General features: G+C 65.1%; 48 protein-coding genes, 2 tRNA genes and 1 pseudogene (1 of these 51 cut by a window edge). 33 read left to right on the forward strand and 18 right to left on the reverse strand.

Features of this window, described 5'->3' with window-relative positions; genetic code table 11:
- Positions 1–78: 78 nt before the first annotated feature.
- Positions 79–624, reverse strand: coding sequence for a LuxR C-terminal-related transcriptional regulator (locus C7H84_RS17235; protein ID WP_121859897.1), 546 nt, complete (start codon positions 622–624; stop codon positions 79–81).
- Between the two features lie 224 nt (positions 625–848).
- On the opposite strand from C7H84_RS17235, the gene C7H84_RS17240 reads away from it, so the two are divergent.
- Positions 849–1553, forward strand: a complete 705-nt coding sequence (locus C7H84_RS17240; RefSeq protein ID WP_121859898.1) for a CoA transferase subunit A — start codon at positions 849–851, stop codon at positions 1551–1553.
- A 1-nt stretch (position 1554) separates the two neighbouring features.
- Entirely contained in the window at positions 1555–2196 is a 642-nt protein-coding gene (locus tag C7H84_RS17245) for a CoA transferase subunit B (protein ID WP_121859899.1), read from the forward strand.
- Positions 2197–2273: 77 nt separating this feature from the next.
- Here the strand turns inward: C7H84_RS17245 and C7H84_RS17250 are convergent, their stop codons facing one another.
- From C7H84_RS17250 to C7H84_RS17260, 3 genes are read right to left on the reverse strand one after another with little or no spacing between them, the layout of a single operon-like run.
- Positions 2274–2987: an SDR family oxidoreductase gene (locus tag C7H84_RS17250; RefSeq protein ID WP_121859900.1), complete on the reverse strand. Its 714-nt coding sequence runs from the start codon at positions 2985–2987 to the stop codon at positions 2274–2276.
- A 38-nt stretch (positions 2988–3025) separates the two neighbouring features.
- Positions 3026–4042, reverse strand: a complete 1017-nt coding sequence (locus C7H84_RS17255; protein ID WP_121859901.1) for a polysaccharide deacetylase family protein — start codon at positions 4040–4042, stop codon at positions 3026–3028.
- 11 nt (positions 4043–4053) lie between these two features.
- Positions 4054–4611, reverse strand: coding sequence for an ester cyclase (locus tag C7H84_RS17260; RefSeq protein WP_121859902.1), 558 nt, complete (start codon positions 4609–4611; stop codon positions 4054–4056).
- Between the two features lie 134 nt (positions 4612–4745).
- Here C7H84_RS17260 and C7H84_RS17265 point away from each other — a divergent pair, with 134 nt between their 5' ends.
- From C7H84_RS17265 to C7H84_RS17330, 13 genes are all read left to right on the forward strand, one after another.
- A complete protein-coding gene (locus C7H84_RS17265) occupies positions 4746–5654 on the forward strand; it encodes a LysR family transcriptional regulator (protein WP_121859903.1) in 909 nt (302 codons plus the stop codon).
- A gap of 124 nt (positions 5655–5778) precedes the next feature.
- On the forward strand, positions 5779–6675 hold the full coding sequence (locus tag C7H84_RS17270; protein ID WP_121859904.1) for an alpha/beta hydrolase: 897 nt from the start codon (positions 5779–5781) through the stop codon (positions 6673–6675).
- 79 nt (positions 6676–6754) lie between these two features.
- On the forward strand, positions 6755–7108 hold the full coding sequence (locus C7H84_RS17275) for a RidA family protein (RefSeq protein WP_121859905.1): 354 nt from the start codon (positions 6755–6757) through the stop codon (positions 7106–7108).
- A 39-nt stretch (positions 7109–7147) separates the two neighbouring features.
- Positions 7148–9382, forward strand: coding sequence for a bifunctional (p)ppGpp synthetase/guanosine-3',5'-bis(diphosphate) 3'-pyrophosphohydrolase (locus C7H84_RS17280; protein ID WP_121859906.1), 2235 nt, complete (start codon positions 7148–7150; stop codon positions 9380–9382).
- Positions 9383–9480: 98 nt separating this feature from the next.
- A tRNA-Val gene (locus C7H84_RS17285) sits at positions 9481–9557 on the forward strand.
- 272 nt (positions 9558–9829) lie between these two features.
- Complete coding sequence (gene thrS, locus C7H84_RS17295; protein ID WP_121859907.1) at positions 9830–11737, forward strand: threonine--tRNA ligase; 1908 nt, start codon at positions 9830–9832, stop codon at positions 11735–11737.
- A gap of 49 nt (positions 11738–11786) precedes the next feature.
- Complete coding sequence (gene infC, locus C7H84_RS17300; protein WP_121859908.1) at positions 11787–12311, forward strand: translation initiation factor IF-3; 525 nt, start codon at positions 11787–11789, stop codon at positions 12309–12311.
- A 189-nt stretch (positions 12312–12500) separates the two neighbouring features.
- A complete protein-coding gene (gene rpmI / locus C7H84_RS17305; RefSeq protein WP_004191477.1) occupies positions 12501–12698 on the forward strand; it encodes a 50S ribosomal protein L35 in 198 nt (65 codons plus the stop codon).
- A gap of 30 nt (positions 12699–12728) precedes the next feature.
- The gene (gene rplT, locus C7H84_RS17310; RefSeq protein WP_004192938.1) at positions 12729–13088 is read left to right on the forward strand and encodes a 50S ribosomal protein L20; all 360 of its coding nucleotides are present in this window, start codon (positions 12729–12731) and stop codon (positions 13086–13088) included.
- A gap of 148 nt (positions 13089–13236) precedes the next feature.
- The gene (pheS, locus tag C7H84_RS17315) at positions 13237–14250 is read left to right on the forward strand and encodes a phenylalanine--tRNA ligase subunit alpha (protein ID WP_050012469.1); all 1014 of its coding nucleotides are present in this window, start codon (positions 13237–13239) and stop codon (positions 14248–14250) included.
- 95 nt (positions 14251–14345) lie between these two features.
- A complete protein-coding gene (gene pheT / locus C7H84_RS17320; protein ID WP_121859909.1) occupies positions 14346–16775 on the forward strand; it encodes a phenylalanine--tRNA ligase subunit beta in 2430 nt (809 codons plus the stop codon).
- 72 nt (positions 16776–16847) lie between these two features.
- Positions 16848–17234 (forward strand): integration host factor subunit alpha, encoded by a 387-nt coding sequence (locus C7H84_RS17325; protein ID WP_040144036.1) that lies wholly within the window; start codon positions 16848–16850, stop codon positions 17232–17234.
- A gap of 67 nt (positions 17235–17301) precedes the next feature.
- Positions 17302–17715 (forward strand): MerR family transcriptional regulator, encoded by a 414-nt coding sequence (locus C7H84_RS17330; RefSeq protein ID WP_121859910.1) that lies wholly within the window; start codon positions 17302–17304, stop codon positions 17713–17715.
- A gap of 77 nt (positions 17716–17792) precedes the next feature.
- Here C7H84_RS17330 and C7H84_RS17335 read toward each other — a convergent pair whose 3' ends face one another.
- Positions 17793–20003 carry a hypothetical protein gene (locus C7H84_RS17335; protein ID WP_121859911.1) on the reverse strand — a complete coding sequence of 737 codons (2211 nt, stop codon included), beginning with the start codon at positions 20001–20003 and terminating at the stop codon, positions 17793–17795.
- Between the two features lie 357 nt (positions 20004–20360).
- Positions 20361–21197: a tyrosine-protein phosphatase gene (locus C7H84_RS17340; RefSeq protein WP_346428385.1), complete on the reverse strand. Its 837-nt coding sequence runs from the start codon at positions 21195–21197 to the stop codon at positions 20361–20363.
- Between the two features lie 371 nt (positions 21198–21568).
- On the opposite strand from C7H84_RS17340, the gene C7H84_RS17345 reads away from it, so the two are divergent.
- The 3 genes from C7H84_RS17345 (at position 21569) to bamC (ending at position 23861) form a co-directional block, all read left to right on the forward strand.
- A complete protein-coding gene (locus tag C7H84_RS17345; RefSeq protein WP_121859913.1) occupies positions 21569–22282 on the forward strand; it encodes a methyltransferase domain-containing protein in 714 nt (237 codons plus the stop codon).
- A gap of 152 nt (positions 22283–22434) precedes the next feature.
- Positions 22435–22511: transfer RNA gene (locus C7H84_RS17350), tRNA-Pro, on the forward strand.
- A 141-nt stretch (positions 22512–22652) separates the two neighbouring features.
- A complete protein-coding gene (gene bamC / locus C7H84_RS17355) occupies positions 22653–23861 on the forward strand; it encodes an outer membrane protein assembly factor BamC (protein ID WP_121859914.1) in 1209 nt (402 codons plus the stop codon).
- A 688-nt stretch (positions 23862–24549) separates the two neighbouring features.
- Here the strand turns inward: bamC and C7H84_RS17360 are convergent.
- From C7H84_RS17360 to C7H84_RS17370, 3 genes are all read right to left on the reverse strand, one after another.
- Positions 24550–24807: a hypothetical protein gene (locus C7H84_RS17360; protein WP_034184019.1), complete on the reverse strand. Its 258-nt coding sequence runs from the start codon at positions 24805–24807 to the stop codon at positions 24550–24552.
- Positions 24808–24943: 136 nt separating this feature from the next.
- Positions 24944–25225 carry a hypothetical protein gene (locus tag C7H84_RS17365; protein ID WP_121859915.1) on the reverse strand — a complete coding sequence of 94 codons (282 nt, stop codon included), beginning with the start codon at positions 25223–25225 and terminating at the stop codon, positions 24944–24946.
- Between the two features lie 222 nt (positions 25226–25447).
- A complete protein-coding gene (locus C7H84_RS17370) occupies positions 25448–26164 on the reverse strand; it encodes a YdcF family protein (RefSeq protein WP_121859916.1) in 717 nt (238 codons plus the stop codon).
- Positions 26165–26320: 156 nt separating this feature from the next.
- Between C7H84_RS17370 and C7H84_RS17375 the strand changes: the two genes are divergently transcribed.
- Positions 26321–26638, forward strand: coding sequence for a hypothetical protein (locus tag C7H84_RS17375; RefSeq protein ID WP_006754206.1), 318 nt, complete (start codon positions 26321–26323; stop codon positions 26636–26638).
- Positions 26639–26829: 191 nt separating this feature from the next.
- Here the strand turns inward: C7H84_RS17375 and C7H84_RS37175 are convergent, their stop codons facing one another.
- The gene (locus tag C7H84_RS37175) at positions 26830–27081 is read right to left on the reverse strand and encodes a hypothetical protein (RefSeq protein ID WP_121859917.1); all 252 of its coding nucleotides are present in this window, start codon (positions 27079–27081) and stop codon (positions 26830–26832) included.
- 210 nt (positions 27082–27291) lie between these two features.
- A pseudogene (locus C7H84_RS17385) lies at positions 27292–27678 on the reverse strand (transposase); the annotation flags it as partial.
- Between the two features lie 431 nt (positions 27679–28109).
- Between C7H84_RS17385 and C7H84_RS17390 the strand changes: the two are divergent.
- The 8 genes from C7H84_RS17390 to truB all read left to right on the forward strand — a co-directional run bounded on the left by C7H84_RS17390 (position 28110) and on the right by truB (position 39125).
- Positions 28110–29012, forward strand: a complete 903-nt coding sequence (locus C7H84_RS17390; protein ID WP_121859919.1) for a LysR family transcriptional regulator — start codon at positions 28110–28112, stop codon at positions 29010–29012.
- A gap of 483 nt (positions 29013–29495) precedes the next feature.
- Entirely contained in the window at positions 29496–30518 is a 1023-nt protein-coding gene (scpB, locus tag C7H84_RS17395) for an SMC-Scp complex subunit ScpB (protein ID WP_121859920.1), read from the forward strand.
- 60 nt (positions 30519–30578) lie between these two features.
- Positions 30579–32309, forward strand: coding sequence for a 23S rRNA pseudouridine(2605) synthase RluB (rluB, locus tag C7H84_RS17400; protein ID WP_121859921.1), 1731 nt, complete (start codon positions 30579–30581; stop codon positions 32307–32309).
- A 413-nt stretch (positions 32310–32722) separates the two neighbouring features.
- Complete coding sequence (gene rimP / locus C7H84_RS17405) at positions 32723–33181, forward strand: ribosome maturation factor RimP (protein WP_059575772.1); 459 nt, start codon at positions 32723–32725, stop codon at positions 33179–33181.
- Positions 33181–34656, forward strand: a complete 1476-nt coding sequence (nusA, locus tag C7H84_RS17410) for a transcription termination factor NusA (protein ID WP_121859922.1) — start codon at positions 33181–33183, stop codon at positions 34654–34656. Before rimP ends, nusA begins: the two co-directional genes overlap by 1 nt.
- Positions 34657–34747: 91 nt before the next feature.
- Complete coding sequence (gene infB / locus C7H84_RS17415; RefSeq protein ID WP_121859923.1) at positions 34748–37666, forward strand: translation initiation factor IF-2; 2919 nt, start codon at positions 34748–34750, stop codon at positions 37664–37666.
- Between the two features lie 114 nt (positions 37667–37780).
- Positions 37781–38179 carry a 30S ribosome-binding factor RbfA gene (gene rbfA / locus C7H84_RS17420; protein WP_006495346.1) on the forward strand — a complete coding sequence of 133 codons (399 nt, stop codon included), beginning with the start codon at positions 37781–37783 and terminating at the stop codon, positions 38177–38179.
- A 13-nt stretch (positions 38180–38192) separates the two neighbouring features.
- A complete protein-coding gene (gene truB / locus C7H84_RS17425) occupies positions 38193–39125 on the forward strand; it encodes a tRNA pseudouridine(55) synthase TruB (RefSeq protein ID WP_121859924.1) in 933 nt (310 codons plus the stop codon).
- A gap of 99 nt (positions 39126–39224) precedes the next feature.
- Here the strand turns inward: truB and C7H84_RS17430 are convergent, their stop codons facing one another.
- The 4 genes from C7H84_RS17430 to C7H84_RS17445 all read right to left on the reverse strand — a co-directional run bounded on the left by C7H84_RS17430 (position 39225) and on the right by C7H84_RS17445 (position 44157).
- The gene (locus tag C7H84_RS17430) at positions 39225–40784 is read right to left on the reverse strand and encodes a DHA2 family efflux MFS transporter permease subunit (protein ID WP_121859925.1); all 1560 of its coding nucleotides are present in this window, start codon (positions 40782–40784) and stop codon (positions 39225–39227) included.
- Positions 40785–40811: 27 nt separating this feature from the next.
- Positions 40812–42029, reverse strand: coding sequence for an HlyD family secretion protein (locus C7H84_RS17435; protein ID WP_121859926.1), 1218 nt, complete (start codon positions 42027–42029; stop codon positions 40812–40814).
- A 52-nt stretch (positions 42030–42081) separates the two neighbouring features.
- The gene (locus C7H84_RS17440) at positions 42082–43578 is read right to left on the reverse strand and encodes an efflux transporter outer membrane subunit (RefSeq protein WP_121859927.1); all 1497 of its coding nucleotides are present in this window, start codon (positions 43576–43578) and stop codon (positions 42082–42084) included.
- Between the two features lie 87 nt (positions 43579–43665).
- Entirely contained in the window at positions 43666–44157 is a 492-nt protein-coding gene (locus C7H84_RS17445; protein ID WP_121859928.1) for a MarR family transcriptional regulator, read from the reverse strand.
- Positions 44158–44490: 333 nt separating this feature from the next.
- Here C7H84_RS17445 and typA point away from each other — a divergent pair, with 333 nt between their 5' ends.
- The 6 genes from typA (at position 44491) to C7H84_RS17480 (ending at position 54176) form a co-directional block, all read left to right on the forward strand.
- The gene (gene typA, locus C7H84_RS17450; RefSeq protein WP_121859929.1) at positions 44491–46317 is read left to right on the forward strand and encodes a translational GTPase TypA; all 1827 of its coding nucleotides are present in this window, start codon (positions 44491–44493) and stop codon (positions 46315–46317) included.
- Positions 46318–46634: 317 nt separating this feature from the next.
- Positions 46635–49499, forward strand: a complete 2865-nt coding sequence (locus C7H84_RS17460; RefSeq protein ID WP_121859931.1) for a 2-oxoglutarate dehydrogenase E1 component — start codon at positions 46635–46637, stop codon at positions 49497–49499.
- 136 nt (positions 49500–49635) lie between these two features.
- Positions 49636–50913, forward strand: coding sequence for a 2-oxoglutarate dehydrogenase complex dihydrolipoyllysine-residue succinyltransferase (odhB, locus tag C7H84_RS17465; RefSeq protein ID WP_121859932.1), 1278 nt, complete (start codon positions 49636–49638; stop codon positions 50911–50913).
- An 81-nt stretch (positions 50914–50994) separates the two neighbouring features.
- Positions 50995–52425, forward strand: a complete 1431-nt coding sequence (gene lpdA, locus C7H84_RS17470) for a dihydrolipoyl dehydrogenase (RefSeq protein ID WP_121859933.1) — start codon at positions 50995–50997, stop codon at positions 52423–52425.
- Positions 52426–52523: 98 nt separating this feature from the next.
- Positions 52524–53621 (forward strand): cell division protein ZapE, encoded by a 1098-nt coding sequence (zapE, locus tag C7H84_RS17475; protein WP_121859934.1) that lies wholly within the window; start codon positions 52524–52526, stop codon positions 53619–53621.
- A 144-nt stretch (positions 53622–53765) separates the two neighbouring features.
- Positions 53766–54176, forward strand: coding sequence for a transposase (locus C7H84_RS17480; protein WP_162999297.1), 411 nt, complete (start codon positions 53766–53768; stop codon positions 54174–54176).
- Positions 54177–54278: 102 nt separating this feature from the next.
- Here the strand turns inward: C7H84_RS17480 and C7H84_RS17485 are convergent, their stop codons facing one another.
- The 3 genes from C7H84_RS17485 to C7H84_RS17495 form a co-directional block, all read right to left on the reverse strand.
- Positions 54279–54740: a DUF2147 domain-containing protein gene (locus tag C7H84_RS17485; RefSeq protein WP_121859936.1), complete on the reverse strand. Its 462-nt coding sequence runs from the start codon at positions 54738–54740 to the stop codon at positions 54279–54281.
- Between the two features lie 167 nt (positions 54741–54907).
- Positions 54908–56593 carry a POTRA domain-containing protein gene (locus tag C7H84_RS17490; RefSeq protein WP_121859937.1) on the reverse strand — a complete coding sequence of 562 codons (1686 nt, stop codon included), beginning with the start codon at positions 56591–56593 and terminating at the stop codon, positions 54908–54910.
- Between the two features lie 145 nt (positions 56594–56738).
- Positions 56739–57671, reverse strand: partial view of a collagen-like triple helix repeat-containing protein gene (locus C7H84_RS17495; RefSeq protein ID WP_121859938.1) — the 3' portion only. Its footprint extends 417 nt past the window's final position; 933 of the gene's 1350 nt are visible here — the last part of the coding sequence; its start codon lies off the right edge, out of view; its stop codon occupies positions 56739–56741.

The following is a 57671-nucleotide window of genomic DNA, read 5'->3' on the forward strand; positions in this document are numbered from 1 at the left end:
GGCGCCGGTGCGGCGCCAGTTCCGAATGCCCCCCGAATCGGCCGCATCATGCGGCCGATCGCCTTTTCAGCGCACGGGTTACTGCCCGAGCAGGCGCTGCAGCAGTTCCGGCGTATTGTTCGTGCCGTACTTGCGCATCAGCCGCGCACGGTAGATGTCGACCGTGCGCGAACTGATGTCGAGCACGCGTCCGATCTGCTTGCTGGTCTTGCCGGTCGCGAGCTGCGCGGCGATCTCGCGTTCGCGCGGTGTCAGCTCGACGGCGACCCGGCGCGTCGCGCTCAGGTCCTCGAAGGTCCACACGCCCGCGGCGAGCGGCGCGGTGCGGGCGAGCGCGCGGCCCGTCACGTGGCACCAGAACAGCTCGCCGTCGGCCCGTTTCATGATTCGGTCATCGGCGTAGGTGCCGTTCGCGATCATCACGCGCGAGATGCGCTCGCCGATCCGCTGGAATTCGTCCAGCGACGGATAGAGCACCTCGTACGACTTGCCGATCAGGTCGGCCCGCGCGCAGCGAAAGATCGACGCGAGCGCGTCGTTGCAGTCCTCGATCACGCGGTCGCGCGACATCACGAGGCCGAGCGGCGCGAGGTGAAAGGCAGTCTGGTAATCGAGAGCGGGCATGGCGCAGGCAGGCGGAGGCAAATGCTTATGTATTTTTGCGTATTGTGCCGGATTGGCGCCACATCGTACCCTTTCAGGCATCTCGCGGCGGTTTGTCGCGATATAAAAACAGCGCGCTTCGACGCAGGGTTCGCCGTGCATGCCTAGAATGGTGCGGCGGGCTTGCGGCCCCAGTGGGCGCGTGAACCGGTTTTGCTGGTTTCCATAGAGGAAGGGACATACAGATGAACAAAGTCTATCCCAGCGCGGCTGCCGCGCTGGAAGGGATCGTCCGCGACGGACAGACCTTCGCGGTCGGCGGCTTCGGCCTGTGCGGGATTCCCGAGGCGCTGATCGCGGCGTTGCGCGATTCCGGCGTCAAGGGCATCACCTGCATCAGCAACAACGCGGGCGTCGACGGCTTCGGTCTCGGCCTGCTGCTGGAAACGCGCCAGATCAAGAAGATGATCTCGTCGTACGTCGGCGAGAACAAGGAGTTCGAGCGCCAGTATCTGGCCGGCGAACTCGAGCTCGAATTCACGCCGCAGGGCACGCTCGCCGAGAAGCTGCGCGCGGGCGGCGCCGGCATTCCGGCCTTTTTCACGAACACCGGCTACGGCACGGTGATCGCGGAAGGCAAGGAAACGCGCCAGTTCGGCGATCGCCACTACGTGCTCGAGCCGTCGCTGACGGCCGACGTCGCCCTCGTGAAGGCGTGGAAGGCCGACAAGTCCGGCAACCTGATCTATCGCCGCACGGCGCGCAACTTCAACCCGATGTGCGCGATGGCGGGCAAGATCACCGTGGTCGAAGTCGAGGAGATCGTCGAGAACGGCACGCTCGATCCGGATCACGTCCACACGCCGGGCATCTTCGTGCAGCGCATCGTGCTGAACGCGACGCCGGAAAAACGCATCGAACAACGCGTCGTACGCGCGAAAGGAGACTGACATGGCCTGGAATCGTGACCAGATGGCCGCGCGCGCGGCGAAGGAACTGCAGGACGGCTTCTACGTGAACCTCGGTATCGGCCTGCCGACGCTCGTCGCGAACCACGTGCCGGAAGGCGTCGAGGTGTGGCTGCAGTCGGAGAACGGCCTGCTCGGCATCGGCCCGTCGCCGACCGAGGATGAAGTCGACGCCGACCTCATCAACGCCGGCAAGCAGACCGTCACGACGCTGCCCGGCTCGTCGATCTTCTCGTCGGCCGATTCGTTCGCGATGATCCGCGGCGGCCACATCAACCTCGCGATCCTGGGCGCGATGCAGGTCAGCAAGAAGGGCGACCTCGCGAACTGGATGATCCCCGGCAAGATGATCAAGGGGATGGGCGGCGCGATGGACCTCGTCGCGGGCGTGCGGCGCGTCGTCGTGCTGATGGAGCACGTCGCGAAGGGCGACCAGCACAAGATTCTCGACGAATGCAACCTGCCGCTGACGGGCGTCGGCGTGGTCGACCTGATCATTACCGACCTCGGCGTGATCGAAGTGACGCCGGACGGGCTGAAGGTGCTTGAACTCGCCGACGGCGTGAGCGCGGAAGAGATCCAGACCAAGACGGGCGCACCGCTCGATGTGAGCGCGGTCGCGTAAGCGTCGGCTTTTCCGCACGGCCTTGGACGCCCCGCGTTCCTGACGGAACGCGGGGCGTTTTGTCATCACCGCATGCGTCACGCGATCGCGCCGCCGCCGTCGATCAGCACGGTCGAACCGGTTGCATAAGGCGTGCTGGCCAGGTACACGATCGCATTCGCCACATCCTGCGGCTGACCGACGCGGCGCGCGGGAAGGCGCTGGGCGGCGCCGGCGTACATGGCGTCGCGCGCGTCGGGCGCGAGCTTGTCCCACAACGGCGTCGCGATCAGGCCTGGCGACACGGTATTCACCCGCACGGGCGCCAGTTCGAGCGCAAGGCCGCGGGCGAGTGCCTCGAGCGCCGCGTTGATCGCGCCTTGCAGCACCGACGACGCACTCGGCCGCACGCTAAGGTAGCCCGATACGAACGTCAGCGAACCGCCGGGTGCAATATCGATCGAGCGGGCGACGCGGTATGCGCCCCAGAACTTGCTGTCCATTGCCGCCTGCGCGTCGGCGAGCGGTAGCGCGCGGACCGCGCCCGTGGCGGTCTTCGCGGCCGAAATCACGACGTGGTCGAATCGGCCGGCGCGCGCGCAGAATGCATCGACGGCCGCCGTATCGGTGATGTCGAGCGCTTCGGTACGCACGTGAGCGCCCGACGCGATATCCGCGCCGGCCCTGGCCGGATCGCGCGATGCGATCGTCACGACGGCGCCATGTTGCGCGAACGCGTGCGCGGCGGCGGCGCCGATGCCGGAGCTGCCGCCGACGACGAGTACTTTCTTTCCGTGGAGCGGATCGTTCATGATGGTCTTTCCAAAGTGAGGAGACGAGCGCAATCCGGTCAGATCATTTCGGTCTCGCGCAGCGTCGACGGGCTGTGCAGCGCGAAGCGCGCAATGTCGTCCTTGCGCATGAAAACGACCCCGGGGTGTGATCGAGCGTAGTGCAGGAAGGTGTCCCATGCGCGGACCATCTGCGGCGTGCCGCTGATCCGGTCGTGCGCACTGATCGACATCAGTCTGCGCCGCTGCCCGGCTTCCGCGTACAGCTGGTCGAAATCGAGCTTGATCTGCTCGACGAACATCGTCGGCGAGTAGTTGCGGCCTTCGATCAACAGGATGTCGTTGTTGCGCAGCGTGTACGGGACCACCGCGAAATCGCGGCCGCCGACGGTCTCGATGAACGGTTCGTCGCGGCTGACGTCGTCGATGTGATACACGTAGCCGAGCTCCTGCAGCAGCGACAACGTATGCGGTCCGCGCCGCAGCCAGTTGCAGTTGTAGCCGATCGGGCGCTGGCCGGTCACCGCTTCGACCATGTCGCGCGCTTCGGTCAGGAAGCGGCGCTCGTCGTCGCGGCTCATCGCGAATTGCGCGCGCCACGTCGGGCCGTGCGCGGCGGCTTCGTGGCCGCGCGACACGATCTCGCGCGCCAGTTCGGGGTGTCGGCGCGCGGCTTCCCCGATCATGTGCGACGTCACTTTCACGCCGTGTCGGTCCCACAGATCGAGCAGGCGCGGAATGCCTTCCCGGTAGCCATACGCGAACCAGGTAGCCAATGCGAGATCGACCGGCACCGACGGCGGAAACGCGACGGCCGGAAACGGGCTGTCCGCGCCCGTCGGCGGTTGCCCGCCCGCCTCGAACTGCATCGAGATCGAAATCACGATGCGCGCGCCGTCCGGCCAGAACGGCGTGGCGCCCGGTGCGGCAGGCGCCGGCGTCGGCGTTGGCGCGGCAGTGGCCGGCACGGACGTGCCTGCGGCTAGCGCGACGCCAGCCGCGAGCCCGGCGCCGGCCTGGGCCAGGAACGTGCGGCGCGGCAGAGGCGTCGCGGGCGTGTCGTTACCGTGAGTCATGGTCCCCTCCGTCAGCCGACGAGCCCGAGCTGACGCATCAGCGTCAGGTTGTCCTCGATGTGCCAGTTTTCCGCGATTCGGCCGTGGTCGATCCGATAGATATCGGTCGCGATGAAGTCGATCGCCTGTCCGCGCCCGGCCGTTCCGTTGAAAGCGCCGGTGAAATGGCCGCGAAAATGCAGATGTACGACAGCCCGGTCGCCTGCCACGATCATCTGTTCGATGTCGCAATGCAGGTCCGGGATCGCGCCGCGCATCGTGCCGGAGGCCGCGAGCGGCCCCGACACGCCTTGTTCGCGGCCGGGCGGCAGCGTCCGGTCGGTGAAGTCGTCTGCGAGCGCCGAGCGGGCGAGCGCGGGGTCGCCGGTATTCCAGAAGCTGCCGTAGCGGCGCGCTGCCAGAACTTGCGCGCGGGCCTGCGCGGCCGGCAAGCCTGCCGCGACGGTCAGGGTGCGCGGCGCGACAAGATCGGCGGCATGGGAGGCGGCGGGCCAGAGCGCCACGACGCAAGCGGCTGCGGCGAATGCATGCGCGACTGCGCGGGTGGCCGAACGAAGGCGGATCGACATGGTTTCGGAGGTCCTGTGAAGGCGTCAGGCGACGACGCGGAACAGGTATGGTAGGTTTCCGTTCTGCATGTAAATACGGGCAAAAGGCGAATGGATTCTTCGAAAAAAGGAAAGGTTGGGGCGAGACGGGCGCCATGGCATTGATCGACGATTTCCCGGCGCTCGACACCTTCGCTCGGATCGTGTCGGCCGGCAGCCTGTCGGCGGCGGCGCGCGAGCTCGACCTGTCGTTGTCCGTCGTCAGCAAGCGGCTCGCGCATCTCGAGTCGCGGCTCGGCGTGCGCCTGCTGCACCGGACGACGCGGCAGCAAACGCTCACCGACGACGGCGCGCAGTTTCACGCGCAGGTGCTGCGCATCCTCGCCGAGGTCGAGCATGCGGAAACGCTGATGCGCGATCGCCGCGGCACGGTCAGCGGCGTGCTGCGCGTGACGGCGCCCGGCGAGCTCGGCCGCCTGCGAATCGCGCCGCTCGTGGCGGCATTTCAGCAGCGACATCCGCAATTGACCGTGCAGCTGATGCTGACCGATACGGTCGTCGATCTGCTCGCTTCCGACATCGACGTCGCCGTGCGGATCGGCAATCTTGCCGATTCGACGATGATCGCGCGCGAGCTGGCGCCGAATCATCGTGTGCTGTGCGCGTCGCCGGGTTATCTCGCGGCGCACGGGTGGCCGGCCCATCCGGCCGAGCTTCGTGCGCATCGATGCATCGTGATGGGCGACCAGCCGCGTGCCGAATGGCGGTTCGACGGCGCGCAAGGCGGCGTGGCGGTCGAGGTGACGGCCGTGCTGCTGACTAACGACGGGGGCGCCGCGCGCACGCTGGCGCTCGAGGGCGCGGGCATTGCGTTGAAGTCGATCTGGGACGTCGGCGCCGATCTCGACGCCGGCCGGCTCGTGCGCGTGCTGCCGGCTTACGCCGCGTCCGCCGCGCCGCTGCATGCCGTCTATCCCGGCGGCCGTCACGTGCCGTTGCGCGTGCGGACATTCGTCGATTTCCTGCGCGAGCAGTTGCGTCACGCGTGGCGCCGCCACGATTGAACCCGTGCCGGGTGGTTGCCCGGGCGCGTGGCGCCCCGTCATTCCGAAGCGGTTTACAATCGTTTTCATCGGGCGTCGCAAGCGTTGCCCCGCGCGTCGCCCCCCGTTCGACAGGATGCCAACGATGCCAACGACCCCAGCGAATCCCCCGGTTTCCCGCCAGCGGCGCGTGCAGTGTGCGAGCGCGGCCGGTCTTCACTACGTCGCCTATACCGAGTGGGGCGACCCCGCAAATTCGCGCGTGCTCGTCTGCGTGCACGGGCTGACCCGCTCCGGGCGCGATTTCGACCGGCTGGCCGCCGCGCTGTCCGATACGTATCGCGTCGTCTGTCCCGATGTCGCCGGGCGTGGCCGATCGGACCGGCTGGCCGATCCACGGCTCTACGCGATTCCGCAGTACGTGGCCGACATGGTGACGCTGATTGCACGGCTCGACGTCGAATCGGTCGACTGGTTCGGCACGTCGATGGGCGGCCTGATCGGCATGGCGCTCGCCGGGTTGCCCGGTTCGCCGCTGCGCCGGATGATCGTCAACGACGTCGGCCCGCGCATCGAGCCCGATTCGCTGACGCGCATCGGCGAGTATCTCGGCGTGCAGCCGCGCTTTGCGACCGAGCAGGAGGGCATCGACTATCTGACGTCGTTGTCGCTGCCGTTCGGTGCGCTGAGCGCCGACGAGTGGCGCGAGATCAACGGGCCGCTGCTGCATGAACTGCCCGAAGGCGGCTGGACGATGCGCTACGACCCGCGCATCGCCGAGCCGTTCAAGGCGACGACGCCCGAACTGGCCGCGCTCGGCGAGGCCGCGCTGTGGCGCGCGATCGAGACGACGGACGCGGCGCTGCTCGTCGTGCGCGGCGAGACGTCCGATCTGCTGTCGCGCGAGACGGCGGCCGAAATGGTCCGCCGCGGCCGGCATGTGACGCAGGTCGAGATTCCGGGTGCGGGCCACGCGCCGGCGTTCGTCAGCGCCGACCAGATTGCGCTCGCGCGGCGGTTTTTCGTCGAAGGCGACGCATAAACGCGTCATAATATGCGGTTCGGCGGCACGCGGGCCGTGCCGCCGCCCGATTCCTTACCCATCACGACCGGAACATTTCATGGCAGTCATTCGTCACCACGTCGGGGCCCGTCTCTCCGAAACCGCGATTCACAACGGTACCGTGTATCTGGCGGGCCAGATCGCCGAAGACACCACGCAGGACATCCGCGGCCAGACGCGCGAAGTGCTCGGCCACATCGACCGCCTGCTCGCCGAAGCGAACAGCGACAAGGCGCATCTGCTGTCGGTGCAGATCTACATCTCGGATCTCGCGAACTTCGAAGGCATGAATGCGGAGTGGGACGCATGGGTCGCAGCGGGCAACACGCCGCCGCGCGCCACCGTCGAGGCGAAGCTTGCGGATCCGGCGCTGCTCGTCGAGATCGTCGTCGTCGCCGCGCAGCGGAGCTGAGCGTTATCCGACGATGACCGTATTCCGGCAGGCCGTGCAATGACCGAATCCGTTTCCGCTTCTTCCGTCGCGGCGCCGTCGTTCGACGACGTGCTCGCGTTCGTGCGCGAGCGGGCCGGCGACGCGCGCCTGTCGTCAGGTGAGCTGCTCGCCGATCACTCGGCGGGCACGGCATCGATCATGCGCACGCTGAACGTCGATCCGCACGCGATGCAGGCGGCCGCGCTGTTCGTGCTGACGCCGCACCTGAACGATCCCGAACGGGAGCTGACCGAACGCTTCGGCGAAGAGGTCGCGCGCCTCGTGTCCGACGTGCGCAAGCTGCTGCGGCTCGGCACCGTCAGCCTGCGCGCCGCGCAGAACGCGAAGCCCGACACCGGGCGCGACGCGGCCGAAGAGCGGCGCACGCAGATCGAGGCGCTGCGCAAGATGCTGCTCGCGTTCGCGCAGGACATCCGCGTGGTGCTGATCCGGCTGGCGTCGCGGCTGCAGTCGTTGCGCTACTACGCGGCGGTAAAGATCGATCCGCCGCCCGACGTCGCGCGCGAGACGCTCGAGATCTACGCACCGCTCGCCAACCGTCTCGGCATCTGGCAACTGAAGTGGGAGCTCGAGGATCTCGCGTTCCGCTTCGAGGATCCGGTCACCTACAAGCGCATCGCGAAGCTGCTCGACGAGAAGCGCATCGAACGCGAGGCGTACGTCGCGCAGGCGATCGAGCGGCTCCAGCACGAGCTGGCGGAAGCGCACATCCCGGCCGACGTGAGCGGGCGGCCGAAGCATATCTACAGCATCTGGCGCAAGATGCGCGGCAAGGAGCTCGACTTTTCCGAGCTGTACGACGTGCGCGCATTCCGCGTGATCGTGCCGGACATCAAGGATTGCTACGCGGTGCTGGGCATCGTGCATCACTTGTGGCAGCCGGTGCCGAAGGAATTCGACGACTACATCTCGCGCCCGAAGCCGAACGGCTACAAGTCGCTGCATACGGTCGTGATCGGCGACGACGGCCGCGCGTTCGAAGTGCAGATCCGCACGCAGGAAATGCACCGTTTCGCCGAGTACGGCGTCGCCGCGCACTGGCGCTACAAGGAAGCGGGCGCGCGCGGCTATGGCGGCCAGTTCTCGGCGAGCGACAAGTACGACGAGAAGATCGCATGGCTGCGCCAGCTGCTCGCGTGGAAGGACGACGTCGAGGACGGTGGCGAGGTATCGGGCGACCAGGCGTGGGCGCAACTGCGCGAGACGTCGCTCGACGACGACCACATCTACGTGCTGACGCCGCAGGCACGCGTGATCGCGCTGCCGCAGGGCGCGACGCCGGTCGATTTCGCGTACCACCTGCACAGCGAGCTTGGCCATCGCTGTCGCGGCGCGCGCGTCGACGGCGTGATGGTGCCGTTGAACACGTCGCTCGCGAACGGCCAGACGGTCGAGATCGTCGCGGTGAAGGAGGGCGGCCCGTCGCGCGACTGGCTGAACCTGCAGCTCGGCTACCTGAAGAGTCCGCGTGCGCGGCAGAAGGTGCGTGCGTGGTTCAACTCGATCGAGGCGGAAGAGAACATCGCGCACGGTCGCGCGCTCGTCGAAAAGACGCTGCAGCGCGAGGGCAAGACGTCGGTCAACCTCGACAACCTCGCCGCGAAGCTGGGCTTCAAGTCGCCCGACGAGCTGTTCTCGGTCGTCGGCAAGGAAGAATTCAGCCTGCGCAACGTCGAGCAGGCGCTGTCCGATGCGCCGCCGCCCGAGCATGCGCCCGAGGCGCCTGCCGATTTCGAGAAGCGCAGCAGCGGCGCGAGCGTCGCGCACGGCGCGTCGACCGGCGTGCTGGTGGTCGGCGTCGATGCGCTGCTGACCCAGCTTGCGCGTTGCTGCCGGCCGGCGCCGCCCGACCCGATCAGCGGCTTCGTGACGCGCGGCAAGGGGATGTCGATCCACCGCAGCGACTGCCCGACGTTCCGGCGGATGGCCGAACGGGCACCGGAGCGCGTGCTGCAGACCACCTGGTCGGCCGACGTGCTGGGCGGGCGCGGCGTGTCCGTCTATCCGGTCGACCTGATGATCGAGGCGAGCGACCGGCAAGGCCTGTTGCGCGACATCTCCGAAGTGTTCGCACGCGAGAAGATGAACGTGGTGGGCGTGAAGACGCAGAGCCGCCGCAATGCGGCATTCATGCAGTTCACGGTCGAGGTGTCGAATTCGGCACAGGTGCAGCGGGCGTGCGCGCTGCTCGGCGAAGTGTCGGGCGTCGTGCGCGCAGGGCGGAAGGCGTGACGCTGTGTAACGGATGGGGTTGGAACAGCGTTCTTTTGCTGCGACTGCATAAAACACTTGCCAAGTGAGCAACCGCTCCATATAATCTTAGCTTCACTAGGCTCGTAGCTCAGCTGGTTAGAGCACCACCTTGACATGGTGGGGGTCGTTGGTTCGAGTCCAATCGAGCCTACCAACGAATTGAGAATGCCCGGCTTCCGGGTGTTCGATGCAGTAAATAACTCAACGCGAACAAGGCGAATACGGTTATGACACCGCGAACGTTGACCGAAACCCTTTCGGAGCGACGCTAGTCGAGGAACGTTTTCGTCCTTTCAGTTTGAGTGAAGTATCGAATGCGGCCCCTCGAAAGCGGGGCCGCATTTTTTTTGTCGCGAAATTTTCGCGCGTGACTTGATATCGCGTGCTTTTGGTTTGCCGCCCACTGTCGGCATCACGGAGATTGCTATGGTTTCGATACGCTTGCCTGACGGCTCAGTTCGACAATACGAGCATCCGGTGACAGTTGCCGAGGTTGCGGCCTCGATCGGTCCCGGCCTCGCGAAGGCTGCGCTTGGCGGCAAGCTCGACGGCGAGCTCGTCGACACGTCCACGGTCATCGATCGCGACGCAGCGCTTGCGATCGTCACCGACAAGGACGCCGACGGTCTCGACATCATTCGTCACTCGACCGCGCACTTGCTCGCGTATGCCGTGAAGGAACTGTATCCGGACGCGCAGGTGACGATCGGCCCGGTGATCGACAACGGCTTCTACTACGACTTCTCGTACAACCGCCCGTTTACGCCCGAAGATCTGGAAAAGATCGAAAAGCGCATGCAGGAGATCGCGAAGAAGGACGAGCCCGTTACGCGCCGTGTCGTGTCGCGCGACGAGGCGGCCGGCTATTTCCGCAGCATCGGCGAGAAGTACAAGGCCGAGATCATCGAATCGATTCCGCAAAGCGACGAAATCAAGCTGTACTCGCACGGCGGCTTCACCGACCTGTGCCGCGGCCCGCACGTGCCGTCGACCGGCAAGCTGAAGGTCTTCAAGCTGATGAAGGTCGCGGGCGCGTACTGGCGCGGCGACTCGAAGAACGAGCAGCTGCAGCGCATCTACGGCACGGCCTGGACCAAGAAGGAAGACCAGGACCAGTACCTGCACATGCTCGAGGAAGCGGAAAAGCGCGACCACCGCAAGCTCGGCAAGCAGCTCGACCTGTTCCACATGCAGGAAGAGTCGCCGGGCATGGTGTTCTGGCATCCGAAGGGCTGGGCGCTGTGGCAGCAGGTCGAGCAGTACATGCGCCGCCGCGTGAACGAAGCCGGCTACCTCGAGATCAAGACGCCGATGATCATGGACCGCTCGCTGTGGGAAGCGTCGGGCCACTGGCAGAACTACCGCGAGAACATGTTCACGACGGAGTCGGAGAAGCGCGACTACGCGATCAAGCCGATGAACTGTCCGGGTCACGTCCAGGTGTTCAAGCACGGCCTGCGCTCGTACCGCGACCTGCCGCTGCGTTACGCGGAATTCGGCTCGTGCCACCGCAACGAGGCGTCGGGGGCGCTGCACGGCCTGATGCGCGTGCGCGGCTTCGTGCAGGACGATGCGCACATCTTCTGTACGGAAGACCAGTTCATCTCGGAATCGATCGCGTTCAACACGCTGGCGATGAGCGTGTACAAGGACTTCGGTTTCGATCACATCGACATCAAGCTGTCGCTGCGCCCCGAGCAGCGTGCGGGCACGGATGAAACGTGGGATCGCGCCGAGCAGGGGCTGCGCGACGCGCTGACTGCGTGCGGCCTGTCGTGGGAAGAGTTGCCGGGCGAGGGTGCGTTCTATGGCCCGAAGATCGAATACCACATCAAGGATGCGCTCGGCCGTTCGTGGCAGTGCGGCACGCTGCAGCTCGACATGGTGCTGCCGGAGCGCCTCGGCGCCGAGTACGTCGCGGAAGACAACAGCCGCCGCCGGCCGGTGATGCTGCACCGTGCGATCGTCGGTTCGATGGAGCGATTCCTCGGCATTCTGATCGAGCACCATGCGGGCGCGATGCCCGCCTGGCTCGCGCCGTACCAGGCAATTGTGCTCAATATCGCCGAAAGTCAGGCCGAATATGCACAATCTCTGACCCAAACGTTGCAAAAACAAGGGGTTAGAGTGGCGGCCGATTTGCGCAACGAGAAGATTAGCTATAAAATACGCGAGCACACGCTGGAAAAGGTGCCTTATCTCCTCGTCGTGGGCGATAAGGAGCGTGATGCGCAAACGGTAGCCGTGCGTGCCCGTGGCGGCGTCGATCTTGGCGTTATGCCGGTCGAAGCCTTCGTTGAGCGTCTGCAGGAAGACCTGCGCTCGTTCAAGTAACCGCCCTGGCAGCGCGGCTCGTTTTTTTAATTTTTAGAGGAAACGTAACATCGCTACTGATAAGTCGTCGCATCGCATCAACGGTGAAATCACTGCGCCGGAAGTGCGTCTGGTCGGGCTCGAGAACGAACCGCTCGGTATCGTAAAACTCGCTGATGCTTTCCGTAGATCGGAAGAGCTGGACGTTGACCTCGTGGAAATCGCGCCGCAGGCCGTTCCGCCGGTCTGCCGTCTGATGGACTACGGCAAGTTCAAGTATCAGGAGTCCAAGAAGCAGCACGAAGCGAAGCTGAAGCAGAAGGTCATCCAGGTGAAGGAAGTCAAATTCCGCCCGGGTACCGATGACGGGGATTACAACGTCAAGCTCCGCAACCTCGTGCGCTTCCTCGAAGAGGGCGACAAGACGAAGATCACGTTGCGTTTCCGCGGCCGCGAAATGGCTCACCAGGAAATCGGTATGCGGATGCTTGAGCGTCTGCGCACGGATCTCGAGGAAGTCGGTCAGGTCGAGCAGATGCCGAAGATGGAAGGGCGCCAGATGATCATGGTGCTCTCGCCGAAGAAAAAGAAGTAACGAGCCGGCGCGCCACGCGCGCGGGTTCGACAGTGGTTCGGTGCGTGGCCCGGTCAGGGCGGCGCGCCAACAACGACGGCGGCTGCGCAAGCGGGCGCCGTACACAAGTGGACTGGGTTTCGAAGGGCGGGTCAAGGGCGCAAGCCAACCGCACACCCATCGCCATCTAATAAACTGGAGTTGTTCGTCATGCCTAAGATGAAGACCAAGAAGAGTGCTGCAAAGCGCTTCGTGGTGCGTCCGGGCGGTACCGTCAAGCGCGGTCAAGCCTTCAAGCGTCACATCCTGACCAAGAAAACCACGAAGAACAAGCGTCACCTGCGCGGCGCAACGGCAGTTCATGATTCCGATCTGAACTCCGTCCGCGCGATGCTGCCGTTCGCGTAACCCCTCAACTGATACTCTAAGGAGAGAAACATGCCTCGAGTCAAACGTGGGGTAACCGCACGGGCCCGCCACAAGAAGATCATCAACCTGGCCAAGGGTTATCGCGGCCGTCGCAATAACGTCTACCGCATCGCCAAGCAGGCGGTGATGCGCGCTGGTCAGTACGCGTACCGCGATCGCCGCAACAAGAAGCGTGTGTTCCGCGCACTGTGGATCACGCGTATCAACGCGGCAGTTCGCCAGCATGACATGACCTACAGCGTGTTCATCAACGGCCTGAAGAAGGCGTCGATCGAACTCGACCGTAAGGTCCTGGCCGACATGGCGGTGTTCGACAAGGCTGCTTTTGCTGCGATCGTCAAGCAGGTGAAAGCCGCCGTTGCAGCCTAATTGCGAAATTAGCACTGCGTGGTTAGTTGCAGCGAGGTTCCGGTAGTCTCGGCCGCTGCAGCGAAAACGGGGCTCTTCCGAGCCCCTTTTTTGTTTGGTGGGCGGATTCGCTCGCCAAGACCGAATGACGTTGGAAATGATGGGATCTATGGATCTGGACCAGATTGTCGCCGACGCGCAGCAGTCCTTCGAACAGGCTGCCGACATCACCACGCTCGAAAACGAGAAAGCACGATTTCTCGGCAAGTCGGGTGCGCTGACCGAGTTGCTCAAGGGCCTCGGCAAGCTCGATCCCGAAGCACGCAAGACCGAAGGCGCACGCATCAACGTCGCGAAGCAGCAGGTTGAAGCCGCGCTGACCGCCCGTCGCCAGGCACTGGCCGACGCGCTGCTGAATCAGCGCCTCACTGCCGAAGCGATCGACGTGACATTGCCGGGTCGCGGCGCCGGTGCCGGCAGCCTGCACCCCGTGATGCGCACGTGGGAGCGTGTCGAACAGATTTTCGGCTCGATCGGTTTCGACGTGGCCGACGGCCCCGAAATCGAGACCGACTGGTACAACTTCACGTCGCTGAACAGCCCGGAGAACCATCCGGCGCGTTCGATGCAGGACACCTTCTACGTCGAAGGCAAGGATGCCGACGGCCGCCAGCTGCTGCTGCGCACGCACACGAGCCCGATGCAGGTGCGTTATGCGCGCATGAACCGTCCGCCGATCAAGGTGATCGCGCCGGGCCGCACGTATCGCGTCGACAGCGATGCGACCCACTCGCCGATGTTCAATCAGGTCGAGGGGCTGTGGATCGACGAAAACATCAGCTTCGCCGACCTCAAGGGCGTCTACACCGACTTCCTGAAGAAATTCTTCGAGCGCGACGACATCCTCGTGCGCTTCCGTCCGTCGTATTTCCCGTTCACGGAACCGTCGGCCGAGATCGACATGATGTTCGAGCACGGCAAGAACGCCGGCAAATGGCTCGAGATCTCGGGCTCGGGGCAGGTGCATCCGACCGTGATCCGCAACATGGGGCTCGATCCCGAGCGCTACATCGGCTTCGCGTTCGGCAGCGGCCTCGAGCGCCTGACGATGCTGCGCTACGGCGTGCAGGATCTCCGGCTGTTCTTCGAGAACGACCTGCGTTTCCTGCGCCAGTTCGCATAACGCACGCGCCGCGCCGACATGTGCCCGCGCACGCCCCGTCGCACGATGAGACGGGGCCCGGGCGTCGATCTAACCTGTTTCGAACGTAGACATCCATGCAATTCCCTGAATCCTGGTTGAGAACCTTTGTCGACCCGCAGCTGACGACCGACGAACTGTCGCACGCGCTGACGATGGCGGGGCTCGAAGTCGAATCGCTGAGCAACGCTGCGCCGCCGACGTCGAAGATCGTCGTGGGCCGCGTGCTCGAAGTCGTCAAGCATCCGGATGCCGACAAGCTGAACGTCTGCCAGGTCGACGCCGGCACCGGCGCGACGCTGAACATCGTGTGCGGCGCACCGAACGTGGCGCCCGGCATCAAGGTGCCGGTCGCGCTGGTCGGCGCGGAATTGCCGCCGGCAGAAGAGGGTGGCAAGCCGTTCGCGATCAAGCTGTCGAAGCTGCGCGGCGTGGAGAGCCAGGGAATGCTGTGCTCGGCGCGCGAGCTGAAGCTGTCGGAAGACCACGGCGGTCTGCTGATCCTGCCGGAAGACACGCCGGTCGGCCAGGACATCCGCGATGCGCTCAATCTCGACGACACGATCTTCGAAATCAAGCTGACGCCGAACAAGGCCGACTGCCTGTCGGTGTTCGGCATCGCGCGCGAGACGGCCGCGATCACCGGTGCGCCGCTGACGCCGGTCGATATCCGTCCGGTGCGCGTCGAGCTCGACGAAACGCTGCCGGTGCGCATTGCCGCGCCCGATCTGTGCGGCCGCTTCTCGGGCCGCGTGATCCGCGGCGTGAACGCGCACGCGAAGACGCCGCAATGGATGGTCGAGCGCCTCGAGCGTTCGGGCCAGCGCAGCGTGTCGGCGCTCGTCGACATCTCGAACTACGTGATGTTCGAGCTCGGTCGTCCGTCGCACGTGTTCGACCTGGACAAGATCCACGGCGGCATCGAAGTGCGCTGGGGCAAGCGCGGCGAGTCGCTGAAGCTGCTGAACGGCAACACGGTCGAACTCGACGAAACGGTCGGCGTGATTGCGGACGATCGGCAGGTCGAAAGCCTCGCGGGCATCATGGGCGGCGACAGCACGGCCGTCACGCTCGACACGACCAACATCTATCTGGAAGCCGCGTTCTGGTGGCCGGACAGCATCCGCGGTCGCGCGCGCAAGTACAACTTCTCGACCGACGCGGCGCATCGCTTCGAGCGCGGCGTCGATTACGCGACGACCGTCGAGCACGTCGAGCGCATCACGCAGCTGATTCTCGAGATCTGCGGCGGCAAGGCCGGCCCGGTCGACGACCAGGCAGTGAACCTGCCGCAGCGCGCGCCGGTGAAGATGCGCGTGTCGCGCGCGAACCGCATCATCGGCGTGAAGATCGACGCCGACGAAATCGCGAACATCTTCACGCGCCTCGCGCTGCCGTTCGAGCGTGAGGACGACGCATTCCTCGTCACGCCGCCGTCGCACCGCTTCGACATCGAGATCGAGGAAGACCTGATCGAGGAAGTCGCGCGCATTTACGGCTTCGAGAAGATTCCGGCGCGTCCGCCGGTCGCGACGAGCGAGATGCGCGCGACCAACGAGACGCAGCGTTCGATCCATGACATCCGTCATGCGCTCGCGGCGCGCGACTACGCGGAAACGGTCAACTTCAGCTTCGTCGATGCGGAGTGGGAGCACGATTTCGCCGGCAACGACAACCCGATCCGTCTGCTGAACCCGATCGCGAGCCAGCTGTCGGTGATGCGCACGACGCTGTTCGGCAGCCTGATCTCGGTGCTGCGCCACAACCTGAACCGTCGCGCCGATCGCGTGCGCGTGTTCGAGGCAGGCCGCGTGTTCGTCGCGGATGCGTCGGCGAAGGCCGGCGAGCTGACCGTCGAAGGCTACACGCAGCCGAAGCGGGTCGGCGCGCTCGCATACGGCCCGGCGGTCGACGAACAGTGGGGCGTGGCGACGCGCGCGGTCGATTTCTTCGACGTGAAGGGCGATCTCGAGGCGCTGCTCGCGCCGGCCGCCGCACGCTTCGTGAAGGCCGAGCATCCGGCCCTTCATCCGGGCCGCAGCGCACGCATCGAAGTCGATGGCCGTGCGGTCGGCTGGATCGGCGAGCTGCATCCGCGCCTGATGCAGAAGTACGAGCTGCCGCACGCGCCGGTGATGTTCGAAATCGACACGGATGCGCTGATCGCGCGTGCGCTGCCGGCCCCGACCGACGTGTCGAAATTCCCGCCGGTCCGGCGCGATATCGCCGTGGTCGTCGATCAGGCGGTCGAGGTTCAGGCACTTTTCGACGAAATGAAGAAGGCGCTGGCCGAGGACGCCTGCCGATTCGTTCAGAAGGTTGTACTCTTCGACGAATTTCGTGCAAAATCAAATACTTCCGGTGGTCTTGCGGCGCACGAGAAGAGCCTTGCCTTCCGTGTCACGCTGCAGGACGCGGCTGGCACGCTACAGGACGAGGTCGTCGATCAGGCGATCCAGACGCTGGTCGAGCGGATGGCTCGTGCCGGTGCACGCCTGCGCGGCTAAGGAGAGGGGCCGCCCGTGCGCGGGTGGCTTTTCCCCCTCGCAAGTTTTGGTTTAACGCGCTGTATGGCAGATATGAACGACATGACCTCGAGTGAATTCGAAGCCCTCCTGACGGCGCAACGCAGCGCCATGAACCGCGACGCTTCGGCGCCGGCGTCTGCCGAGACGCCGACGCTGACGAAAGCGGAGCTGGCGGAGCTGCTGTTCGACAGCGTCGGGCTGAACAAGCGTGAAGCGAAGGACATGGTCGAGGCGTTCTTCGAAGTGATCCGCGACGCGCTCGAAAACGGTGAAAGCGTCAAGCTGTCGGGGTTCGGCAACTTCCAGCTGCGCGACAAGCCGCAGCGTCCGGGCCGCAATCCGAAGACGGGCGAGGCGATCCCGATCGCGGCCCGCCGGGTGGTAACCTTCCACGCGAGCCAGAAGCTGAAGGCGCTGGTCGAAAACGGCGCGGAGTAACGATAACGCCCGCGCACTGACGTCTCCGCGCGGCCGCCGCGCACCCTTTACCGACGGTTAACCGACGATGACCACTACGGTTGAGAAAGTCGTCTTGCCTCCGATTCCCGCGAAGCGCTACTTCACGATCGGCGAAGTCAGCGAACTGTGCGGGGTCAAGCCGCACGTGCTGCGTTACTGGGAACAGGAATTCACGCAGTTGCGGCCGGTGAAGCGGCGCGGCAATCGTCGGTACTATCAGCACCACGAAGTGCTGCTGATCCGGCGGATTCGCGAGTTGCTGTACGAACAGGGGTTCACGATCAACGGCGCGCGCAACCGGCTCGATTCGCCGGGCGGCGAACGGGCGGCTGCCGCATCGGACGAGCCGGACGCACCGGCTTCCGAGGCGCGTGCATCGGGCAAGCCGGGTGCAGCGGTCGACGTGATCGCGTTGCGGCAGGCGCTCCTCGATGTGATCGACGGACTGAAGCACGACTGAGCGCGACGCTCGTATCAAGAAGAAAGCCCGCTGGCGATGCGCCACCGGGCTTTTTTCATGCATGCTGGCCCACCGCGTCAACGCGCTGCGAGCGGATTCGGCTTGCCCATGTCGACGACCAGCGTGCCGTCGGGCAGCATCCGCACCGACCCCTGCGCGACCTGGCTGCGGTAGTCGTACAGGTCGAAGCGCATCGGGCCGGCCTCGGCCGAGTTCCGGATCAGCGCGCGCACGTTCAGCTCGAGTACGTTGAACATCTTCATGTCGCCGCCTTCCATCCACATGTAGCTCGGCGCGTCGATCTGCGGCCGCTTCGGCAGCGGTGCATCGGCTGCCCGCCGGAACGTGAGCCGCAGCCCGTCGCGTTCGACCGTCGCCTGGCCGAGCTTGCCGTTCAGCACCGGCGGCGGAAAGACGGTGTACTGATCGAGCACGAGCGTGTCGCCGCGCAGTTCCGCGCCGCGGCGCTGCAGCGGCGTCAGCGACGCGAGCTCGATGCCGAGCGAGCGCAGCAGCGTCGCCTGCGGGATGCCGAGCACCGATACCTGCGACGGCTTGAACGCGAGGTGGCGATCGTCGAGCACCGACAGCGAGCCCTTCATGTCGGTCGGCAGCCACACGCCCGGCACGTGATTCCAGAGCTTGATGCCGCCCTGCACGCGCAGATCCTGGCCGTCCGCGCTCAACTGCAGGTCGTTCAGCGAGCGCGGCGAGTAGTCGAGCAGGTAGTTGTTGAAGAGCGCCGACATCGCTTTCCACGATTCGACGACCGTCCCGCCGAGGATCCGGATGTCGTACTGGTTCGGATCGTCGAGATCGACGGGTTCGCCGGGCCGCTTCGCGATCAGCTGGACATCGAGATCCTCGACATGAAAGCCGATGTCGCCGGATAGGTTGAAATCGACGTTGTGCAGATGGATCGTCGGGTGGCGGTTCGACACGTGCCGTTCGTTGAACGGCGTGGTCGACGTGCGCCGCATCGCGACTTTCTGCATGCCGGGCTGCACCGAGCTGGCCGCGAGCGCAAATGCCTCCCAGTGCTGGCGCGAGTCGCGCAGCGCAGTTTGCTGCGCGGCGAGGAAGCTGTCGTTCAGGCGAGCGGCCGCGTTGCCGAGCGCGGCGCCGCTCGCCGGGCCCGCATACGACGGCATCCGGATCGCCATCGCACCGCTTTCGTCGAAATTGAAATAGCCGGCCGATACCTGGTCGCGATAGTGATACAGGTCGAACACGAAATTCTGGTCGCGCTTGGTCGGATCGACGGGCCCGATCAGGATGTCGGCGTTCATCGGCATCGAGCGCATGAACTTCACGTCGCCGCCGCGGATGTACATCGCCTGTTGCGGCGCGTTCGCGGGCAGTGCGAAGCCGGCGTGCGAGCCGTCGTCGAGCGTCAGGTCGAGGCCGGCCGGCGTCACGCGCAGCGCCGTGATCCTGATTTTCAATCGCGGCGGCGGCATCAGCTTGTCGACCGACATCACGAGATCGTCGCCGGCGAGCCGCGCGATCGGCGTTTCGACCTTCAGCAGGTCGGCCATTTTCACGTTGGCCGCGCGCATCACCGGCTGCGCGTTGATTCCCGACACGCGCACACCGGTCGGGTGGAACACGAGCTGGCTGCCGTCGCGGATCGCGAGCGTGCCGGTCAGCGAAAACGGCACCCAGCCGTCGCGCTGCATCTCGCCTTGCAAATGGATCACGCCGTCGCCGGCCGACACGGCGAGCTTGCGCAGCGGCGCGTTGCGGTAACCGAAGATGTAGGTGTTGAAGAGCGCGGTCAGCTTCGCGTTGTCGAGCGTGACCGCGCCTTCGTGCACGTCGATCTCGAAGCTCGTCGGATCGTCGAACACGATCGGTGCGCCGGCCTGCGTCGGCACGAGCGTCGCGGACAACTGGTGGATGAAGAAGCCGAGGTTGTTGACGATGCGGAAATCGACATCGCGCAGGAACGTCATCGCGCCGTTCTGGCCGGAGTCGCGCAACGTGAACGGGCGCGGTTGCGTGAGGCTGAGCGACGCAAGTGAGGGCACCGTGCGCGCGATCTGCTGTTCATGGGCGAGGCGTTCGGCCTTGGTGCGTTCGATCTTCGTCGCTGTGACCGATGCGTTGCCGTCGCGCTGCGCCGCCGATTCCGCGCAACCCGTGCAGAGCAGCGCGAGCGCGAGCGTGCCGCAGCCGAGCGCGCGGGCGGTGCCGGAGGTCACCGAGGCGGCCGCACGTCGCGGGCCGTTCATCCAGTCGAAAATTGCCAAAGGCGTGCGTTGGCCGCGCCGGACCGCATTCCGCATCGTCTGTCTCCATGTCTTGTCGTGATCGACGCGGGCGCGCGGCCAATGCACGCCGCGGACGTCGATGCGGTGCAGTGTGGCATAGCGCGCTAGAGCGGCGTTACCAAACAGCGGGCGTCCGCCAAGGGCCCCCCGACCCCCGACACGACAAAGGATTCGCGGCGGCGGGGCGGCAAGATCAAACGGTCGTTTGGTTTGGCGGCGACGCGGGCGGCACGTAGTGCGGCGGTGCGGCAGACAGGGCGTCGGCGTGGCCGGCCGCGGGTTTTCGCGCCGGATGAAGGCGGCGTCCGGTCCAGAGCGCAGTCGGCAGGGCGGCGATGGATGTGCTGGGGCCATTGCCGCCTGCAGGGCCGATCAGACCAGCATGCGTTGGCGGATCGTATCCTGCGTCGCCTGGTCGAGTTGCAGGCCGTTATCGATGTAGGACTTCATCGAGCCGTACGACGTCGCGACCTGATCGAATGCCGCCTGCAGATAGGCTGTCTGCGCGCTTTGCAGCGCGGCCATCATGTCGGCCGCATCCTGGCCGCCGCTCTTTTGCGCTTGCGCGACGTAAGCGGCGATTTCCGCTGCGCTGTAGACGTTGGTCAGCAGATAGTCGGCGAGAATCATCTGCTGCGGGACACCGAGGATCGTGTGCAGAATCGCCGTTGCCCAGCCGGTGCGGTCCTTGCCGGCCGTGCAGTGGAACACCAGGTTGCCGCCGGATGATGCAAAGCCGGCGAACAACGCGTGATAGCTCGCATGCGCCGTCTCCGACGTCACGAACGCCCGATACATGCTCTGCATGAAGGCCGTGGCAGTCGCGCCGCTGGTCGGCAGCGGGCCGAGATTGGCAACGCCGAGCACGTTGAGGTTCTGCCAGGTGGCTCCCGTCAACGGCACGTCCGGGTGCGCATGGATTTCGGAAGTCGTGCGCAAGTCGCACACGCGCGTGATGCCGAGCGTATCGATCGTCGAGAGGTCGGCCGCGGACAACTCGAGCGCGGACGACCGGTAGATCAGGCCTTTTCTCATCGCTGCACCGCTGGCGGTGGCATAGCCCGTTCCGTCCGGCCCCGCGGTATCGCGAAAGTTCGCTGCCGAAGCGAGCCGCGGCGTCGTGACTGGGGCGACCGCGATCGAGTCGCCGCCGCACGCGGACAGAAGCGACGCGCTTCCCAGTGCGATGCCCAGCGTGCCGGCACTCAGCCGGAGAAAGTGTCGACGGGAAAATTCGTTTTTATGATTCATTCACTGGCCTTTGTCGAAGACGGTGACAGGAAGTCGCGACCGGGGGGGACCGAAACCGCTGCCCGCCCGCCGCCCGGCGTGGCAACGTGCAGACGTGCCGTATCGATCGGCATGCCGCCGGACATGGGCCGAGCGCATCGATCTCGCGCCGGGTAAGCGCACGGTAGCGATCCTCGATGAAACGGCCATCGTCCTTTTCGATTAGGAAGTGATGCGGATTGCCGGCGCGATTCGCGCAACTTGCCGCACGTGCGATGGCCGCGGCGCGGTAAGATCGGCGTCATGGGCTTGATGGCTCAACGCATGGTGGCCGACACGGGGGAGGCGTCATGGATCTGAAGGAACTCGACGTATTGGGCGCCGATGTCGGCGATCACTGGTACTACGCGTCGAAGGCGAGCGCGATCCGCCGGTTGCTGGGCGCGTCGGGTGCGCACCGGATACTCGACGTCGGCGCGGGCTCGGGGTTCTTTTCAAAGCATTTGCTCGAGCGCACGCAGGCGACGGAGGCCTGGTGTGTCGATACGAGCTACGCCGCCGATACCGACGGCGAGGCGGCCGGCAAGCCCGTCCACTACCGCCGCGCCGTCGATCGGCTCGATACCGATCTCGTGTTGCTGATGGACGTCCTAGAGCACGTCGACGACGATGTCGGGCTGCTCGCGCAATACGTGGCGGGCGCGCCGAAGGGAAGCCGGTTTCTGATCACGGTTCCCGCGTTTCAGTTTCTCTGGAGCGCGCATGACGATTTTCTCGAGCACAAGCGCAGGTATACGCTCGACGGCCTCGAAGACGTCGCGCGTCGCGCGGGCCTCGAGGTCGAGCGCGGCGCATATTACTTCGGGCTCACGTTTCCGCTCGCGGCGGCATTGCGACTGAGCGAACGCGCACGTCGGCAGCCGCGCGAACCGGCGTCGCAATTGCGTCGCCACCACCCGGCCGTCAACGGGTTGCTCAAGCTGATCTGCCGGGCCGAGTTGCCGATGTTCCGGTTCAACCGGGTGGCGGGGCTCACGGTCATCTGTGTTGCGCGCAGTCGGTGAGCGCGGCGTAGATCGGGCGGCGGCGCACGGGTGGCATCGGGCCGCGGTTCGTTCGAATCCGTCGAGGTAGCCAAAAAATTTCGCGGGAACATGCACAAAATGCATGCGACCCGTTCTAAACCGGACAACTGTCTGTTATAATTTTTTTCTTTCGGGGCGTAGCGCAGCCTGGTAGCGTACCTGCATGGGGTGCAGGTGGTCGGAGGTTCAAATCCTCTCGCCCCGACCAGATAAAGAACCCGCGTCAGCTCATGCTGACGCGGGTTTTTTCTTGCCCGTCGCTTTTTTGCACATCGCGGCGCGGCCCCGGTAAAATGCAAGGTTGATCCACGGAAAGCGCCGTGATTTAGCGGAAGAGGATTCCCCGAACATGACTGATCTTCGTCTTACCATGCGGTTCGCTGCAGTGCTCGCCACCGGCGCGCTCGTCGCCGGTTGCGGTACGTCGTCGCCCACGAAAGTGGACTACAAGAGCGATTCGAAATCGAAGGAAGCGTCGCTCGCAGTGCCGCCCAACATGCTCGACGAGACGGCCGATCAGCGTTCGCTGCCGCCGCAGGGCGGCGCGACTTCCCTGTCCGCGCTTCAGCAGGTCCAGCATGCGGCGCCCGCGACGGACACCGTCGCGCCAGCCGTGGCCGGCATGCGTCTCCAGCGCGACGGCACCGAGAGCTGGCTCGTGATCGACGGCAAGAAGCCCGCCGACATCTGGCCGCAAGTGCGCCGTTTCTGGCAGGAGCAGGGTTTCCTGCTCGTGGTCGACCAGCGCGACAAGGGCGTGATGGAAACCGACTGGAACGAAACCCATCCGCAGATCAACGATGGCCTGATCCGCAGCGTGATCTCGAAGGCGATGGGCAATTCGTACGTGACGGCCGAGCGCAACAAGTACCGCACGCGCCTCGACTCGGCGCCGAATGGCGGCACCTACGTATTCATCAGCCAGAAGGGCATGCGCGAGGCGATCACCGGCGCGAGCAACGATTCGAGCAAGTGGGAAGCAAAGCCGAACGACCCCGCGCTCGAGACGGAATACCTGAAGCGGCTGATGGCGGTGCTCGCGCAGAACGAGCAGCGTGCGAAGAACGGCGAGCCGCCGGTCGCGAACATCAACGACAACACGGTGCCGAAGGACAAGAAGGCCGATACCGACGCATCGAAGGCCGCCGCCGCGGCGATCGCTGCACAGAACGTCGCGCGCACGTCGTCGCAGGCGAACGACGTCGATTCGGCGTCGGTACCGTCCGAACTCACGCTGGGCGAGCCGTACGACCGCTCGTGGCTGCATGTCGGTCTCGCGCTTGATCGAGCGAACTTCACGGTGGACGATCGCGATCGCACGAAGGGCCTGTATTTCGTGCGCTATGTCGATCCGAAGGATCTGAGCTCGGCCGAGCAGGGTTTCTGGAGCCAGCTGTTCCATGGCAAGAAGGAAAAGCAGGCGAAGCAGTATCGCGTGAACGTGAAGGCACTGACGTCCGACCAGACGCGCGTGGCGGTCGTCGACGATTCGGGTGCGATCGATACATCGTCGCCGGCCCGGCAGATCATGGGGCTGCTCGTGAATCAGCTGCGCTGATCGCGACTCGCTTCCGTCCTCGAAAAGCCCGCCTCCCGGCGGGCTTTTTTCATGGTCGCCCGTACCGGCCCCGCCCCCGGCCCGAGCGTGCGCGAGATCGTTCGGTCTCTCCCCGTGACGTTACGTAACATCCGAGCGTTACGGCGGCGGAACAGGTGTTACATCGTCATGGCCGTAGAAAATATCCTTATGGATCAAGGACATGTTTTCGAAACTGTGCCTGGCACGCAAACTGCTTTATAAGTTGGAATCGTTGAGACAGGGAGGATGGCGTCGGATAACCGGGCGAGCGTCGCGAGCGCCTGACCAACGGATTCGACGTATTCAGACGCCGGCGCTGCGAGCGCCGTCGCAACCGATCACGATCCGCGCCTTGCGCGGATCTCGATGGCCCCGTCGCCTATCCTCGTAGGGCGACGGTTTCGCCCGCGCTCCTTCTGGAGCGCGGGCAATTTTTTTGTGCGGCCATAAAGGGAGAGCGTGCCGATCCGGCCGATGCGGGATTCATGCAATTTTTTACTGACGGCGGAGTCGGGAGCGGCGGAAATCGCAGCGGCAAGCGGGGCGAAACGGAGGGGGGGGCGGAAGAACGGATGCGCCGCATCGCACCGGATGCGCATGCAGCGAAGCTCGTGCGAGCGGGGTAGGGAACAGTGCGGCCGGACGCGTTGCCGGCCGCTGCAACGCGTCAGTGCGACGTGCCGGGTACGTCGAGAATCAGGATGATCGTCCAGTCGGCATCGCCGTCATGGTGATACTGGCGTTCGGCGACGATGAACGGCTGCTGCTTGCCTTGGGGGCCGAGGAACAGCACGTCGCCCTCCATCGGCAGGCACTCGATCGGCGGCAACGCGAGAAACGCGTCGGCCGAGCCGCGCGGCATCAGTTGCTTGATCTGGCGAGTGGCTGCTTCGGTCCACTCGATGTCGAGTTGAATGTTGCTCATGCTGTCCTCCGCACCGGGGTGCGCACGGGTGGAAAATTTCGGTGCGCGACTTTAGCACAGCGCGCAGGCACCGCAACCAAAAAAGCCGAACCCGGTTGCCCGGATTCGGCTTTTCACTTGTGCGGTGCCGCCGAACTTACTGGCTGGCAGCGTCTGCCGGAGCGGCCTTGGCCGCCTTTTTGCCGGCCTTCTTCGCTGCCTTGTGGTGAGCAGCCTTCTTGCCGTGGTGTTGTTCTTCCTGCGCCGCCGGCTGTGCAGCCTCGGCTGCTTGCTGCTGTTGCAGCGCCTGAGCGCGCTGCTCGATCTCGGCGATCTTCGCCGGGTCGGTGATGGTCTGGATTTGCGTGCTCTCTTGCGCATACGCTGCGCCAGTCAGCGCCGACATCGCGACCAGAATAGCCAGGGACGTCTTCTTCATTGCTTTACCTCCGCTAAGTGGTGATGAACCCGAATGTTGCCGTTTCGTCTGGCGACTGCAATCGAGTGCGTGTCGAGTGTAACAAAAGTGACGGATCAATGTGCACCGGAACGCGGCGCAGCGCAAGGCCCCGTTGAAGTCGCGCAACACTTCGCGCGGGCCGTCATGCGCGTGCCATCCCGCGCGGTACCGTCGTTTTCGCTTCCGGTGCCTGCGTTGTCATCAAAACCACCCGAGCCTGCGGTACACGTGGAACTGCGCGATGCCGACCAGTTCGTGCAACGCCTGATTCGCGTTTTCCAGATTGCGCCAGCGGGGCAGCCAGCCCGTTTGTGCGCGGCGGCGATTCGAATAAACGGGCTGCGGATCGATGCCGAAGCGATGAAAATCGAGCAATGCGCGGCGCATCTGGTAAGACGACGCGACGAGAATGCGCGAGTCGTCATGTTGTGAGCGTAGTATAGATGCGGTGTATTTCGCATTTTCGTAGGTCGTACGGCTGTTCGGCTCGAGCACGAGGTCGTCGGGAGCGACGCCCTCGGCGACCAGCCGGCGCCCGTAGACGGCCGCTTCGGTTTCACCGTGATGCTGCGGGTCGCCACCCGACATCACCACGGTGCAGCGCGCGGCTTGCTGCCGGCACGTGCGATAGAGCGACGCGGTCGTGCGGATGCGCGCTTCGCCGTCGGGCGGCGGGTGCAGGCCGGCGTCGCCGCGTCGTGTGCCGATGCCGATGATGATCAGCGTGGTCCGCCCATGCATGTCCGGGTGCTCGACCGGTGTCACGCCCGCCTCGGTCCACGCGATCAGCGGCGCGACGAGCCAGCCTGTCGCGAGCAGCCAGAACAGCGCGATGCCGGCGATCGCGATGAGTCGCCGCCGTTTGCGGAAGAGCACGAAACAGATGAAGAGAAGTACAAATGAATCGAACAGAATCAATTTGATTGGGGTATGGTGTCTTTTTATGGACGGCTGACGATCCGGCCCTGACGCGACGCCGAAGTCGGCCTCCAGAATCGGTGGCGGTATCGGCGGGCGGAGCTCCCGCCCGACGCGCCGCTTCGCATTGTCGCTGCACTTTAAGAAAGAATCGAGATGGCCACGTATTCCAACGAAGCGGTGCTCGACGCATTGAGACGAGTGCAGTACCGCCAGGTACCGTGGGCGCGCCGCCCGGGCGTGTTCGAGTATCTCCGGTCACTGGGGCTGATGGACACGGTCAGGCAGAAGACCGTTGCTCCCGCACCGGGCTTCCACGCGCCGGTCGACATCGCAGTGCTGACCGATAACGGTCGAGCCGAATGTGCGCGCCTCGAGCGCGACGAAAAATTACTCTCCTGGACGGATCGCCGTATGGACGACTACGCATTGAGCGAAGCGAGCGCCGTCGCGATTCTCGAAAGCCGCCTGTAGCGGCTACACGCCCGCCCGTCGCGGGCCGTGCGCCGGCGACGCCAAAAAAAAGCCCGTATCGCGAGGATACGGGCGTACCGGATACTTTTGCTGTTGCCACGCTGTGCTCATGGCAACGAATGTGACTCGTCGCATGTCGAGCAGTTCCCGAATCCGGGAATTTTCTTTGACGAAATCCTGCGAATTGCGGACTACGGATGACGTGGCATATCGGACGGCTGCGAGCCGATTCGTGCGCGCGCGTTGCTGGCGATGTCGCCGCGCAAATCGCCGCGCGGCACGGTCTGCCGATCGGGCGACGTAGCGGGTGCTTGCTGGCGAAGGGTGTTCCGGCGTTCCTGCTGGCGGTGAGGCGGCTTCACGCGATCGTCGGCGTGAACGGGGGCGGTCAGCGCCAGTGAAATGACAATGCCGCATGCGACAAGCAGTGACATTGGTTTCATGGCGGGGGCTCCCTTCAAGCCGTCGGTCGGCTTGTTGATATCTCGCTAAGGTAAGCGCGGGAGCGCAGGCTTGCTGTAAATAATAGTAAATAGATGTATCGCTGCACGACAGCGCCAAGCAACGACGGCACGAATGCCGGACGAAATGCGTGGCGCCGAAAGGCGCCGGGCGGCCGAAGCCGCCCGATCGAGCATGCGTTACGCCATCTTCACAGGGGCGCGCCAGGATTCCGGATTGGTCCAGAAGGCGCCGCGCAGCCGGTCGCGGCTCGGCGGTGCAGGCGGTTTCGTCGCGCTTGCGCCGATGCGCCCGCGCAACGAGATCTGGCGACCGCTCGTGCCGAGTCGCTTGACGATTTCGGCGAGCGTACCGTCCGCTTGCCATTCGTCGAAGCGGCGGCGGCAGGTCGGCGGAGACGGATAGCGGCCCGGCAGCTTCGACCAACCTTCGCCCGTCGACAATACCCACAGCACGGCGTTGACTACCGCACGAGCCTCCACGCGGGGACGGCCGCGCCGTTCACTTCGTGCGGGTTCCGAGCAAAACAGACCTTCGACCAGCGCCCACTCGTTATCTCTCAAATCGTCGAACAGCATCATGTCCTCACCTCAGCGAAGCTAACTCCGGTGCGCTGCCCTGCGCCGCGCACTCTTCAAGCACTCGAGCGTCGAGTGCCGGGTTGGGGCGTCCGGTTGGCCGGCAGCGGCGTTTCTGCCTTCCGTCCGACGAAAACCTGCGCCCTGTGGCCCAAGTAATGCACGATGTGTGCCACGTCGGAGGCGATTCCCTCGAGAGCCGCTTGGCAGCGGGCTAACGGCTAAGTCAGCTAGGGGCGTATAAGACGCCAAAATAACCCGCCAGCAAATCAGGACAATCACCAATCTTGTGCAGTCCGCCCGTGCCGCGTGCGTTTGGGCGAATATTGCACCGCAGCGAAACATGTGTGACGGGTGCCGGATTCGTCGACCGCGGCCGGATCCGCACATTACAATCGCGCATCGATATCGAGGATTGATGAGGTGAAGGGATGAACGTTACGTTGCGTCAGCTTCGCGTATTCATCGAGGTTGCGCGGCAAAGGAGCTTCAGTCGTGCGGGTGACGAGATCGGGCTCACGCAGTCCGCGGTCAGCCGGTGCGTGCGCGAACTGGAGGCCGAGCTTGGACTGAAGCTTATCGACCGGACGACGCGCGACGTGCAGCTGACCGACGTCGGCGCGAACCTGATTGCGAGCGTGTCGCGCCTGATCGATGATCTCGACGACACGCTGCGCGAGATTCGCGAGATCGGCGAGCAGCGCCGTGGGCGCGTGATCGTCGCAGCGAGCCCGACGATCGCGTGCCGGTTGATGCCGCGCGTCGTCGCGTCGTGCGAGCGCCAGTTCCCGTTCGTCACGCTCGGCCTGCGCGACGACGTGCAGAGCGACGTGCTGCGCAAGGTGAAGTCGAGCGAGGTCGATTTCGGCGTCGTCATCGGGCCGCTCGCCGCTGCCGATCTGGTCTGCGAATCGTTGATGACCGACTCGTTCTGTCTGGTCGCGCGCGCCGATCATCCGCTCGCGGCGCGAGCCGAGGTGCCGTGGACGGCGCTCGATGGCGAGCGGCTCGTCCTGCTCGACCATGCGTCCGGCAGCCGGCCGCTGATCGACGCCGCGCTGGCCGCCCATCGCGTGAACGCGACGGTCATGCAGGAGCTCGGCCATTCGGCGACGGTGTTCGGGCTCGTCGAGGCCGGCGTCGGGGTCAGCGTGCAGCCGTGGCTGTCGCTGCCGCTGCCGGCGGGATCCACGCTCGTCGCGCGACCGTTGACGCCGCGCACCGAACGCACCGTCGAGCTGGTGCGCCGGCGCGACCGGTCGCTGTCGCCCGCGGCGCAGGCGATCTGGGAGCTCGCGCGCCAGATGCCGGCGAGGGCGGAAGACCTCGATTGAGGTACGGATTCGGCGTGCGCGCCGGCACACCGCGCGAAGCGTGTCCCTCGATGGCGGTTCTCGATGACGCATTTCGGCGAGGTCGGCCCGGCGACGGGCGAGCCGGCGGTGCGCTGGTGCCCCGCATGCGATCCCGTGCGGCTGGACGCGGGCGTCGAGTGTTTGCGCGCGTCCCTCGTGCGTGGCGCGGGCCGTCGCTGAAGCGGGGTGGAGCGGCTTCGGCGCTCGGACGGCGTGTGGTGCCGCTCATCCGCCGCTCATCTTTACGCACCGGGCAATTTTGCGTAATATGGCGCTCAGTCACGCGGTTCCGTCGTTGAACCGTGCTGTTCCGTCCGGTCTGGGCCTGGCTTGAAGTTGGTTCGCCGCCCCCGGTTCGTGCTCCCATCAATATGACCGATCAGAATCGGGCGAGCGCGTCTTCCGTTCCTTTCGTCTGTTTGTTGATCCGGTTCGTTTGACCACAGGGTCTGGCCTAGCTGCATGAATACCCAAGAGGCGAAGATCGTCCTCGAGACTGCTTTGATCTGTGCGCAGGAACCGCTGAAGCTCGGCGATTTGCGCAAGCTCTTTGCCGACGGCGTGTCGGCTGACACGGTCCGCACGTTGCTCGAAGATCTGAAACAGGATTGGTCCGGCCGCGGCGTCGAACTGGTGGCGCTGGCAACCGGATGGCGCTTTCAGAGCAAGCCGGCGATGCGCCATTATCTGGATCGACTGCATCCCGAGAAGCCGCCGAAATATTCGCGTGCGGTGCTCGAAACGCTCGCGATCATTGCGTATCGGCAACCGGTCACGCGCGGCGACATCGAAGAGATTCGCGGCGTCACGGTCAATACGCAGGTGGTGAAGCAGCTCGAGGATCGCGGCTGGATCGAGGTGATCGGGCATCGTGACGTGCCGGGGCGCCCGGCGCTGTACGCGACGACCAAGCAGTTCCTCGACGATCTCGGCCTGAAGGCGCTCGACGACCTGCCCGCGCTCGAGGAGCCCGCCGCGAACATCGAGGCTGCGCTGCTCGCGCAGCAGGCGATGGACTTCGATGGCGAGGTGCCGGTGGCGCAAGACGTGCCCGAAGCCGTCGAGGTGGCGGCCGACGAGCCGCAAGCGTACTCCGACGAAGTGCCGGGCGACGCCGCGACGGATGTCGCATCGACGCAGGAAATGCCGAACCGCGATACGCTGGAAGCTGATCGCGTTCAAACCGAACAGGACGGCGCCGAAGCAGCGCCAGCCGGCGGGCAGTCCGAGCCGCTGCACGCGGATTGGAACGAGGAAGATCGCAAGCCGGCTGCCGACTCGGTTGCCGGAGACGGAGCGGAAGCGGCCGGCGACATGCCGGGCGAGGCTGGCCAGGCCGACGCCTCACGCTCCCGTCCCGCGGATGGCGAGTTGCTGGACGATACGTCCGACAGCCTTGCCGACGCCGTACGCAGTGCGAGCGCGCCGATCGGCGCCGACGCGCTGCCGGACGACGAAGCAGAACCCGAACAGCGCCGCGCCTGATCGCGGCCGACTTCTTGCCGCGCCCCCGCCGGGCGCGAGACCTGACATTTTGAGGTTGTTTTGACAGATATCCACGATATTGAATCGTCCGCGCCTGCCGCGCAGGCCGCGCGTGCCGACGATGCGCCGGAGCAGGACGCTCCGGCCGCGGGTGGTGACGAGCGTCCCCGCCGCGGCCTGCGGCGCGGCCCGCGTAGCCTGATTGCGCGTCGTCGCGCGGCGGCCAAGTCGAAGGGCGCCGACGGCGAGTCGCAGGGCGGCGAAGGCGCGGACGCGCAGCCGGCCGAGGCCGCTGAAGCGCAGCCCGCGCGCGCGCCGCGCAAGGAAGGTGCGGCCAAGGGCGGCCGCAAGCCGGCCGGCAAGCGTGAGGGTGCGGCCAAGGCGTCCCAGGGCGGCCAGGCGCGGCGCGGTGGTTCGCCGAAGGCTGAAGGTGGCGCGAAGGCTGAAGGCGGCGCGGCGAAGGCCGACGGCGACGCAGCGTCGCAGGACGATCTGTTCGCCTATGTGACCTCGCCCGCATTCGACGCGGACAACTCGGCAGGCGGCAGCGGCGTGCGTGCGCCGATGCTGCGCCGCGGCCGCAGCCAGCCGGCGAACAAGCGCGTGCTGTCGCCGGACGACGATGCGCCGAAGCTGCACAAGGTGCTCGCGGAAGCCGGCATGGGTTCGCGCCGTGAAATGGAAGAGCTGATCGTCGCCGGCCGCGTGTCGGTGAACGGCGAACCCGCACACATCGGCCAGCGCATCATGCCGACCGACCAGGTCCGCATCAACGGCAAGCCGGTCAAGCGCAAGCTGCCGAACAAGCCGCCGCGCGTGCTGCTGTACCACAAGCCGACGGGCGAGATCGTCAGCCACGCCGACCCGGAAGGTCGTCCGTCGGTGTTTGACCGCCTGCCGCCGATGAAGACGGCGAAATGGCTCGCGGTGGGCCGCCTCGACTTCAACACCGAAGGTCTGCTGATGCTGACGACGTCGGGCGATCTCGCGAACCGTTTCATGCATCCGCGCTACAGCGTCGAGCGTGAATACGCGGTGCGCGTCGTCGGCGAACTGTCCGAAGGGATGCGCCAGAAGCTGCTGCACGGTGTCGAGCTCGATGACGGTCCGGCGAACTTCCTGCGCATCCGCGACGGCGGCGGCGAAGGCACGAACCACTGGTATCACGTCGCGCTGGCCGAAGGCCGCAACCGCGAAGTGCGCCGGATGTTCGAAGCGGCCGGCCTGATGGTGAGCCGCCTGATTCGTACCCGGCACGGCCCGATCCCGCTGCCGCGCGGCCTGAAGCGCGGCCGCTGGGAAGAGCTCGACGAAGCGCAGGTGCGCAAGCTGATGGCTACCGTCGGCCTGAAGGCGCCGTCCGAGGAGAAGGGCAAGCGCGGTGGTGGCGCGTCGGCCGAGCGCCGTCAGCCGGATCCGATGCAGACCTCGATGGGCTTCATCGGCCGCGAGCCGGTGTTGACGACCCATGGTCAGCTCGACCAGCCGCGTCGCGGCGGCGCTGGCGGCCGGCGCGGTGCGCCGGGCCTGCCGGGGCTGAGCGGCTATGGCAGCCTGCCGGTTTCGCCGTCGGGCCATGGCAACCGCTCGGGTGGCGGTCGCGATGTCGACGGCAATCGCGCGTCGTACGGCGCGGGCCCCAAGCGTGACGGCGCGGGCGGCAAGCGCGGCGGCCCGAAGGGCGGCAACCGCAACCCGAACGGCAATCGCGCGGAAGGCGCGGGCGGCAACGGCGGCGGCGGTGCACGTGGCGGCCAGCGTCCGCAGCGCAATCGCTCGCGCGGTCGCTGACCGTTTCGGGTGTCCGGCGGCGTACTGCCGCCGGCGCGCCGGCGCAATCGCCATCGGTCAGGCCGACTCGGCGCGTTGCGCGGTGTGTTTTTGACTGTATATCTATCGCGCTGCCGGATTGTGTCGTGTGAGCGGACAGTCCGGTTTCGCATTTTTGGTCGGTAAAGGCGGGCTGGACGCTGCATTTACCGGCTGGCTTGGCGTTTGCGCCAAAAATCGCTATAATCGCGGAGTCGCTGGGCGTACGGATTCAATGTGCGGCTCAGGTGCGACCACCAGTAAGAAGATGGGCGTTCCGCCCATTTTTTTTTGCTGAAACGGTTAGGCATCTCGGGTAGCGCTTCCTGCGCCGGCTAAGGCGCGCGCCCGCGGGTGAATCGCGAGCGGCGGGCGCGAACACCTGAGAGGACACTGTGCAACTGACGGAACTGATAGAAACCACGGTCACCGGGCTCGGCTACGAGCTGGTGGATCTCGAGCGCACCGGGCGCGGCATGCTTTGCATCTATATCGATCAGCCTGCCGGCATCTCGCTCGAAGATTGCGAAAAGGTCACGCGTCAGCTCCAGCACGTCTTGACGGTCGAAAACATCGATTACGAACGGCTCGAAGTCTCGTCCCCGGGGCTCGACCGCCCGTTGAAGAAGCTGGCCGACTTCGAGCGCTTCGCCGGCAGCGAAGCTTCCGTGACCTTGAAAAAGCCGCTGGACGGGCGCAAGACGTACCGGGGCATTCTGCACGCGCCGAATGGCGAAACGATCGGTTTGGAATTTGAGGGGAAGAAGGGCGAGGCAGCCATGCTGGATTTCACGCTGGCCGATATCGATAAAGCCCGCCTGATTCCGCAAGTTGACTTTAGGAGCCGCAAATAATGAGTCGCGAAGTGTTGATGCTGGTGGATGCGCTGGCGCGCGAGAAAAACGTCGACAAGGATGTGGTGCTGGGCGCCCTCGAGGCCGCGCTCGCTTCCGCTTCCAAGAAGCTGTTCGACGAAGGCGCCGAAATCCGCGTCCATATCGATCGCGAAAGCGGCGAGCACGAAACCTTCCGTCGCTGGCTCGTCGTGCCCGACGAGGCAGGCTTGCAGGAGCCGGATCGCGAGATCCTGCTGTTCGAAGCACGTGACCAGAACCCCGACGTCGAAGTCGGCGAATTCATCGAGGAGCCGGTGCCGTCGATCGAGTTCGGCCGTATCGGTGCGCAGGCCGCCAAGCAGGTGATCCTGCAGAAGGTGCGCGACGCCGAGCGCGAGCAGATCCTGAACGACTACCTCGAGCGCGGCGAAAAGATCATGACGGGCACGGTGAAGCGCCTCGACAAGGGCAACTTCATCGTCGAATCGGGCCGTGTCGAAGCGCTGCTGCGCCGCGACCAGCTGATCCCGAAGGAAAACCTGCGCGTGGGCGACCGCGTGCGTGCGTACATCGCGAAGGTCGACCGCACCGCGCGCGGCCCGCAGATCGAACTCTCGCGCACGGCGCCCGAGTTCCTGATGAAGCTGTTCGAGATGGAAGTGCCGGAAATCGAGCAGGGCCTGCTCGAGATCAAGGCAGCCGCTCGCGACCCGGGCGTGCGCGCGAAGATCGGCGTGATCGCCTACGACAAGCGGATCGATCCGATCGGTACCTGTGTCGGCATCCGCGGCTCGCGTGTGCAGGCCGTGCGCAACGAGCTCGGTGGCGAAAACATCGACATCGTGCTATGGTCGGAAGATCCCGCCCAGTTCGTGATCGGCGCGCTCGCGCCGGCAGCCGTCCAGTCGATCGTCGTCGATGAAGAAAAGCACTCGATGGACGTCGTCGTCGACGAGAACGAACTGGCTGTCGCGATCGGCCGCAGCGGTCAGAACGTTCGCCTCGCCGGCGAACTGACCGGCTGGCAGATCAACATCATGACGCCGGACGAATCCGCCCTGAAGCAGGGTGAAGAGCGCGATCGACTGCGCGCGCTGTTCATGGCGCGTCTCGACGTCGACGAAGAAGTCGCCGACATCCTGATCGACGAAGGTTTCACGAGCCTCGAAGAGATCGCCTACGTGCCGCTCAACGAAATGCTCGAAATCGAGGCGTTCGACGAGGACACGGTGCACGAGCTGCGCAATCGCGCACGCGACGCACTGCTGACGATGGCGATCGCGAACGAAGAAAAGGTTGAAAATGCAGCGCTGGATTTGAAGAGCCTCGACGGCATCACGCCGGAGTTGCTCGCAAAGCTGGCCGAACACGCCGTTCAGACGCGCGACGAACTCGCCGAGCTGGCCGTGGATGAACTGGTCGACATGACCGGGATGGAAGAGGATGCCGCTAAGGCGTTGATCATGAAAGCACGTGAACACTGGTTCCAGTGAGAAATGACCATGGCGCACTGATTTGATGGCGGCCGTATGGCCTGACCCGATGCTAACCGCAAGGAATCGGTCCTTGCACTAAGAGGAATGAATGGCGAGTAACAACGTAGCCCAATTTGCCGCGGAACTGAAAATGCCTGCTGGTGTGCTGCTCGAACAGCTGCAGGCAGCGGGCGTCCAGAAAGCGAGTGAAGACGATGCGCTGTCCGAGACGGACAAGGCGCGTCTGCTCGATCATTTGCGCAAGTCGCACGGCGCAACCGACGGCGACAAGCGCAAGATCACGCTGACCCGCAAGCATACGTCGGAGATCAAGCAGTCTGACGCGACGGGCAAGGCTCGCACCATTCAGGTCGAGGTTCGCAAGAAGCGTACGTTCGTCAAGCGCGACGACGTGGCCGAGGGTGCGGAACAGGGTCAGGCGCAGGTCGCCGAAGCGGACGACGATGCGGAACTGAAGCGTCGCGAGGAAGAAGCGCGCCGCGAGGCCGAGCTGCTCGAGAAGCAGGCGCAGGAACTGCGCGAGCGCCAGGAACGCCTCGAGCGCGAGGAAGCCGAGCGCCGTGCGCGCGAGGAAGCGGCTGAAGCCCAGCGCCGTCGCGCCGAGGAAGAAGCGGCGACCAAGCGTGCCGCGGCTGAAGCCGCAGCGGCACAGCAGGCAGCTGCCCAGCAGGCCGCCGAGGCCCAGCAGGAAGCAGCCGGTGCGCAGTCCGCGCAGGATGAAGCACGCGCGGCCGCCGAACGTGCGGCCCAGCGCGAAGCGGCGAAGAAGGCCGAGGACGCTGCCCGCGAGGCCGCGGACAAGGCGCGCGCCGAGCAGGAAGAGATCAGCAAGCGTCGCGCGGCGGCAGAAGCCGAAGCACGCGCGATCCGCGAAATGATGAACACGCCGCGCAAGGCCGTGGTCAAGGCAGTCGAGCCGCCGAAGCCGGTGGAACCGCCGAAGCCGGTCGAAGCGAAGGGCACGCTGCACAAGCCGGCCAAGCCGGCAGGTGCTGCACCGGCACGTCCGGCCGTGAAGAAGCCGGCTGGCGCAGCAACCACGACGACGCAGGCACCGGCAGGCGCGGGCGACCGCAACAAGAAGCCGGGCGGCGGCAAGGGCGGCTGGCAGGACGACGCAGCGAAGCGTCGCGGCATCAAGACGCGTGGCGATTCGAGCGGCGGCGTCGACCGCGGCTGGCGCGGCGGCCCGAAGGGTCGCGGCCGTCACCAGGACAGCGCATCGTCGTTCCAGGCACCGACCGAACCGATCGTGCGTGAAGTGCACGTGCCGGAAACCGTCTCGGTTGCCGATCTCGCGCACAAGATGTCGATCAAGGCCTCCGAAGTCATCAAGGTGATGATGAAGATGGGCCAGATGGTCACGATCAACCAGGTGCTGGACCAGGAAACGGCGATGATCGTCGTCGAGGAACTGGGCCACCGCGCGGTTGCCGCGAAGCTCGACGATCCGGAAGCACTGCTGGTCGAAGGCGAGACCACTACCGATGCGGAGCAGCTGCCGCGTCCGCCGGTCGTCACGGTGATGGGTCACGTCGACCACGGCAAGACCTCGCTGCTCGACCACATCCGCCGCGCGAAGGTTGCAGCGGGCGAAGCGGGCGGCATTACGCAGCACATCGGCGCATATCACGTCGAAACGCCGCGTGGCGTCATCACGTTCCTCGATACGCCGGGTCACGAAGCGTTCACGGCAATGCGTGCACGCGGCGCGAAGGCGACCGACATCGTGGTGCTGGTGGTGGCAGCCGACGACGGCGTGATGCCGCAGACGAAGGAAGCCATTGCTCACGCGAGGGCCGGTGGCGTGCCGATCGTCGTGGCGATCAACAAGATCGACAAGCCGGACGCGAACACGGATCGCGTGAAGCAGGAACTGGTGGCTGAAGGCGTCGTGCCGGAAGAATACGGTGGCGATTCGCCGTTCGTGCCGGTGTCGGCGAAGACGGGCGTCGGTATCGACGACCTCCTCGAGAACGTGCTGCTCCAGGCCGAAGTGCTGGAACTGAAGGCACCGGTCGAGGCGCCGGCGAAGGGCATCGTGATCGAAGCGAAGCTGGACAAGGGCAAGGGCCCGGTCGCAACGATCCTGGTGCAGTCCGGTACGCTGAACCGCGGCGACATCGTCCTCGCAGGCACGGCTTACGGCCGCGTGCGGGCAATGCTCGACGAGAACGGCAAGCCGACGAAGGAAGCCGGCCCGTCGATCCCGGTCGAAATCCAGGGTCTGTCGGAAGTGCCGGGTGCAGGCGAGGAAGTGATCGTGCTGCCGGACGAGCGCAAGGCGCGCGAAATCGCGCTGTTCCGCCAGGGCAAGTTCCGCGACGTCAAGCTGGCGAAGCAGCAGGCCGCGAAGCTGGAAAGCATGCTCGAGCAGATGGGCGAAGGCGAAGTGCAGAACCTGCCGCTCATCATCAAGGCGGACGTGCAGGGCTCGCAGGAAGCGCTCGTGCAGTCGCTGCTCAAGCTGTCGACCGACGAAGTGCGCGTGCAGATCGTGCACAGCGCGGTGGGCGGCATCAGCGAAAACGACGTCAACCTGGCAACGGCATCGAAGGCGGTCATCATCGGCTTCAACACGCGTGCGGATGCTCAGGCGCGCAAGCTGGCCGAGTCGAACGGCATCGACATCCGTTACTACAACATCATCTACGACGCAGTGGATGAGGTGAAGGCGGCAATGTCGGGCATGCTCGCGCCGGAGAAGCGCGAAGTCATCACCGGCATGGTCGAGGTGCGCCAGGTGTTCAAGGTGCCGAAGATCGGCACGGTCGCCGGCTGTATGGTCACCGACGGTATCGTCAAGCGCTCGTCGTCGGTTCGCGTGCTGCGCAACAACGTCGTGATCTTCACGGGCGAACTCGAATCGCTGAAGCGCTTCAAGGACGACGTGAAGGAAGTCAAGCAAGGCTTCGAGTGCGGCATGTCGGTGAAGAACTTCAACGACATCGTCGAAGGCGACCAGTTCGAAGTCTTCGAAGTGACCGAAGTCGCACGGACGCTGTAATCGTCGCGTAACGGCTCATGGGGCGGGGCAGGCTTTGGGCCTGTCCCGCCCATTTTCATGGTGGCGTGCTAATGGCGCGCCCCTTTATCCTGATAAACGGATCACGGATCGATCATGTCCAGGAAGCGTACTTCCCCCAATCGCAACGTTCAGATTGCCGATCAGATTCAGCGCGATCTGTCCGAACTCATCATGCGCGAGGTCAAAGACCCGCGCATCGGCATCGTGACCATCCAGAGCGTGGAACTCACGCCCGACTACGCGCATGCGAAGGTCTATTTCACGGCACTCACCGGCGATCCCGACAAGACGCAGGAAGCGCTGAACCACGCATCGGGCCACCTGCACAACCTGCTGTTCAAGCGTCTGCACATTCATACGGTGCCGACGCTGCATTTCCATTACGACCAGACGATCGAAAAGGCCGTGGAGATGTCGCGCCTGATCAAGGAAGCCAACTCGACGCGCGCGAAGGACGACGACGAAGCCGACGCCCCCGCGAAGGACGATTGAGCGCGCGCGCCCTATGACGACTGCAGCTCCCCAACGTCCACGCGTGCCGCGGCGCGCGCTGGACGGTGTGCTCCTGCTCGACAAGCCGGTCGGCCTGTCGAGCAACGACGCACTGATTCGCGCGAAGCGCCTGCTGCTCGCGAAGAAAGCCGGTCATACCGGCACGCTCGATCCGCTGGCTTCGGGCCTGCTGCCGCTGTGTTTCGGCGAAGCGACGAAGTTTTCGCAGGACTTGCTGGAAGCGGACAAGACCTACGAAGCGACGATGCGTCTCGGCGTGCGCACGACCACCGGCGATGCGGAGGGCGATGTGCTCGATACGCGCGAGGTCGCATGCGATCGTGCGGCGGTCGAGGCCGCACTCGCGCGCTTTACCGGCGAGATCGTGCAGGTGCCGCCGATGTATTCGGCGCTCAAGCGCGACGGCAAGCCGCTGTACGAATATGCGCGCGCCGGCCAGACCGTCGAACGGGAAGGTCGCAACGTGACGATCCATGCGCTCGATCTGCTGGCCTGCGAGTTGCCGGACGTGACGTTTCGCGTGACCTGCAGCAAGGGCACGTATGTGCGAACGCTGGCCGAAGATATCGGCGAAGCCCTCGGCTGCGGCGCGCATCTGACGATGCTGCGCCGCACGGGTGTCGGCGCGCTGACGCTCGAGCACGCGGTGACGCTCGACGCGCTGTCCGACGCCGCGGAAGGCGCGCGCGACGCGTGGCTTCAGCCGGTCGACGCATTGCTGTCGACGTTTCCGCTCGTGCGTCTCGACGAAACCAGCGCGAAGCGCTTCCTGCACGGCCAGCGCCTGCCGCTGTCGGCGCTCGATTCGATCGACGCAGCCGAGGGCGAGCGTGTGCGCGTGTACGACGCGCAGCGACTGCTCGGCGTGGCGCGCAAGGTCAATGGCGTGCTCGCGCCCGAACGCCTCGTCGTGACGGCCGCATGATGCGCGGCGCGCAAGCGCCGTCGTCGTAACGAAAAAAATGCCCGGTCGATTCGACCGGGCATTTTCTTTGGGGCGCACGGTCTCAGTCGAGCGCCGTGCTCAGTGTGCAGCCGATGCCGCCGCACCCGCATCGCCGCCGCCCGCGCGTTCGGGCTTCGTGATCCAGATCAGCCCGATCAGCAGCACGAAGATCGCCGCCGAGATGTAGAACAGATCGTTCACGCCGAGTTGCGCGGCCTGCTGCGTGGCCATGTTGTTGATCAGGCCGTGCGCCTGGTCCTGCGTCAGCCCGAGGTTGCGCATCTGCGTGACGGCCTGGTTGAACGTCGGGTTGTACGGGTTGGTCTGCTCGACCAGTTGCGCGTGGTGGAAGTTGTTCCGGTGATCCCACGCGGTCTGGAAGATCGACGTGCCGATGCCGCCGCACATGATCCGCACGAAGTTCGACAGGCCCGACGCCGCGGGAATGCGGTGGCCGGGCAGGCCGGACAGCGTGATCGACACGAGCGGGATGAAGAAGCCGGCCATCGCGATGCCTTGCACGAGCGTCGGCAACGTCAGCGACCATTCGTCGACGCCGGTCGTGTAGCCCGAGCGCATCCAGAAACACAGCGCGAATATCAGGAACGCGGCGGTCGCGATGTAGCGCGGGTCCGTGCGCGGCAGGAACTTGCCGGTCAGCGGCGACAGTAGGATCGCGAACAGGCCCACGGGCGCCATCACGAGGCCGGCGTCGGTTGCGGTGTAGCCGATCTGGGTCTGCAGCCACAGCGGCAGCAGCACGAGGTTGCCGAAGTAGAGCCCGTAGCCGACCGAGAGCGCGATCGTGCCGCCCGTGAAGTTGCGCATGCGGAACAGCGACAGGTCGACGACCGGATGTTCGGCGGTCAGCTCCCAGATCACGAAGAACGCGAACGAGATGATCGCGATGAGCGCGAGCGCGACGATCGTCGTCGATGCGAACCAGTCCAGATCCTTGCCCTTGTCGAGCATGATCTGCAGCGAGCCGACCCACAGCACCAGCAGCGCGAGGCCGACACCGTCGATCGGCGCACGGCGCACCGTCGATTCGCGCGTGCGATAGATCGACCACGTGGCCAGCGCGGCGGCGATGCCGACCGGGATGTTCACGTAGAAGATCCACGGCCACGAGTAGTTGTCCGAGATCCAGCCGCCGAGGATCGGGCCCGCGACCGGCGCGATCAACGTCGTCATCGACCACAGCGCGAGTGCCATCGGCGCCTTCGCACGCGGATAACTCGACAGCAGCAGCGATTGCGACAGCGGGATCATCGGCCCCGCGACCGCGCCCTGGAGCACGCGCGACGCGAGCAGGAACGGCAGGCTCGGCGCCAGCCCGCACATCCACGACGAGATGACGAACAGGATGATCGACGCGAGGAACAGGCGAACCTGGCCGAAGCGGTCGGTCAGCCAGCCCGTCAGCGGCACGGAGATCGCGTTCGCGACCGCGAACGACGTGATGACCCACGTACCCTGGTCGGACGACACGCCGAGGTCGCCCGAGATGGTCGGGATCGCGACGTTCGCGATGGACGTGTCGAGCACGTTCATGAACACCGCGAGCGATACCGCGATCGTCCCGAGCACGAGTTGCCCGCCTTGCAGCGGCGGGTGGGAGACAGGAGCCTGTGCCATGTCGGTAGTTTTTCCGGAGTCGGACGGTTACATCATCTTCGCGGCGGTGTTCGACTTCGCCGCGGCCGGTGCCGGCGCGTTGCCGCCGGCGTTCTCGGCGATGATGCGCGCGATCTCGGCGTCGGCTTCGTCGCCGTACTTCGCGAACACGTTGGTCTCGTAGACCGTGTTCTGCGCGTTGGCGAGCTGGTCGCCGCGCTCGTCCTTGATGTCGACGTCGACCTGCATCGACAGGCCGATGCGCAGCGGGTGCTTCTCGAGCTCCTTCGGATCGATCTCGATACGCACCGGCAGGCGCTGCACGACCTTGATCCAGTTACCCGTGGCGTTCTGCGCGGGCAGCAGCGAGAACGCCGAGCCCGTGCCGGCCGAGAAGCCGACCACCTTGCCGTGGTAGACCGCCGACGAACCGTAGATATCGGCCGTCAGTTCGACCGGCTGGCCGATGCGCATGTGCTTGAGCTGGACTTCCTTGAAGTTCGCGTCGACCCACACCGCGTTCAGCGGCACGACCGACATCAGCGGGTTGCCCGGCGACACGCGCTGGCCGACCTGCACCGAGCGCTTCGCGACATAGCCGGTGACCGGCGCGGGGAGCACGTTACGCGCGTTCGCGAGGTATGCGTCGCGAACTTTTGCTGCCGCGGCCATCACGTTCGGGTGCGATGCGATCGTCGTGTTCGCGGTGAGTGCGCGGTTCGATGCGAGCTGCTGTTGCGCGGCGTCGACCGATGCCTGCGCGGCGCGCACGGCGTCGCGTGCATGGGAGATTTCTTCCTGCGACACGGCGCCCGTCTGCGCGACGGCCACGCGGCGACGCAGATCGTCCTGCGCCTTCGACAGGTCGGACTGGCGCAGCGCGACTTGCGCGCGGTACTGGTCGTCGTTGACGAACAGGCCGCGCACCTGGCGCACCGTTTGCGCGAGGTTGGCTTCGGCCTGCTGCAGCGCGACCTGCGAGTCGGCCGGGTCGAGCACGACGAGCGGATCGCCGGCCTTGACCGTCTGCGTATCGTCGGCCTTCACGGCGATCACGGTGCCCGTGACCTGCGGCGTGATCTGCACGACGTTGCCGTTGACGTACGCGTCGTCCGTCTCTTCATGGAACCGTGCGACGAGGAAGTAGTACAGACCGTACGCGATGGCCGCGATCACGATGACCGCGATCAGCAGCGTCATCATCCGTTTGCGCTTCCCGTTGTTCTGCGACTGTGCGCTGGCGGCGTTTTGTTGAGGGTCGCTCATGGCGATTTTCTCCGTCCGTTATTTCGAGTGTCTGCGTAGTGGTGGCGCCGGATCAGTTGGCGGCCTGTCGGGTCTGCCGGTCGGCGTCGGGCGCGGCGAGCCGCGTGCCGGTCGCGTCGAACCCGCCGCCGAGCGCCTTGATCAGCGCGAGCTGCATGTCGCGCCGGCGCATCTTCAGGTTGGTCACCGTCTGTTCCGCTGCGAGGCGGTTGCTGTCAGCGGTCAGCACCTGCAGCTGCGGCGACAGGCCGGCCTTGTAGCGGATCACGGCGAGGTCGTACGCACGCGTCGACGCGTCGAGCGCGCGCTGTGCGTCGTCCATCTGGCGATCGACCGCGCGGATCGACGCGACCTGCGTCGCGACGTCGTTCAGCGCGCTGATCAGCGTCTGGTTGTAGTTCGCGACCGACAGGTCGAAGTCCGCATAGCGGCCCTTGAGCTGCGCACGCAACGCGCCGGCATCGAAGATCGGCAGGTGGATGGCCGGGCCGAACTGCGCCTGGCGGCTCGCGAAATTCAGGAATTTGCCCCAGCCGAACGCATCGAAGCCGAACCCGGCCGTGAGGTTCACGTCGGGGAAGAACTCGGCCTTCGCTTCCTTTACGTCGTGCATCGCGGCCTCGACCTGCCAGCGCGCGGCCACGATGTCGGGGCGGCGCGACACGAGGTCGGCCGGCAGGTTGCCGGGCAGCGCGACTTCGGCGGTCGGGTTCACCACCGGCGCGGCGATCTGCAGGCCGCGGTCCGGCCCCTTGCCGAGCAGCGCGGCGAGCTGGTAGCGCACGGTCGTGATCTGGCCGTCGAGGTCGGACAGCGACGCTTGCGTCGTCGCGATGTTGCCGCGTGCGGTCTGGCGTTCCACGTTGGTGTCGAGGCCGGCCGACACGCGGCCGTCGGTGATCTTGCCGACCGTCTGGCGGTTGTCGATCTCGCGCTGCGCGATGTCGCGCAGCGCATACAGCTGCGCGAGCGAGTTGTAGGTGCGCGCGACCGACGACGCGAGCGTGATGCGCGCCTGCTGCATGTCGGCTTCGGCGGCCTTTTCCTGCGACACGGCCGTGTGCAGCCGCTCGCGGTTCTTGCCCCACAGGTCGAGATCCCACGACGCGCTCGCGAGCGCGTTGTTCTCGCTATACCACTGGCCGCCGTACGGGGGCGGGAACAGCGCGTTCGACGAATACAGCTCGCGCGTCCACGAGTAGCTGGCTTCGGCCTTCGGCATCAGGTTCGAGCGCGACGTTTCGATGTACGACGACGCCTTCGCGATGCGCGCCTGCGCCTGCGCGATCGACGGGCTGCCCTGGAGCGCCTCGTCGATCAGCTTCGGCAACTGCGGATCGCCGAACTGGTTCGCCCAGTCGAGCGCCGGCCATTGGCCGCCTTGGGCCGGCAGGCTCTGGGCCGTTTCGAATTGCGACGCGGGAGCGATCTGCTTGTCGCTCTTGATGCCGATGTAGTTTGCGCAGCCCGCCAGCGCGAGCGCGGCCACCGCGGCAGCGACGGCGGCGCGGCACGACCCGGCGCGCACGGACAACGGGGAGGATTTCATCGCGCTGTTCCCTGACTCGGAATGAATGATGGACACTGCAAGGATTTCCTTACATTAATCTGTCAAAAGTTATTGTTATGGCAACTATTACGTGATGCTGCCGCCGGCGTTCTCGCAATAGTTGCTGAGAATGCGGCGCAGCATGCTCTTCAGGAAACCGACTTCTTCGGGCGTAAATCCGTCGAGCAACTCGTCGAGCACGCTGCGGAATACCGGCGGCAACCGCTCGGCAAGCGCGCGGCCTTCGTCGGTCAGTTCGAGGCGCACGACCCGCCGATCCTCGATGCTGCGCACGCGGGACAGCAGGCCGCGTTTCTCGACACGATCGAGCAGGCGCGTGACCGCGCTCGCGTCGATCCCGTATTCCCGCGCGAGTTCGGCGGCCGTCGAGCATTTGCCGACCGCGATCATGAACAGCATGCTCGCCTGGGTCCCGGTAATGCCGAGCTCTTCCTGCGTGCGCTGCGTGACGAGGTTGGTCATGACCGACTTCACACGCGACATCAGATAGCCGACGCTGTCGTTCATCTGATACGTGGACAGCGGCGAAACGGGCGGTTGGGAAGGAGAATCCGACATAAAACCCTGAAGCTGCAATAGTTGACTAGGCAGCAGTATAGGCGCTATATGCTTGCCGCGGCAAATATTAATCGAACGGGCGAGTGCCCGCTTCGTACGACGAAATTCCCTTGCCAGCGGCAGGGTTTTGGGGGCGTCGGCAGCGGTGTCGGCCGGCCGGCTTGCGGCTCCGGTGCGCGGGCAGGGGCGCGCCGTGCGTCGCGTTACAACTGCCGTCGGGCTTTCGACATTCTCACGTGCTATAATTTGCGGTTTCCAAGCTGCAACGCGCGCGCACGTGTCCCGGTGACAGACGAGCGTGCGCGTTTGCGCGTTCAACGATTTCAGGTTTCTATGACCCGCGCCCTTCGCAATATCGCCATCATCGCTCACGTCGACCACGGCAAGACCACGCTCGTCGACCAACTGCTCCGCCAGTCCGGCACTTTCCGCGAGAACCAGCAGATTGCCGAGCGAGTGATGGACTCGAACGACATCGAAAAAGAGCGCGGGATCACGATTCTCGCGAAGAACTGCGCGGTCGAATACGAAGGCACGCACATCAACATCGTCGACACGCCGGGGCACGCGGACTTCGGCGGCGAAGTGGAGCGTGTGCTGTCGATGGTCGACTCGGTGCTGCTGCTGGTCGACGCCGTCGAAGGCCCGATGCCGCAGACGCGCTTCGTCACGAAGAAGGCGCTCGCGCTCGGCCTGAAGCCGATCGTCGTCATCAACAAGATCGATCGTCCGGGCGCGCGGATCGACTGGGTGATCAACCAGACCTTCGACCTGTTCGACAAGCTCGGCGCGACTGAAGAGCAGCTCGACTTCCCGATCGTCTACGCATCGGGCCTGAACGGCTACGCGTCGCTCGACCCGGCCGCCCGCGAAGGCGACATGCGCCCGCTGTTCGAGGCGATCCTCGCTCACGTGCCGGTTCGCCCGGCCGATCCGGAAGCGCCGCTGCAGCTGCAGATCACGTCGCTCGACTTTTCGACGTACGTCGGCCGGATCGGCGTCGGCCGTATCACGCGCGGCCGCATCAAGCCGGGCCAGCCGGTCGTGATGCGCTTCGGCCCGGAAGGCGACGTGCTGAACCGCAAGATCAACCAGGTGCTGTCGTTCAAGGGCCTCGAGCGCGTGCAGGTGGAGTCGGCGGAAGCGGGCGACATCGTGCTGATCAACGGTATTGAAGACGTCGGCATCGGCGCGACCATCTGCGCGGTCGACACGCCGGAAGCGCTGCCGATGATCACCGTCGACGAGCCGACGCTGACGATGAACTTCCTCGTGAACTCGTCGCCGCTGGCAGGCCGCGAAGGCAAGTTCGTGACGAGCCGCCAGATCCGCGACCGTCTGATGAAGGAACTGAATCACAACGTCGCGCTGCGCGTTAAGGATACCGGCGACGAAACGGTGTTCGAAGTGTCGGGCCGCGGCGAACTGCACCTGACGATTCTCGTCGAGAACATGCGCCGTGAAGGCTATGAGCTGGCCGTGTCGCGTCCGCGCGTCGTGATGCAGGAAATCGACGGCGTGCGCCACGAGCCGTACGAGCTGCTGACGGTCGACGTCGAAGACGAACACCAGGGCGGCGTGATGGAAGAGCTCGGCCGCCGCAAGGGCGAGATGCTCGACATGGCGTCGGACGGCCGCGGCCGCACGCGTCTGGAGTACAAGATCTCGGCGCGTGGCCTGATCGGCTTCCAGAGCGAATTTCTGACGCTCACGCGCGGCACGGGCCTGATGAGCCACATCTTCGACTCGTACGCACCGGTCAAGGACGGCTCGGTCTTCGAGCGCCGCAACGGCGTGCTGATTTCGCAGGACGACGGCGCGGCAGTGGCCTACGCACTGTGGAAGCTGCAGGATCGCGGCCGCATGTTCGTGAAGCCGGGCGACGCGCTGTATGAGGGCATGATCATCGGCATCCACAGCCGCGACAACGACCTCGTCGTGAACCCGATCAAGGGCAAGCAGCTGACCAACGTGCGTGCGTCGGGTACCGACGAAGCCGTGCGTCTGGTGCCGCCGGTCCAGATGTCGCTCGAATACGCGGTCGAGTTCATCGACGACGACGAACTCGTCGAAGTGACGCCGCAGTCGATCCGCCTGCGCAAGCGCTTCCTGAAGGAGCACGAGCGTCGCCGCGCGAGCCGCGAAGGCGCGGTTGACTAAGCATCGATCGTTCCTGTGCATCACGAAAGAGGCTGCCTTCGGGCAGCCTTTTTTGCATCTGCGCGATGCGCAACCGGGCAGCCCGCAAAACACTGTTCCCGATGGTCGTGGCAATCCGGCAAAACCCCGTCGTACGGTGCTTTCAGGCACGTTTCGGCGTGAACCCCGGTAACGGTTCTGTGATATGCTGCGCGCACGCAAGTTTTAGGTCCTTCCAAGCAAGACTTGATTCGCAATCCGCTAAACGGTCAGGCCGTGTCGCGGAAGGTTGAGTAACCCGCTATTTCTCGAGAAGCTCGAAGAAAGGTGAGCGTAAAATGTCAGATGTAATGAAGCAGTTTCAGCTGAACTCCTATCTGTTCGGCGGCAATGCTTCGTACGTTGAAGAACTGTACGATGCATACCTCAACAATCCGGCATCGGTGCCGGAGAACTGGCGAGAGTATTTCGACGCGCTGCAGAACGTCCCTGCAACCGACGGCTCGAACGCCAATGACGTCGCTCACTTCCCGATCGTCGAATCGTTCGCCGAGCGCGCGAAGGCCAACGCCTTCATCCCGCGCGAAAGCACGAGCAACCTGGCAACCGCGCGCAAGCAGGTTCACGTCCAGTCGCTCATCAGCGCCTATCGCTTCCTCGGCTCGCAATGGGCCAACCTCGATCCGCTGAAGCGTCGCGAACGTCCGGCCATCCCCGAACTCGAACCCGCTTTCTATGACTTCTCCGAAGGCGACCTCGACCAGACGTACAGCGCAAGCAACCTGTATTTCGGTTTCGACCAGGCTTCGCTGCGCGACATCGTCAAGGGCCTGCGTGACACGTACTGCGGCACGATCGGCGCCGAGTTCATGTACATCAGCGATCCGGAACAGAAGCGCTGGTGGCAGGAGCGCCTGGAGTCGACCCGCGCGACGCCGGCCTTCTCGATCGACAAGAAGAAGCACATCCTGAATCGCCTGACGGCCGCCGAAGGCCTCGAGCGCTACCTGCACACCAAGTACGTCGGCCAGAAGCGCTTCTCGCTCGAAGGCGGCGAAAGCTTCATCGCGGCGATGGACGAAGTCGTCCAGCACGCGGGCAAGAGCGGCGTGCAGGAAATCATCATCGGCATGGCTCACCGCGGCCGTCTGAACGTGCTGGTCAACACGCTGGGCAAGATGCCGGCCGACCTGTTCGCCGAATTCGAAGGCAAGCACGTCGACGACCTGCCGGCAGGCGACGTGAAGTACCACAAGGGCTTCTCGTCGGACGTGTCGACGGAAGGCGGCCCGGTCCACCTGTCGCTCGCGTTCAACCCGTCGCACCTCGAAATCGTGAACCCGGTGGTCGAAGGTTCCGCGAAGGCGCGGATGGACCGTCGCGGCGACGAAGACGGCCTGCAAGTGCTGCCGGTGCAGATCCACGGCGACGCGGCCTTCGCTGGCCAAGGCGTCGTGATGGAAACGCTGAACCTCGCGCAGACGCGCGGTTACGGCACGCACGGCACGCTGCATATCGTCATCAACAACCAGATCGGCTTCACGACGTCCGACCCGCGCGACGCGCGCTCGACGCTGTACTGTACCGACGTCGTCAAGATGATCGAAGCGCCGGTGCTGCACGTGAACGGCGACGATCCGGAAGCTGTCGTGCTCGCGATCCAGATCGCGATCGACTATCGGATGCAGTTCCACAAGGATGTCGTGATCGACATCGTCTGCTTCCGCAAGCTGGGTCACAACGAGCAGGACACGCCGGCGGTCACGCAGCCGCTGATGTACAAGAAGATCGCGCAGCACCCGGGCACCCGTGCGCTGTACGCCGAGAAGCTCGTGCAGCAGGGCGTGATCACCGCGGAAGACGCCGACAACTTCGTGAAGGCGTACCGCAAGGCGATGGACGACGGCCACCACACCGTCGATCCGGTCCTGTCGAACTACAAGAGCAAGTACGCGGTCGACTGGGTTCCGTTCCTGAACCGCAAGTGGACGGACGCAGCCGACACGGCCGTGCCGCTCGCCGAACTGAAGCGCCTGGGCGAACGCATCACGACGGTCCCGGAAAACTTCAAGGTTCACCCGCTCGTCGAGCGCGTGATCAACGACCGCCGCAACATGGCGCGCGGCGACCAGCCGCTCGACTGGGGCATGGGCGAACACCTCGCATTCGCGTCGCTCGTCGCATCGGGCTACTCGGTGCGCCTGACGGGCCAGGACTCGGGCCGCGGCACGTTCACGCACCGTCACGCGGTGCTGCACGACCAGAATCGCGAGCGCTGGAACGACGGCACGTACGTGCCGCTGCAGAACATCGCCGACGGTCAGGCGAAGTTCACGGTGATCGACTCGGTGCTGTCGGAAGAAGCGGTGCTGGGCTTCGAATACGGTTACTCGACCGCCGAGCCGAACACGCTCGTGCTGTGGGAAGCCCAGTTCGGTGACTTCGTGAACGGTGCGCAGGTCGTGATCGACCAGTTCATCTCGTCGGGCGAAGTGAAGTGGGGCCGCGTGTCGGGTCTCACGATGCTGCTGCCGCACGGCTACGAAGGCCAGGGTCCGGAACACTCGTCGACGCGTATCGAGCGTTTCCTGCAACTGTGTGCCGACCACAACATGCAAGTGGTCCAGCCGACGACGCCGGCGCAGATTTTCCACCTGCTGCGTCGCCAGATGATCCGCTTGTTCCGCAAGCCGCTGATCGTCGCAACGCCGAAGTCGCTGCTGCGCCACAAGGAAGCGGTGTCGGACCTGTCCGAACTCGCGAAGGGCTCGTTCCAGCCGGTGCTGGGCGAAACCGACGGCGGCATCGACGCGAAGAAGGTCAAGCGCGTGCTGGCATGCTCGGGCCGCGTGTATTACGACCTCGTCGCGCATCGCCGCGAAGCGAAGGCGAACGACGTCGCGATCATCCGTATCGAGCAGCTCTATCCGTTCGCGCACAAGCAGTTCGAAGCCGAAATGAAGAAGTACGAGAACGCGACTGAAGTGGTCTGGGTGCAGGACGAGCCGCAGAACCAGGGCCCCTGGTTCTACGTCGAGCACCACCTGAAGGAAGGCATGAAGGAAGGGCAGAAGCTGGCGTACAGCGGCCGTCCGGCTTCGGCCTCGCCGGCGGTTGGCTACTACGCGAAGCACTACGAGCAGCAGAAGGCCCTCATCGAAGGTGCATTCGGCCGCCTGAAGAGCGCATCGATCGCGAAATAACCGACGGCAAGCGAAACGGGAAGGCGCACCGCGCTTTCCCGTCTCTTTTGGCCGCCCGCGCGCGTCGCGCGGCGCATCGGCCAAAGGAATCGCACGAACCTCGTCACACCCCAGATTAAGCATCCAGGAAAATCACATGGCTATCGTAGAAGTCAAAGTCCCCCAGCTGTCGGAGTCGGTGTCGGAAGCCACCATGCTGCAGTGGAAGAAGAAGCCGGGCGAAGCAGTCGCGCAGGACGAAATCCTGATCGAACTCGAGACCGACAAGGTCGTCCTCGAAGTGCCGGCGCCGGCAGCGGGCGTGCTCGCGCAAGTGCTGCAGAACGACGGTGACACGGTCGTTGCCGACCAGATCATCGCGACGATCGACACCGAAGCGAAGGCAGGTGCTGCCGAAGCAGCGGCAGGCGCCGCCGAAGTGAAGCCGGCGGCAGCGCCTGCTGCAGCCGCACCGGCAGCACAGCCGGTTGCCGCCGCAACCGCATCGTCGGCAGCCGCATCGCCGGCCGCGTCGAAGCTGCTGGCCGAGAAGGGCCTGTCGGCAGGCGACGTCGCAGGTTCGGGCCGCGACGGCCGCGTCACCAAGGGCGACGCGCTGGCCGCAGGCAGCGCACCGAAGGCTGCTCCGGCCGCCGCACCGGCGAAGACCGCCGCTGCGAAGCCGTCGTTGCCGGAAGTGAAGGTGCCGGCGTCCGCGGCGACGTGGCTGAACGATCGTCCGGAACAACGCGTACCGATGTCGCGCCTGCGTGCGCGTATCGCCGAGCGTCTGCTCGAGTCGCAGCAGACCAACGCGATCCTGACGACGTTCAACGAAGTGAACATGGCTCCGGTCATGGAGCTGCGCAACAAGTACAAGGACAAGTTCGAGAAGGAACATGGCGTGAAGCTCGGCTTCATGTCGTTCTTCGTGAAGGCGGCCGTGCACGCGCTGAAGAAGTTCCCGCTGGTGAACGCGTCGATCGACGGTAACGACATCGTCTACCACGGCTACTTCGACATCGGTATCGCGGTCGGTTCGCCGCGCGGCCTGGTCGTGCCGATCCTGCGCAACGCGGATCAGCTGAGCCTCGCCGAGATCGAGAAGAAGATCGCCGAATTCGGCCAGAAGGCGAAGGACGGCAAGCTGTCGATCGAGGAAATGACGGGCGGTACGTTCTCGATCTCGAACGGCGGCGTGTTCGGCTCGATGCTGTCGACCCCGATCATCAACCCGCCGCAGTCGGCCATCCTCGGCGTGCACGCGACGAAGGAGCGCCCGGTTGTCGAAAACGGCCAGATCGTGATCCGTCCGATCAACTACCTGGCACTGTCGTACGACCACCGGATCATCGACGGCCGCGAAGCCGTCCTGTCGCTCGTCGCGATGAAGGACGCGCTGGAAGATCCGGCACGCCTGCTGCTCGACCTGTAAGCCGAGTCTCACTGCATTGACCCGTTCCGCAGGTTCGCGCGCACGCGCGAACCTGCGGGCGTACAAGTAGAAAGGATTGTCATGTCCAAGGAATTTGACGTCGTCGTGATCGGCGCCGGACCCGGCGGCTACATCGCCGCGATTCGCGCCGCGCAGCTCGGCAAGACCGTTGCCTGTATCGAGAAGTGGAAGAACCCGGCCGGCGCGCTGAAGCTCGGCGGCACCTGCCTGAACGTCGGCTGCATTCCGTCGAAGGCACTGCTCGCGTCGTCGGAAGAGTTCGAGAACACGTCGCATCACTTGGCCGACCACGGCATCACGGTCGACGGCGTGAAGATCGACGTCGCGAAGATGCTCGGCCGCAAGGATGCGATCGTCGAGAAGATGACGAGCGGGATCGAGTTCCTGTTCAAGAAGAACAAGATCACCTGGCTGAAGGGCCATGGCAAGTTCACCGGCAAGACCGACGCCGGCGTGCAGATCGAAGTGAGCGGCGAAGGCGAAGCCGAAGTCGTCACCGCGAAGAACGTGATCATCGCGACGGGTTCGAAGGCGCGTCACCTGCCGAACATCCCGGTCGACAACAAGATCGTGTCGGACAACGAAGGCGCGCTGACGTTCGACACGGTGCCGAAGAAGCTCGCCGTGATCGGCGCGGGCGTGATCGGCCTCGAGCTGGGCTCGGTGTGGCGTCGCCTGGGTGCCGAAGTGACGGTACTCGAAGCGTTGCCGGCATTCCTCGGCGCTGCCGACGAAGCGCTCGCGAAGGAAGCGGCCAAGCTGTTCAAGAAGCAGGGCCTCGACATCCATCTCGGCGTGAAGATCGGCGACGTGAAGACGACCGCCGACGGCGTGTCGATCGCTTACACGGACAAGGACGGCAACGCGCAGACGCTCGACGCCGACCGCCTGATCGTGTCGGTCGGCCGCGTGCCGAACACCGATAACCTCGGCCTCGAGGCAATCGGCCTGAAGGCGAACGAGCGCGGCTTCATCGACGTGGATGATCACTGCCGTACGGCCGTGCCGAACGTCTACGCGATCGGCGACGTGGTGCGTGGCCCGATGCTCGCGCACAAGGCGGAAGACGAAGGCGTGCTGGTCGCGGAAGTGATCGACGGCCAGAAGCCGCACATCGACTACAACTGCATTCCGTGGGTGATCTACACGTACCCGGAAATCGCATGGGTCGGCAAGACGGAACAGCAGCTGAAGGCCGAAGGCCGCGAGATCAAGTCGGGCAAGTTCCCGTTCTCGATCAACGGCCGTGCGCTCGGCATGAACGCACCGGACGGCTTCGTGAAGATGATCGCGGATGCGAAGACCGACGAACTGCTCGGCGTGCACGTGATCGCGGCGAACGCGTCGGACCTGATCGCGGAAGCCGTGGTGGCGATGGAATTCAAGGCGGCGTCGGAAGACATCGCCCGCATCTGCCATCCGCACCCGTCGATGTCGGAAGTGATGCGCGAAGCGGCGCTCGCCGTCGACAAGCGCTCGCTGAACAGCTGAGCGCGGTCTAGCGCCGGCCGGCCATCGGCCGGCGCAGCCGTCTCATGACGAAGGCGGGCGGGGTTTCCCGCCCGCCTTCGTTTTTTCCGGTTTGCCCGATGAACGTCACCGAATACTACACGCGCGAATTGACCACGCGCGGCTATCAGTCCGATCCCGCCCAGCGCGCGGCCGTCGATCGCCTGCAATACTGCTTCGACGAATGGGTCGAGTACAAGGCGCGCCGCTCGAACGCGTTCAAGAAGCTCATCAATCATCCGGACCTGCCGCGTGGCGTGTACATGTGGGGTGGGGTGGGCCGCGGCAAGAGCTTCCTGATGGACAGCTTCTACGCGGTGGTGCCCGTGCAGCGCAAGACGCGTCTGCATTTCCACGAATTCATGCGCGAAGTGCACCGCGAACTCGAGGAACTGAAAGGGCAGGCCGATCCGCTCGACGAGCTTGCACGACGCATCGCGAAGCGCTACCGGCTGATCTGCTTCGACGAATTCCACGTGTCGGACATCGCGGACGCGATGATCCTGTACCGGCTGCTCGATCGCCTGTTCAACAACGGCGTGCAGTTCGTGATGACGTCCAACTACGATCCCGACGATCTGTATCCCGATGGCCTGCATCGCGACCGCATGCTGCCGGCGATCGCGCTGATCAAGGAAAAGCTCGACGTGCTGAACGTCGACGCGGGTGTCGACTATCGCCAGCGTACGCTCGCGCAGGTGCGGATGTATCACACGCCGCTCGGCGCGGACGCCGATCGCGAACTGCGTCATGCGTTCGCGAAGCTCGCCGCGGTGCCGGACGAAAGCCCGCTCCTGCACATCGAGAAGCGCGAACTGAAGGCGCTGCGCAAGGCCGACGGGGTGGTCTGGTTCGATTTCGCGACGCTGTGCGGCGGCCCACGTTCGCAGAACGACTATCTCGAGCTGGCCAGCCGTTTCCACGCGATCGTGTTGTCGGAGGTGCCGCAGATGTCGCCGCGGATGGCGTCCGAGGCACGGCGCTTCACGTGGCTCATCGACGTGCTGTACGACCACAAGGTGAAGCTGCTGATGTCTGCTGCGGTGCCGGCGGAGCAGTTGTACATCGAAGGGCCGATGGCGAACGAGTTCGCGCGCACGGTGTCGCGGATCGTCGAGATGCAGTCGAAGGAGTACCTCGAAACGCCGCGTCGCATCGTCGATACCTCGCTGACCTGATCGCAGTTGCCGGCAAGTGCCGGACTTCAAACGTCAATTCCGGTCAAATTCTCGCAATCTCGGGGTATTTTCGGACTTGTCTTATGTTCACCGTTGAGGTCGGCCGATATCGTTGTGTCATGGTTCCTAAGGCTGGAGATGTCCATGACACCGTATCGCGATCTGACCGACCAGGAGTGGCGCTGCGTCGTACCGCTTCTTCCTGACATGCAACCGCGCACCGAGTTGCGCGGTCGACCATTGGCCAACACGCGCGCCGTCCTGAACGGCGTACTCTGGGTCATTTATAGCGGCGCGACGTGGTCCGCGATGCCGCGTCGCTACCCGTCGTACCAAACGTGCCATCGCCGCTTCAAGGTGTGGCACGAGACCGGCACGTTGATGCAGGTGATGCACGCGTTGTATGGCGACGCAGGCGTGAAACTGTGCAACCAGCTGTCCACGCGGATGCGCAAGCACGCGCAATCGAAGGCGGCGGAAGTGCGGAGTGCGGCGGCACCGGTGTATCGCGCACCGGGCGGCTGTGCACCGGATGCACTGAAGCACGCAGCGTGATGTCGACCGGTTTTCTTCACGTCGACATCCAAACAAAATCGGCCTGACGACGTCGTCGCAGGCCGATTTTTTATTGCGTCACGAATGTCGACGCATGCCGCGTTATTGCGCGCGAACCCATGTCTGCGACCGGCCGAGCAGCGATACGCCGATGTAGCCGCGCACCACGAGTTTCTGGCCACCGTCTTCCAGCGCCATCTTGCACTTGTAGACCTTGCCGTTTTCCGGGTCGAGAATGTTGCCGCCGTCCCAGTGGTCGCCGTCCTTCTTCATCGCCTTGATGATCGTCATGCCCTTGATGAGCTGATCCTTGCGCTCGTCCGTGCATGCGGTGCAGCGGCGATCGGGCGTGTCGTTGGCGCCGAGGCCCTTGACGACCTTGCCCGACAGCGAACCGTCGCCGTCATCGGCGATCTGCACGAGCGCCTTCGGCTGATGCGTGTTGTCGTCGATCGTCTGCCACATGCCGATGGGGCTGTCGGCTTGCGCGAACGTGGGAGCGGCACAAGCGAGCAGCGCACTTGCGACGGCCAGTGCACGCAGCGGGCGGGTCAGTTGAATCATTGTCTTCCTCCTTGTTTCGTGTCGTGTTCGATGTGCCCGCACGACCGTCTGCATGGGGCGGTGGCATGTTGCGAGCTTTCCCAGAATACGTGAAACCGCGCGCGGCGTTTTGATAGAGGGGACTCTAATCGAAACAGCCCGCGAGACGCGGGCTGTTTGGTGTCCGATCAGTTGAGCTGATACGAGAACGACGCATTCACGCGGGGGCTGCGCGATGCGCTTTCGACCGGCGCGTCGCCGACCGGCTTCGCGATATTCAGATCGAGACTGTAGTAGCGGCTGTCCGTAAACCGCACGCCGATACCGACCGACGACAGGCGACTCGGCGACGGCGTACCCGTGTGCAGATACACGCGCGCCATGTCGTACGCGATGTACGGTATGACTGACTTCATATACGTCCAGCCGGGCGTGAAGCCGCGGTTGACCTCCAGCGACATCCCCCAGCCCGAGTCGCCTGACGTTTCGCCCGGCTGGTAGCCGAGTGCATAGCGCGTCGAACCGAACGAGACCTGCTCGGACGTCGGCAGCGAGTCGGGGCTGTACTGGCCGCTGAGCGAGACCGACGTGCCGATCTTGAACGGCCATTCGTTGGTCTGCGTGAAGGTCGCGCCGGTGCGCACGAACGTCAGCGAAACGGGGCTGTCCGACGACGTCGTGTTCGAGCCGATCGTCACGTCCTGCGCTTTCGACGCGCCCAGAATGTTGAAACCCTTTGCGACATTGACGCTCAGCTTCTGCACCTGCTTGGCCGACACGCTCGTGTAATCGAGCTGCATCTGCAGCACGCGAACTTGCGAGCGCGTGTCGATGCTGTTGCCGTTGATCTTGCTCTGGTAACGGTCCTCGTTGTGCGACGCATAGCCCGACACGGTGCCGAGCAGGCTGCGCTGGTTGTTCAGCAGCAACGGATAGGATGCCGAAAGACCGAGCTTCTCGTTCTTGACCGTGCGCTCGACCGACGACGGCAGGCCGGGGTTGTCGGTCGGCTTGCCGCGATAGGTGCTGGCGTCGAGGCGCGTGACGAGGCCGCTGCTGCCGACCGGCACGGAGCCGCTGAACGCGACGTAGGTCTGCTTGTCTCGTCCCGGCGGTACCAGCGCGGAAATGCTCAGTTGCTCGCCGAACGACGTGAGGCCGTTCTCCGTCGCGGTGATGAGACCCTGCACGCCCGGGTGATTGAAATCGATGCCGGTACTGACATTGAACGCCTTGCGGTCGACGTCCAGGTCGAGCGTCGTTGCACCGTCGGTTGTTTGCGGCGGCGGCACGTTGGCCTTCACCGTGACGCCCGGCAGCAGTCCGAACGTATTCACGTAGCGTTCGAACGTTGCGCGCCGCAGCGGGCGGTCGGCCGTGATGTGCGCGGCGATCGCGCGGATCTTCGATTCCATTGCGCCGGGCTTGCCGGTGACCTTCACGTCCGACACGTAGCCTTCGACGACCGTGACGCGCACCACGCCGTTCTCGAACGTCTGCGCGGGAATGAACGCGAACGACAGCGCATAGCCGCGATCCTGGTACAGCTTGGTCACGCCGTTGGCGGTTTCGATCAGCTCGCCGATCGTGATGTCCTTGCCGACGAGAGGTGTGAAGCGACGCGAGATTTCGTCGAACGGCACCGACTTCACGCCTTCGACCTGGAAGGTCGTCGGCGTCAGGTGCCGCGACAGCAGCTCCTGTAGCTGCGGTGCCTGCGGCGCGACCTGCACGGTGACGCTCGGGCCTGTTTTCGGTGCGTTGATCTGCGGGAGGGAATCGAGCGGGTTACCTGCCGCGCGTGTCTGCGCGTGTGCCGTGCCTGCTGCCGCGATGGCGAGCAGCATCATCCAACTGTCGAGTCTGGATTTCATTGTTCTTCCTCGTAGGCCTTGCTTTTCGTCTTCTTTGTTATGCGCTCGCGCGACACACAGGGTGTCGCGCGCCGCGTGCCGCATTGCCGGTTGTGCTTGTACGGCCGCGCCTTCCGCTCCGGCTGCAAAGGCGCGACCGTCCTCCTTACTTGCCGACGCTGCCCAGCGTGCCCAACAGTCCCGTTACCGGCGCGAGGAGCCCCGTCGAGCCGCCTGACGATGCCGCACCCGTCGCGCCGCCGACGAGCGATGTGACCGGCGCGAGCGGATTCGACGAAGCCCCGGACCCCGCCGCACCGCCGACTGCTCCGGTGACAGTATTCAGCAAACCGGTGACGGGCGCGAGAGGATTTGCCCCGCCTGCGCCACCCGTTGCGCCGCCGAGCGTGCCCGTCACCGTCGATACGAGGCCCGTGACCGGCGCGAGCGGGTTGCTGCCCGCGCTGCCCGTGGCACCGCCGACCGCACCCGTGAGCGAACCGAGCGGCGTCGAGCCGAGGCCCGACAACAGGCCGCCCAGCGGGTTCGTCGAGCTGGAGCCCGACGACGAACCGCTCGGGACGGTCGCGGTCGAGCCGCCGACGAGGCTCGTGATCAGGCCGGGAATCGGTGCGGCGCCATTCGGGCCGTTCGGGTTCACGAGGCCGCCCGCGTTGGTCACGGTATTGCCGACCGAGGTCACGAGCTGGCCGACGTCGCCGACGAGCGGCTGGTTCGACGTGCCGGCGACCTGCTTGCCGGCCGAGCTGATTGCACCGCCGATCTGACCCAGCAGGCCCGACACGGGTTGTCCGAGGCCGGTGGTCGTGCCGACCTGCTGCGTGACCTGGCCGGCGGTGATCACCAGCGGCGTGATCGCCGAGCTGAGCGGTTGCGTCACTTGCTGCACGGCGCCCGACGACAGCGTCGAGCCGATCGTCGTGCCGGCGGCCGACAGGCCGTTGGCGACGGTGTCGAGCACGGTGCCGACCGGCGTCGTGACAGGCGCGAGCGGCGCGAGCTGGCCGGTGCCGAGTGCCTTGACCGTCGAACTGAGGCCGGACACGGTGTTGCTCGTCGCGCCGACGACGTTGCCGAG

Source organism: Burkholderia sp. Nafp2/4-1b, from assembly GCF_003635165.1.
GTDB lineage: Bacteria > Pseudomonadota > Gammaproteobacteria > Burkholderiales > Burkholderiaceae > Burkholderia.

Coding starts and splice junctions, on each gene's coding strand:
- rplT (WP_004192938.1), top strand. CDS start 12,729: ATGCCTCGAGTCAAACGTGGGGTAACCGCACGGGCCCGCCACAAGAAG.
- C7H84_RS17280 (WP_121859906.1), top strand. CDS start 7,148: ATGACCGAATCCGTTTCCGCTTCTTCCGTCGCGGCGCCGTCGTTCGAC.
- C7H84_RS17445 (WP_121859928.1), bottom strand. CDS start 44,157: ATGTCGGATTCTCCTTCCCAACCGCCCGTTTCGCCGCTGTCCACGTAT.
- C7H84_RS17460 (WP_121859931.1), top strand. CDS start 46,635: ATGTCAGATGTAATGAAGCAGTTTCAGCTGAACTCCTATCTGTTCGGC.
- thrS (WP_121859907.1), top strand. CDS start 9,830: ATGGTTTCGATACGCTTGCCTGACGGCTCAGTTCGACAATACGAGCAT.
- C7H84_RS17335 (WP_121859911.1), bottom strand. CDS start 20,003: ATGCGGAATGCGGTCCGGCGCGGCCAACGCACGCCTTTGGCAATTTTC.
- zapE (WP_121859934.1), top strand. CDS start 52,524: ATGAACGTCACCGAATACTACACGCGCGAATTGACCACGCGCGGCTAT.
- rpmI (WP_004191477.1), top strand. CDS start 12,501: ATGCCTAAGATGAAGACCAAGAAGAGTGCTGCAAAGCGCTTCGTGGTG.
- C7H84_RS17480 (WP_162999297.1), top strand. CDS start 53,766: ATGACACCGTATCGCGATCTGACCGACCAGGAGTGGCGCTGCGTCGTA.
- C7H84_RS17270 (WP_121859904.1), top strand. CDS start 5,779: ATGCCAACGACCCCAGCGAATCCCCCGGTTTCCCGCCAGCGGCGCGTG.
- C7H84_RS17435 (WP_121859926.1), bottom strand. CDS start 42,029: ATGAGCGACCCTCAACAAAACGCCGCCAGCGCACAGTCGCAGAACAAC.
- pheS (WP_050012469.1), top strand. CDS start 13,237: ATGGATCTGGACCAGATTGTCGCCGACGCGCAGCAGTCCTTCGAACAG.
- C7H84_RS17485 (WP_121859936.1), bottom strand. CDS start 54,740: ATGATTCAACTGACCCGCCCGCTGCGTGCACTGGCCGTCGCAAGTGCG.
- bamC (WP_121859914.1), top strand. CDS start 22,653: ATGACTGATCTTCGTCTTACCATGCGGTTCGCTGCAGTGCTCGCCACC.
- rbfA (WP_006495346.1), top strand. CDS start 37,781: ATGTCCAGGAAGCGTACTTCCCCCAATCGCAACGTTCAGATTGCCGAT.
- truB (WP_121859924.1), top strand. CDS start 38,193: ATGACGACTGCAGCTCCCCAACGTCCACGCGTGCCGCGGCGCGCGCTG.
- lpdA (WP_121859933.1), top strand. CDS start 50,995: ATGTCCAAGGAATTTGACGTCGTCGTGATCGGCGCCGGACCCGGCGGC.
- C7H84_RS37175 (WP_121859917.1), bottom strand. CDS start 27,081: ATGAAACCAATGTCACTGCTTGTCGCATGCGGCATTGTCATTTCACTG.
- infB (WP_121859923.1), top strand. CDS start 34,748: ATGGCGAGTAACAACGTAGCCCAATTTGCCGCGGAACTGAAAATGCCT.
- C7H84_RS17235 (WP_121859897.1), bottom strand. CDS start 624: ATGCCCGCTCTCGATTACCAGACTGCCTTTCACCTCGCGCCGCTCGGC.
- C7H84_RS17365 (WP_121859915.1), bottom strand. CDS start 25,225: ATGAAGAAGACGTCCCTGGCTATTCTGGTCGCGATGTCGGCGCTGACT.
- C7H84_RS17250 (WP_121859900.1), bottom strand. CDS start 2,987: ATGAACGATCCGCTCCACGGAAAGAAAGTACTCGTCGTCGGCGGCAGC.
- C7H84_RS17275 (WP_121859905.1), top strand. CDS start 6,755: ATGGCAGTCATTCGTCACCACGTCGGGGCCCGTCTCTCCGAAACCGCG.
- C7H84_RS17390 (WP_121859919.1), top strand. CDS start 28,110: ATGAACGTTACGTTGCGTCAGCTTCGCGTATTCATCGAGGTTGCGCGG.
- nusA (WP_121859922.1), top strand. CDS start 33,181: ATGAGTCGCGAAGTGTTGATGCTGGTGGATGCGCTGGCGCGCGAGAAA.
- C7H84_RS17245 (WP_121859899.1), top strand. CDS start 1,555: ATGGCCTGGAATCGTGACCAGATGGCCGCGCGCGCGGCGAAGGAACTG.
- C7H84_RS17255 (WP_121859901.1), bottom strand. CDS start 4,042: ATGACTCACGGTAACGACACGCCCGCGACGCCTCTGCCGCGCCGCACG.
- C7H84_RS17375 (WP_006754206.1), top strand. CDS start 26,321: ATGGCCACGTATTCCAACGAAGCGGTGCTCGACGCATTGAGACGAGTG.
- C7H84_RS17325 (WP_040144036.1), top strand. CDS start 16,848: ATGAACGACATGACCTCGAGTGAATTCGAAGCCCTCCTGACGGCGCAA.
- odhB (WP_121859932.1), top strand. CDS start 49,636: ATGGCTATCGTAGAAGTCAAAGTCCCCCAGCTGTCGGAGTCGGTGTCG.
- C7H84_RS17240 (WP_121859898.1), top strand. CDS start 849: ATGAACAAAGTCTATCCCAGCGCGGCTGCCGCGCTGGAAGGGATCGTC.
- C7H84_RS17360 (WP_034184019.1), bottom strand. CDS start 24,807: ATGAGCAACATTCAACTCGACATCGAGTGGACCGAAGCAGCCACTCGC.
- typA (WP_121859929.1), top strand. CDS start 44,491: ATGACCCGCGCCCTTCGCAATATCGCCATCATCGCTCACGTCGACCAC.
- C7H84_RS17490 (WP_121859937.1), bottom strand. CDS start 56,593: ATGAAATCCAGACTCGACAGTTGGATGATGCTGCTCGCCATCGCGGCA.
- C7H84_RS17265 (WP_121859903.1), top strand. CDS start 4,746: ATGGCATTGATCGACGATTTCCCGGCGCTCGACACCTTCGCTCGGATC.
- C7H84_RS17345 (WP_121859913.1), top strand. CDS start 21,569: ATGGATCTGAAGGAACTCGACGTATTGGGCGCCGATGTCGGCGATCAC.
- scpB (WP_121859920.1), top strand. CDS start 29,496: ATGAATACCCAAGAGGCGAAGATCGTCCTCGAGACTGCTTTGATCTGT.
- C7H84_RS17430 (WP_121859925.1), bottom strand. CDS start 40,784: ATGGCACAGGCTCCTGTCTCCCACCCGCCGCTGCAAGGCGGGCAACTC.
- pheT (WP_121859909.1), top strand. CDS start 14,346: ATGCAATTCCCTGAATCCTGGTTGAGAACCTTTGTCGACCCGCAGCTG.
- C7H84_RS17330 (WP_121859910.1), top strand. CDS start 17,302: ATGACCACTACGGTTGAGAAAGTCGTCTTGCCTCCGATTCCCGCGAAG.
- C7H84_RS17260 (WP_121859902.1), bottom strand. CDS start 4,611: ATGTCGATCCGCCTTCGTTCGGCCACCCGCGCAGTCGCGCATGCATTC.
- C7H84_RS17440 (WP_121859927.1), bottom strand. CDS start 43,578: ATGAAATCCTCCCCGTTGTCCGTGCGCGCCGGGTCGTGCCGCGCCGCC.